Genomic DNA, 52,498 nt, shown 5'->3' on the forward strand with positions numbered 1-52,498 from the left:
TCCAAAGCCGCCGGCGAGCGTGCCGCCGCGATCATGAGCCTGATCGCCACCGCCAGGCAGAACGGCTATGAGCCTTACGCGTACCTCAAAGATGTGCTGACCCGCCTGCCGACACATCCTGATCGCCGCATCGCCGAACTGCCGCCGCATCGCTGGCGCTGACTATCGCGGCTGGTGGGGCTGTGGAGAAGGTGGTTGTGCCGGACGCTTACAATCTTCATTTGATTACATGAGCAAGAGACTCCAATGAGAAGGGCTATGGCATTTCTTATCATGCTTGCTTCTGCGGGTCTCGTTGGCTCGTTCCGATCTCCACCTGTTGTCGTTACCGAGGCGCAGCTTGAGAAGGTTTCAGTTTCAATAGGTTCATTTAGGTTTGATTGCCAGCGGTTGCCTGATGATTTAGCCGATCTAGCTAGTTCACGTGATTCGACGGCAATGTGTTGGAAAGGCCCCTATTTGAGCAAAAAAGCTGTAGTAGATTTTTGGGGCAACAAGCTTGACTATCACGTTTATGGAGATGGCAAATTGTTCTCGTTACGCTCAATCGGCGTCGATCAGGTGCTTGGGAGTAACGATGACATCGTGCTTGGTGATAGAGAACGATCGTGGCGATCGTTTTACCCAAGCTCGGTTAGTTCGCAGAGTGACGTTTCATGGTGGTTAAAGTTATTTATTGCGCTTTTTTCACTGAGCATTGTAGTCATTGCAGTCGTGAGAATGGCTCGGCGTCGAAAATCTCGACGCGAATTGTAAAGCGCCGACTAACGACTAACGACTAACGGGGTCAGGTTAACTTCCAGTAGAAGCAAAAGCCCCGCAGTTGCGGGGCTTTTGCTGTGTGCCTGTCATCGCCGCCGTGTCTTAGTGGCCGGCGGCGCCTCGCACGTCATGACCAGACAGCCATGGAGCACTCGTACACGGATGCGTCCATTGGGCGGGAACCCAGCCCACTGTAACCAGTGCCCGTGTAGCCGGATGTACGGCACATCCCGGTCGCCGACCTGGTCGCGGTCACGAAGGGTCGGATAGTGCGAGGCGCCAACGGTGATGCGCTTGTCAGTAGTTGATGATCTATGCTTGGCCTTAGCCATGATCCACTCCTAGTCAGCGGGCCACGGGTGTTGGCGCACCCGTTGCCCGCGCTTGTATACCTTGTTGCTTCATCGCCGCCGCCCGCTGGTGGCGCGCTTGTTCTCAGTGGTCGCAGACGGCGGATGCTGTGTGCGCAATACCATCTGCTTGGCCTAGTGCTTGAGGATCAGGCTCTCCAGCACCTGCTGCGCGACCTGCAGTTCATCGTCGTCGAACTGACGCAACGCCTCCAATGCAGGCGCAGCGCATCGTCGGGTCCGCGCTCGTCCTTGTCGAACACGGCGCGCGTCAAGGTAGTTGTCGCCTGACGTGTATTCCTATCGAAGCTATGCGTCCGCTTTTCGGGCAGAGCGCCAAGTTGCCGGAACGCTCGGGGTTGAGCGTCACAACGTCGGTCGGCGTCCAGTCGCGCGTAGTCCCGCTCCAGCGTCGTGGATGTCGTTCGCGCGCGGCTCGGTAGAGCGCATCGCGGCTGCGTAGCAGCGCGCGATCGTGACCGGCATGGCGCTATGCAGGAGCGACGAAGCCGATGCCGCTGTGCCGATGGTCGGTGTTGTACCCGCGGACAAAGTTCGAGGCCCAGCGCCGCGCCTGATCCAGATCGGCGAAGCCGCCGACGGCAAGCATCCGCCCACCCCATCTTCTCCGCCAGTTTCACGCGAGTAGATTGTACGACTCGATCAGGATGTGACGCTGTTTTCCACCGAAGCACGGTTCATGCGCTACATCATCGACCAGGCTGGCGGCAAGTGCGTGGTCCTGGCCCAGATGCTTGAGGATTTCGATCCGGACAGCGACGATTCGCCTGGATTGCGGTGCTACTTTTTTCGCATGACGAAAAATATCTAGAAGAAGCACGCCGTGACCCGCAACGGATGAATCGAAAGCCGCTCGCTCGTCTGATTCGTTTGAAAATTTACGCCAGCAGAAATTGGCAACGCCTCGCCCCCGTCTCGGCGAAACCTCAATCCACCCCATTCACAAAAATCACATCCTGCCGCACCACCGTCAGCGGCGTCGCGTTAATGACTTCGCGACCTATGCCGAGCGACCCCAGGTAGTCGTCGCCCCAGCAGTAAAGACCGCCCGCAAGCGTGATGGCGCAGACGTGGGTGCCGCCGATCGCCAGTGCGCCGGCCGCCATACCGCTCATGCCCAGTACCGGCGTGGCCAGCAGGCGCAGGCTGCGCACGGGGTCGCCGTTGCCGAGGTCGCCGTCGTAGTCGGCACCCCAGCACAGCACGGAGTTGCTGCGTACGGCACAGCTGATGTCGTCACCGGCAATGATGGCAGTGATGCTGCTGCCCAGGCCGGTCACTGCCGCGGGCACGAAGCTCGCGTCATTGAGGATGCCGTTGCCGAGCTGGCCGTAGCCGTCGTAACCCCAGCACCAGGCCGCGCCGTTTGCGACCGCGCAGGTATGCGTGACGCCGGCAGAGATGGCACTGACGCCGCTGGCCAAGCCTATCGCGGCGGTCGGCGTGGTCTGGATGCCGCTGTTGACGTTGTTGCCGACCTGGCCGTCGGTATTGAGTCCCCAGCACAGGGCCGCGCCGTTCTGGATGGCGCAGGTGTGATCGGAACCGGCGCTGATCGCACTGACGCCGCTGGCCAGTCCGCTCACCGCGACGGGAACCAGGCTGTCGGCGGTCTGGCCATTGCCGAGCTGGCCATTGGCGCCGTAGCCCCAGCACCACGCCGCGCCGTTGACGAGGGCGCAGCTGTGGCGCGCGCCGATGCTGACCTGGCTGGCGCCGGCCGGCAGACCGCTGACAGCCGCCGGTGCCTGGCGTGCAACCAAGTCGCCCACGCCGAGCTGGCCTTTTTCGTTGTTGCCCCAGCACAGCACCGTGCCGTTGACGACGGCGCAGCTGTGGTCCTGGCCGCCGGCTACCGAGGTCGGTGCCGCGCTGATACCGACAACGGCCGTCGGCAGCGGCGCAGTCAGACTGGTGGCGCCCAGGCCCAGCGCGTCTTCGCCGTTGTAGCCCCAGCAGCGCAGGCCGCCGGGTACGCTGGCGCAGCTATGGCTGGAACCCAGGCCGATGGCGCCTACGCCACTGCCGGCGGGATAGGTCTGCACAGGCGCGCTGCGCGAGCGGGCGGCGCCGTTGCCCAGTTCGCCGTTGGCGTTGAAACCCCAGCATCTCAGGGTGGCATCGCTCAGGCGCGCGCAGTTGCCGTAGCGCCGCGACGTGATGGCAGTCACCGAGGCCAGGCCCGGCACCTCGCCGGCCGTGGCGCTGCCGGTTATGTCGAGCTTGCCCAGCTGCGAATAGCTGTTGTCGCCCCAGCAGCGCACGCGGTCGCCGACCAGGGCGCAGGAATGTTCGCCGCCCGTGGCAATGGCAGAGGCTGCACCGCCCAGCCCCAGCACGGCAGCCGCTGACGACGACGGCGTGGTGCCGCCGGTACCCAGCTGGCCGCTGCCATTGGCGCCCCAGCAATACACCCCGCCGCCGCTCAGCAGCGCGCAACTGTGTACTGCCGCCGGCATGACCTGCAGCGCGGGCGCAGGCAGGCCGGATACGGCCACCGGCGTGTTCGTCAGGTTGCCGCTGGTGCCGTTGCCGAGCTGGCCGGAAAGATTGTTGCCCCAGCACCAGGCAGCACCGCCGATCACGGCGCAGGTATGCAGTACGCCGGCGGCGATCGCCGTGACCGCGCCGGCGGGCGCCTGTACCGGCGTGGGCAGGCGGCGGTCGTCGGAAGTGCCGTCGCCAAGCTGGCCGTAGAAATTCAGCCCCCAGCACTTTGCGGCATTGGAAACAATGGCACAACTGTGCAATTCGCCGACGCTGACGGCCGTGGCCGCGCCGCCCAGTCCCTGCACTTCGACGGCGGTGGTCGTGCTGGTGACGCTGCCGTCGCCGAGCTGGCCGTTCTCGTTTTCGCCCCAGCACCAGATGCGCCCGGCGGCCAGTGCGCAGCTATGGCCGGAGCCGGCGCTGAGTTGTTCCACCGGCAACGGCAGGCCTTGCACCGCCACAGGATCGACGCCCGCCGTGGTGCTGCCGTTGCCGAGCTGGCCGAACAGGTTGTAGCCCCAGCAGTACGCCTTGCCCTGTACCAGCGCGCAACCGTGCTGGTTGCCCAGGCTGGCCATGCTGGCCGGCTGCAGCGGCACCACGACGCCGCGGCCATCCAGCGCCTGCGCCGATGTCGCCAGCGCAAGCAGAACCAGCGCAGCGGCCGCAGCGCCTCGTGCAGCAGATACGGACATCGCACGCAGCCCCTGAGGCAAAGACAGGCTGCATGATCGCGCGTTGCCCAGCCGCTGTCACCGCGGCGGGCGTGGTGCGGTCCAGCCCGCCTCAGCCGGTGGTGCCGCGCCGCGCCGCGCGATAGCGCAGCGGCGTGGAGCCGGTCAGTGCCTTGAACTGGCGCGAGAACGCACTCTGGTCGCTATAGCCGCAGGCACCGGCTACCGTGGCGATGCTGTCTTCGCTCTGCGCCAGCAGCTTGCTCGCCGCCTCGATACGGGCGCGCGCCAGCAGTTGCATGGGCGTGAGGTCGAACAGGCGCTTGACCAGCCGCTCCAGCCGCCGCGTGCCCAGCCCGGCAACCCGCGCCAGCGCGTCGATGCGCAGCGCCTCGCCGTAGTGGCGCTGGATATGCTCGATCGCCCGGGCTACCTGGGCGATGCCTTCGTCGGCCGGATCGACCGAACGGCAGATGCCACACAGGCCGACAACCTCACCATTTTCCATGATGGGAAACTTGTACGAAATGCACCAGCTGGCGGCGCCGTCGGCCAGCGGCACGCGCTGCAGGCGGTCGTGGATCTCGACGCGCTGGTCGAGCACGGCGCGGTCCTGGGCGTAGTAGTCGTCGCCATAGGGCGGCGGGAAGAGTTCGTCAGCAGTGCGGCCGATCAGCTCGCGCTTGTCGCGCCGGCCGGCGCGGTCGACCAGGGTACGATTGACGGCAACATAGCGCGCCTCGCAGTTCTTCACGAAGAACAGCGTGTCGTGCGCGCAATCGAACAGACGCTCGGCCACGTTGGCGGCCGAGCGCATGGAAATGGAAATGCCGCCGGACAAGGCGCTGCCGGGGCTGGCCAGAACTGCTGCCATCGCACGCCTCCACGTGTATGACGATGCGGCTGGATACGACACCCCGGCTGTCGGATCCGCTCAATACCTGCGCGAACGCAGGCCCGATAGTAGCCGGGTTTCGTCCCCGGTAAAGCCTTCGGTCGAAGCTGGCGGCCCCCTCCGCCGTTCCGTGCGTGGTTCCCCTGTCCTCGTGTGGAGAATTGCCAATGAAGACGCAGTTTCGTTTTGCAACTTTGTGCTTCGGTGTCGGCATGGCCCTGGCGGTACCGGCCTATGCCAGCGAAGCGGCCGACTCGCCGGCCGCGTTCGCTGCCAGCCTGCGCCCGCTGGCCCAGGTCGAACAGCAGCTGATGCCGGCGGTCGATCTCGCCGCGCTGACCCGCGAAGACGCTACCCGGCGTGCGCGCGATCTGCCGCCGCGTTTTGCTGCCCCCATCGATGTCGCCATCACGCCGGAAAAATCCGGCACCTGGGAAACGCTGGATGCACAGACCAGCATCTGGCGCCTGCGCATCAGCTCGCCCGGTGCGTATTCGCTCAATCTCGGCTTTACCCGCTACCACATGCCCGAAGGCGGCCATCTGCGCGTCTATCCGGCGGGTCTGCGCAGCGACGGCGACCGCTCGCTGGTACGCAGTTTCAGCGCCCGCGACAATGCGGAACATGGCCAATTGTGGACACCGGTCGTCGCCGGCGACGACATCGTGGTGGAAGTGACGGTGCCGACGGAAAAGCGCGCGGCACTGCAGCTGGAGCTGGCCAAGGTCAACCATGACTACCGCGGCTTCAACCGCGTCGCCGCGGAACTCAGCGGCGCCGGCCCCAAGGACGCCGGCGACGTGTCGGGCTCGTGCAATGTGGACGTGATGTGCCCCGAAGGCGATCCGTACCGCGACCAGATCCGTTCTGTCGCGGTGTATTCCACCGGCGGCAGCACCTTCTGCACCGGCAGCCTGCTCAACAACACGGCGCAGGACAAGAAGCCGTATTTCCTCACCGCCAACCATTGCGGCATCAACTCCAGCACCGCCGCCTCGCTGGTGGTGTACTGGAATTTCCAGAATTCCTATTGCCGCCCGGTTGGCAGCGCCGCTTCCGGTCAGGCCGGCGACGGTACTACCAATCAGTTCCAGACCGGCGCGTTCTTCCGTGCTTCCTATGCAGCTTCTGACTTCACCCTGGTCGAACTGGACGAAACGCCGTCCGCCGCAGCCAATGTGTATTTCAACGGCTGGGACCGGCGCAGCCAGAACTTCCCCTCGGCCTTCGGCATTCATCACCCGGCCACGGCGGAAAAACGCATCAGCCTGGCTAACGGCGCCACCGCGACGACCAGCTACAACTCCACCGCCGAACCCGGCGACGGTACGCATGTGCAAGCGCGCTGGCGTCCCGGCATCGGCGTGACCGAAGGCGGTTCGTCGGGCTCGCCGCTATACAGCAACGAAAAGCGCGTGATCGGCCAGCTGCACGGCGGGCCTTCCTCGTGCAGCGCCACCGACACCAACAAGCGCGACTACTACGGCCGCGTGTCGGTCAGCTGGACCGGCGGCGGCAGCAATGCCACGCGCCTGTCGAACTGGCTGGACCCGGGCAATAGCGGCGCACAGACGCTGGACGGCCTGACCAGCGGTGGCGGTGGCGGCAATGTGCCACCGACGGCAAATTTCTCGTTTGCGGCAAATGCGCTCACGGTGAATTTCACCGACGGTTCCAGCGACAGCGACGGCAGCATTGCCTCGCGCAGCTGGAATTTCGGCGACAGCACCACGTCGACGGCGGCCAATCCGAGCAAGACGTACGCCGCCTCCGGTACGTATAACGTGGTGTTGACGGTGACCGACAACGGCGGCGCCAGCTCCAGCGTGACCAAGGCAGTGACGGTGGGCTCGGTGCCGGGCAATGTGCTGAGCAACGGCGTGCCGGTCAACGGTATCAGTGGCGCGGCCAACAACGAGCAGACCTGGACCCTGGTCGTGCCGGCCGGTGCGAGCAACCTGAAGTTCGTCACCAGCGGCGGTACCGGCGATGCCGATCTGTACGTGAAGTTCGGCTCGGCGCCGACCACGGCCAGCTACGACTGCAGGCCGTATCTCGGCGGCAATGCCGAAACCTGCACCATCGCGACAGCGCAGGCCGGTACCTACTACGTGATGGTGCGCGGCTACAGCGCCTACTCCGGCCTCAGCCTCACCGGCAGCTTCACCACCGGCGGTGGCGGCGGCACGCAGACCTATAGCAACGCGACGGACTACACCATCAGCGACAATGCCACGGTGGACAGCCCGATCACGGTGTCGGGCCGCAGCGGCAATGCGCCGAGCAATGCGTCGGTGACGGTGGCGATCGTGCACACCTACCAGGGCGATCTCAAGGTTGACCTGGTCGGTCCCAGCGGCACGCTCTACAACATCCACAACCGCACCGGCGGCGGCACCGACAACATCAACAAGACCGTGGTACTGAATCTGTCCAGCGAAACCCTCAACGGCACCTGGACCTTGCGCGTCAACGACAATGCCGGCGGCGATACCGGCAAGATCGACAGCTGGTCGGTAACCTTCTGAGCTGACGCTTGATTGCCAGCTTTCTGGCGAAAAGCCCCGCGGGATTTCCGCGGGGCTTTTTCGTTGCCCGCCACGCCGCGCTTGCCATGCCTGTCCTTGCTGCCGTCCAGCGGGACGGCAATGGAAAGCGTCGCCGCCAATGCTCCAAATCAATCTGCTAGGGTGCTGCGTGACCTCGCCGCAGACCGCCCGCCCGTGAACCCGATAATCTTCGCCATCCCCGTCTTCTTCGCCCTGATCGGTATCGAGCTGTGGCTGGCACACCGGCGCAAGGCGAATGCCTACAACTTCGCCGACGCGGTCTGCAGCATCGGCCTGGGCGCCATGTCGCAGGTCAGCGGCATCTTTTCCAAGCTGGTCATGCTGGGCATCTATGTGCTCGCCTACGAGCATCTGCGCCTGTTCGAACTGGGCGCCGGCAGCATCACCGTCTGGCTGGGCGGCCTGCTGCTGTACGACTTCCTCTATTACTGGCATCACCGCCTGGGCCACGAGATCGGCGTGCTCTGGGCGGCGCATGTCGTGCATCACCAGAGTGAAGAATTCAACCTTTCCACAGCACTGCGCCAGAGCAGCTCGACCTTCCTGTTCGGCTGGGTGTTCTACCTGCCCATGGCCGTGCTGGGCTTTCCGCCGCTGGTGTTCGTCGTGGTCGGGCTGATCGACCTGCTCTACCAGTACTGGATACACACCGAACAGATCGGCAAGCTGGGCTGGTTCGACCGCGTATTCGCCTCGCCGTCCAATCACCGCGTACACCACGGCGTGAACGACCGCTACCTGGACAAGAACTACGGCGGAATACTCATCCTGTGGGACCGCTGGTTCGGCACCTATGCCGACGAAGAAGATGCCGAGCCGCCCATCTACGGCACGCGCGCGCCGCTGCGCCGCTACGACCCGATCTGGGCCAATCTGGAAGTGTATACGGCACTGGCGCGCGACAGCTGGCGCACGCGGCGCTGGCGCGACAAGCTCGCGCTGTGGTGGAAGCACCCGGGCTGGCAGCCGGCCGATCTGGCGGCTGCGCCCAAAATAGCCTTCGATCCCTACAACCGGCCCAAATACGCACCTGCAGTAGCACGCAAGGTGCAGGTCTACGTCGCCGTGCAATTCCTGCTGCTGATGCTGGTCGGCGCAGACTGCCTGGCCCGGGCGGAGGCACTGCCGCTGGCCTGGGGACTGGGTTATGTCGCCTGGGCCATGGCCAGCCTGGTCGCGCTATGCGCCTGGCTGGAAGGCAGCCGGCGTGCCGTCTACCTCGACGCGGCGCGGCTGGGTGCGGCGCTGGCCCTGCTGGGCTGGAGCGGCAGCTGGTTCGGCGGCTATGCCCAGCCGCCGCTACAGCTTGCAGCGGCGACGCTGCTGCTGGCTTCCCTGGTCGCCGCACTGCTGCTGGCACCTGCATTACGCCAGTCGGCCACACCGGCGTCGCCGCCGGCCGGCTGATTCGCGCACGCGGCAAAAACGCCGCGGCGCGACGATAACCCGCTTGGCTCAGCGACTGCCGGAACGCATCGAAACGGGCAGGTAGCGGTCGGGAATGTTGCTGCTGAAGATCCAGTTCTGTTCGGAGTCCATGGTGTAGGTAAATTCCGAACCCTCCAGCTTGGCATTGCCGAGGTTCTGCAGCCGCGTGACGATGGTGCAACCCGCCGAGGTAGACGCAAAGGTGGTGCTTTCGACGTATTGCGTCGCAAAGCTTTGCGGCGTGCCGAAACCGTCGTCGCCATTGCGCGGGCATTTGTTGTTGCTGATGTGGTATTCGGCAACCTGGGTACGCAGCAGCCCGGCCGGGAAAATCGCCTGGGAAACGCGCGAACGCGTCGTGTAGTCGCTGTAGGCCGGCAGGGCGATCGCCGCGAGGATGCCGACCACGAACAGAAGGCCGAGAAGAATGACCACGATGGCGATGATCCAGCCCGCCCGGCCGCTGGACTTGGGCTTGACCACCCGCGGCCTGCCTTCCCGCGTGGCGGTCATCGGCGGTGGCGGCGCGCGCAGGCCCAGTTCCGCGGCCACTTGCTGCAGCGGCACCCATTGCGGCAGCTGTTCATGCCAGACCAGGGTGGACATTTCCACTTCGCCGCGGCCAAAGGCTGCGGCCAGCGCATCGCCGTTGACCGGTCCCTGCTGCTGGCGGTTACGGTCGGCGTAGTACCAGTTTCTCGACATGCGTTTCCCCTGTTTTGGACAGCGAATCCTACCGCGTCTGTGTGCGGCGCTGCTGCCTGTAACGAGACCCGCGCAGCAGGCAAGTCCGGCATGCGCCTGGCCGCAGGCCGGGCCCGGAGCGGCATCTGAAAAAAACATAGCGCGTGATCGATAGCGCCCCTGTGTCCCGAGTCAACCGGCAGGGCCAAAGGCCCGCGCCTGCGACCGTGCCCTGTATGCCCCTGTGCCATCCACTGCCGCAGCGCGCGGCGAGGCCGCCTGCAACGCCGAAGCCAGTCAATACAACGGCGCGTTGTGGCACAAGAACATGACGCTGAACCAATGCCGCCAGTAGCCGGCGCGCTTGGGCCAGGCAGTACAGGAATAGCTTTTGTGGACAAAATTGAACGGCAATCCAGTTCGGTGTACTGCGGAGGCGGCAGTGTGCGCAGCAGAAAGGTCTGCCTGCCGCCCGTCATGCACTGGCTGGCCCGCACCACCGGACAGTTCAGATCGCCGCTGCCCGGCGGACAGGCCGCCGTATCCAGCACCGGGTCGCAGACGACTTGCGCCGCGGCCGGCGAGGCCACCGTTGCGGCAGCCAGCAGGGAAAGACGACAGGAAATACCGCGTGGCAATTCCACGGAAACGAAGGGAATGAGCCAGACGTGCCGTCGCCTGCGACGCGCTGGCGACGACTACTCGGCATGGCGGGGCCGAATCGATCAATGCCTGCAGCACACAGCATCGCCAGCGCCTGCCTATCCGGCGCCGGGCAACAGCAGCAGTGCTGCCGCGCAGTCCGCTGCCGGCGGCGTTGCCGCGGCGGGCCCGGCGGCTTCGCCGCACACGGCGGCATGGCTGTGCCGCAGCAGGTCGATGAAATCGCGCCGGTTGGCGCTGCGTGCCACCGTCAGCCCCTGCGCCGCCGCCGTTGTCGTCAGCACGGGCAGCGCGGTGGCGGCCTGGCCATCGGCCAGCAAGCGGCGCGCATAGCCGTTGCGCAACAGCACGACCGCATTGCTGCGCGCCCCGAAGCACTGCCCGGCCGCAGCCAGCGTGCGGCGGTACGGCACCAGCACTACGTCGCGCTGGGCTGCTGCCTGCGCCAGCACTCCGGCCAGGTTGTAGCTGGCCCGCAACGTATTCGGATTGGTTTCGCCGGCGCTGCCGGCGCTGCCGGCATAGACGGCATAGACGGCAACCGCCTCGCGATACGAGGCCAGCGCCTCGCTGCGACGCTTCAGGCCGATCTGTACCTTGCCGCGCACCATTGCTGTGCGGCGATGGACCGCAGGCCGCGCGCGCCGGCCATGCCTGCGGGTGTGGCTTGCAGGCGCCGGCTCATCGGAGGCGGCGGCGTGTGCAGGATGCGCGCCTGCAAGGTCGGCTCGGCCATGCCGTCCCGCTCGAACGGCGGCAGGCCGCAAAGCAATTCGTACAGCACGCCGCCCAGGGCGCAGGTATCGCAGGCCAGCGTGACCGGGTCGACGTATTCCATCACCGCACAAAAAGCTTCCTGTCCACTCACAGCCGCGCCGCGCGCTTCACCGCCAGGTAGTGCTGCACCAGGGCCGCCGGCAACTCGGTACAGGTGACGTCGAGGACGTCGGTACCTTGCGCGCGCAGCGCTTCGTGGGCGCGGGTGCGCTGCTCCACGTAGTAGTCCAGCGCGGCCACGCTGATCGCATCGGCCAGATCGGCCACGGGCTGGTCCAGCGGACGTTCCAGTACCTGCTCGCGCAGGCTGGCCACGCAGACCAGGTGACGCTTCTGCAACTGGCGCACGGCGCTGAGCAGCTCGTCGATGTCTTCGTCGCGCACGTTGGTGATCAGCAGCACCAGCGAACGGCGCTGCTGGCGCAGGCCGAGCTGGGTAGCCGCATCGAGATAGTCCGTCGCGATCGGGCTGGCATGCAGGTCGAACACGCTGTTGAGCAAGGCATCGATGGTGCCAAGGCCACGCCGCGGCGCGAAATAGCGCGTCTGCCCGCCGGCCGCGAGCAGGCCGACGCCGTCGCCCTGGCGCAGCGCGATGTACGCCACCATCAGCGCGGCATTCAGGCAGTGATCGAAATGCGCCAGGTTGCCGTCGCGGGCGAGCATGCGCCGGCCGGTGTCCACCAGCAGCAGCACCTGCTGGTTGCGCTCGATCTGGTAGTCGCGGGAAATCAGCTTGCGCGCCCGCTGGCTGGCCTTCCAGTCGATCTGGCGCAGCGCATCGCCATTGCGGTACTCGCGCAATTGCTGGAACTCGGTGCCCTCGCCGCGGCGGCGTTTCAGGTGTGCACCGACCACGCGCGAGGCGCGCTCGGCGCCGACCAGGGCCAGCTTGGCCAGCGGTGCGAAATTCGGATAGACACGTACTGCCTGCGGCGGCGGCAGCTGGCGCTGCTGGCACCACAGGCGCAGCGGCGAGGCCAGGCGCAGCATGCAGCCGGCAAAGTGGAAATTGCCGCGTTCGGTCGGGGTGAGGCGGTAGCTCAGTTCCACTTCGCGCCCGCGCGGCAGGCTGGCGCGGCGCGGCAGGCCGAATACCGGCCACTCGCCCGGATGCAGGTCATGCAGCTCTACCGGCAAGGTGCGCGTCGCCGCGTTGCGCAGGCGCAGCACCACGCTGCGCTCGACCCCGACCGGCACCACCGGCGTCAGTTCGCGTTCGATCTGCGGCGACGGCGTGCGCCGCAGCGCCAGCGCATCGGTGACGGCCAGTACCGCCAGCGCACCCATTGCGGCGAGAAAGGCCGCCAGCGGCAGCAGCTCGAACGCGACCAGCGCGCCCAGCGCCGCGCAGGCGACCAGGGCTGCCAGCAGGGCCGGCGCGGGCCTCATCGGCGCGGCGCTTCCACTTTGGTCAGCAGCGCTTCCAGTACGTCGTCGATGCGGCGGCCTTCGATCTGCATTTCCGGCGCCAGGCTGACGCGATGGCGCAGGCAGGGCTTGGCCACGGCACGCACGTCGTCCGGCGTGACGAAATCGCGCCCGTCCAGCACCGCCTGGGCGCGCGCCGCACGCACGATGGCCAGGCTGCCGCGCGGGCCTGCCCCCATGCTCAGGCCCGGCCATTCGCGCGTGCTGCGGGTGATGCGCACAGCGTAGTCCAGCACCACCGGATCGATGCTCACCAGGGCCGTGCCCAGCTGCATGGCGACGATGTCTTCGGGCTTGGCCACCGCACGCACGCGGCTCAGGTCGAAATCGCTGGCACTGCGGCCATGGCTGACCGAGGTGACCATGCGCACTTCGTCGGCCAGCTCCGGATAGTTCATCAGGATCTTCACCAGGAACCGGTCCAGCTGCGCTTCGGGCAGCGGATAGGTGCCTTCCTGTTCGATCGGGTTCTGCGTGGCCACGGTGAGGAACGGCGGTGACAGGGCGAAGCTGCGCGATTCGATGGTGACCTGCTGCTCCTGCATCACTTCCAGCAGCGCGGCCTGGGTCTTGGCGGGCGCGCGGTTGATTTCGTCGGCCAGCAGCAGGTTGGTGAACACCGGGCCGCGGCGGATCTTGAAGCTTTCGGTCTTGGGATCGTAGAAGGCGTGGCCGCTGACGTCGCTGGGCATCAGGTCGGGCGTGAACTGCACGCGCGCGAAGCTGCATTCCAGCGCCATGGCCAGCGAGCGCACCAGCAAGGTCTTGCCCAGGCCAGGCACGCCTTCCAGCAGCACGTGGCCGCCGGCCAGCAAGGCAATCAGCAACTGGTCCAGCACTTCGCTCTGGCCGACGAAGGCCTCGGATATCTGCTGGCGTATGGCATCGGTGCGCTCGACCAGGGCGCTGCCGGTGATGGCCACTCGGACTTCGGCATTCATGTCTTGGCTCGCAATTGCATCAGGGTTCGGATGGTGCTGAGGAATACGTCGGGCTTGCCCAGGCCTTGCGGCTGCAGCGCCTGGCGCACGCGCAGGGGAGGAATCTCGTGGCGCTGCGCCAGGGCCAGCACCAGGGCTTCGCCGCTCAGCGCAGCGGTGACCGGATCGCGCCGGCGCAGGCGCTGCAGGAACGCCCGCAGCACTGCCGCATGCAGCGCTGCGGTGCGCGCGCGGCCAAAGGCGAACTCGCCTGCCGCCAGCACATGCGACAGCAGGGCACGCCGGTGCGGCGATTCCAGCGGCAGCAGCGGGCCCAGGCGCTGGCTGCGCGCCCACAGCCAGCCCGCCAGCGCCAACGCGAGGGCCAGCAGCAGCGGCCAGCCGTGACGCACCAGCAGCACGTACAGCGGCGGCACATCGGTGGAATAGACCAGGAATACACGGCCTTCGCCCAGCGCCGGCCCCAGCACCTGCCAGGTCAGCGCCGCATTGTCATCTTTGTTCAATTCTTTATTTGTCAGGAAATCGAGATCGGCCGCGATGAACAGGTTGCCGTCGCCCCAGTCGTGGCGGCCGAACACGAAGCCGTCTTTGGCATTGCCCCACAGCCAGCTGAAGTCGCTCTCGTATTCGGCATCGGTGAAGAAGCGGTAGCGGCTGCAGTAGCCGTTGTCCGGCGTCGTGTCGTTGTCGGCTGGTGGCTTGGCGGCGGCGTCGGTCTTGCCTGCTTCGGTCTTGCCTGCTTCGGTCTTGCCTGCTTCGGTCTTGCCTGCTTCGGTCTTGCCTGCTTCGGTCTTGCCTGCTTCGGTCTTGCCTGCTTCGGCCTTGCCCGCTTCGGCCTTGCCTGCTTCGGCCTTGCCTGCTTCGCCTGCCGCGGCAGGCGCTGTTGCGTCCTTGCCGGATGCGGTGGCCGGCGGCAGCGTCTTCCAGTCCAGGCAGCTGACATGTTCGCCCACGGTCAGCGCCAGCCTTTCCAGCAGTGGCCCGACGCGGCCTTCGTCGCCGCCTTCGGGCAGGCGCAACAGCAGATGGCCGCCTTCGCCGACCCATTCCAGCAAGGCATCGGTACGCGCCGCATCGATGACACGCACGTCGCTGTGCAGCACGACGGTGTCCTCTGGTTGCAAGGCCATGTCGTCGAGATCGAGGTCGGCCCGGCTGATCGCCTGTATGCCTTGCTGCTGCAAGGTCAGGCGCAGCGCCAGCAAGGGGTTGTAGCGCGCCTCGCCGCGGGGCGGCAGGTCGATTTCCTTGGACACGCGATGAAAGGTGCTGAGAAACCACCAGACCAGCGCCGCCGTCACCAGCAGCGGCAATACGCCGAGAAAAAGCCAGCGCTGCGTGCGGCTCATGCGACGACGCTCCGCGCTTCCGTCCGCGCTTCCGTCCAGGCTGTCAGCAGGTTTTCCAGTTCGGCCGCGCTGGGCAGCCGGCGCGCATAGGCCGCGGCCTGCCAGCAGCGCACGATGCGTGCGAACAGGCCGGCGTAGGCGTCTTCGCCCAGGCGCCGCGCACGGCGCAGGCATTCGGACTCGGTAGCGCCCGGCGGTGCCGGCGTACCCAGTCTTTCATCCAGGCGCAGCACCGCGGCACGGTAGAGCAAGGCCAGTGCCGCACGCTGCTGGCCCTGACGCCAGAGTGTGCGCACCGCGCCCGGCAGGTCGTCGGGCAGGCGGTCGGGCAAGGCAATAGCGTGTTCCTGCAGCGGATCGGGCTGACGTTCGCGTTCGAAGCGGTCGCCTACCCAGGACAGCCACAGGCGGTGATAGCGCACGATCAGCACCAGCAGAACCGCCACCAGCACCCAGAGGATGTTTTCCGCGACGAAGGCCATGCCCTGGCCGACGGTCTGTATCCATTGCAGGCTTGGCGAAACCGGCTTGAACGGCTCGGACGGGTCGGGCGGCGCGATGCGCTCCCAGGTGGTGACTGTGGTCTTGGGGCTCAGGTCGGGATCGGCATAGGCCTTGTCCACGGCGGCGCGAAACTCGGCGTCGCCTTCGTAGTATTCGCCGGCAAAGATGCGCTGCAGGCTGTCGGGCGCGGCACCGGCGGTATCTTCCTCGACGGTCTCGGCGGCCACGCCGCCGACCTTGTCCTGCTGTTCCGGCGTCTCTTTCGCGGTCTCGGCTTCTGCTGCACGCAGCGGGCCAGGCAGCGCCGTCGCCAGCAGCAGGCCGGCAGCGAGCACCAGCAGCGGCACCGTGCCGGCCAGGCGCGCGGCCAGGCGGCGGAAGGCCAGCTCCACGTCCCAGGCTTCCAGCTGCGTGCGCCGGTTCAGATACAGGCCGAAGCCGGCGCCGACGAAGAACGGCTCGATCACGCTCATTGCGATCCAGTAGCACAGGTTCTGCAGCAGCCGCGCCCACAGGGGCATATCCAGCAGCAGGTCCTCCCACACGGCCTTGGACGCCACGGAGAGGAATTCGATAGGCACGAACATCACCGCCAGGGCGACGATGCTGAAGCTCAGCATGGTCTCCATGTTGACCGCGACCAGGGTGGTCAGCGCACTGGTGCCGCTGGCCGCACGCTGCAGCACGCGCACGCGTTCGCTGCGACGCGGCCCTTTCAGCCCTTCCAGCAGATCCACCGGCAGCACCAGCCCGCGGGCCGGATGCAGGCGCCGCCAGGTCAGCCAGGGCAGCATGCTGCGCCAGCCCCAGCTGGCCTGTGCCCTGACCGTCTCGGCCACGCTGGGCGCGGCACCGAATACCGCACGGGAAAGTATAAAAAGCGGCACGCGATCGAAGACCGGCTTGAGCCACCAGAACACGAGTACCGCCAGCCCGACCAGGTCGAGCAGCGCGCCGGCCAGGTTGAGCAGCAGGAATACCGGCAAGGTGACCAGCACCCAGGAGCGCCAGATCGTGCCCGCATGGCGGCGCACCAGGGCGAAGCCAAGGTCGGTCGCCTCCCAGGACGAACGCGGCCTCAGCGCGACGGTGAGGCCTTCAACCCGCATGCGCTGCTCCGCGCCCGCCGCGCCACAGCCAGAGCAGGATGGCCAGCCACAGCGCCGCGCCGACGCCGAGCTTGACCAGGTTGGGCATCCAGCCGATGGACGACCAGAACGCCTCGACGAACGCGGCGAACAGCAGCAGCACGAACACGCCGAACACCAGCTTGGCGCCGAGGATGCCGGCTTCGACCAGGGCGCGGCCGCGGCTGCGCCGGCCCGGCGCGATCAGGGCAAAGCCCAGCTGCATGCCGGCACCGCCCGAAATCACGATCGCCAGCAGCTCCGGCGCGGAATGGCCGACGACGAAACGCCATAACGGCTCGCCGTAGCCAATCGCAATGAGATGGCCGAACGCGGCGCCGAAAAACACGCCGTTGAACACCAGCGAGAAAATGGAACCAACGCAGAAAATCAGCCCGCTGGCAAAGGTGCGGAAGCCGATGCTGATATTGTTCATGATGTAAACACCGAACATTTGCACATCGCTACCGCTTTCGCGGCCCAGCCTGGCATCGCTGTCGGCCGGGTCGTACATTGCTTCGAGCTTGGCGATCTGCTCGGCCGGCATGATCGAATGCACCAGCTCGGGCCGGTATTGCAACAGCGCCATGATGGTCAGCATGGGCAGGAACATCAGCGCAGCCGACAGCCACATGGCGCGCCACTGGCTGCGCACCAGGCGCGGGAATTCGGCGCCGAAGAACTGCACCACGGCCTGCAGCCGCGGCGAACGCGGCCGGTACAGCACCAGGTGGCCGCGGTGGACCAGATCCTGCAGCCGGTCGATCAGCACCACGCTGTAGCCGCGCCGCTGGGCCAGGGCCAGGTGCTGGCAGACACGGCGATAGGCACCGGGAAATTCGAGATCGCCGAACACGCCTTCCGCGTCGCGGCTGCGCTCCTGCACGCGCGGCCGCGTGCGCTGCTTGAGCCACTGCTCCAGCGCCTGCCACTCCGGCTCGTGCCGCTCCTGGAAAATATCCTGCTTCATCGCTGCCGCTGCGGCTTCCTGGAATTCCGATGCAGCCGCGGCGGCGCGCCGGGCCGGGAGGTCCGGCGCACTGCGCCCTGTTCTGCGCCGGACGCTGTGCTAATCGCAGTTGCGCCGGATTTGTGCTCAGACACGGACGCTGCGGTTGCAACCCCTGAGTCTCGGTACATTCCGGCGTGTTTCGCCGCGCTACGCCGTTGCGCCTCGTCGCCGTGCTGCGCGTGCGTCTCCTCGCCGCGCCGGTTCGCGCGGCGAAATGCCTGCGCAATTCCTGTTCGAAAACTCATGCGCCGGAACACTAGCGCCGCCCCAGGAAACTGTTGGCCAGCCCGAGCAGGCGCTGCACGGCGACGGCGCCGCGGGCCTGGGTTAGCTGCGGCAGCAGGTTGGCCAGTTCCTGCTGGCGTTCCGGCGTCAGCAGCCTGGCCCGTTCGGCGAAGGCGACGATGGCTGCCTGCTCTGCCGCAGGCAGCGGAATCGGCGTCGGCACCGCCGGCACCTGCGGCGCAGAACTGTGTCCGTGGGGATTTTCCACATGTATCACCAGCGTGCCGGCCACCATGTCGCCGAAGCGGCGGCTGTGCGTATCGGCCAGCGAAGCCACCAGGCCAAAACCGTACATCAGCGGCAGCATGTCCACCGTACGCATCAGATTGCGCACCACCGAAGCCACCCAGCCCACCGGCGTGCCGTTGGCATTGACCACGCGCAGGCCCAGCGCGCGCTTGCCCAGGGTCTGTCCGTCGCGCAGCACCTCGAACAGCACCGGATAGACCCAGAACACGCAGAACAGCACGATCAGGTACAGGCCCATGCCGGCACTGCCCAGCAAGGCGAGCACGATGGCGCATATCCACACCACGGCCAGGCGTATGGCGAAGTCGATGGCCCAGGCGCAGGCCCGCGGCAGCGCGCCGGCGGCGCGCAGGCGCAGGGCGATGCCCTCGGGCGTTTCCACCAGGGTCAGGGTATCGACCAGGGCTGGCGGGCTTGCCGCGTTCAGACGTTCACCACGAGGGTGTCGGCGGCCAGGTCGTGCAGGCAGCGGCGCTCGTCGCCGAAGATCATCAGCGCGTCGACCAGCCAGAGTACGAAACCGATCAGCGGAATGGCCCGCAGCAGAATGAACGGCAGATAGCGCAGCACGATCAGGCGCCAGAATTCGCAAGGGCTGCCATCGCTGCGCACGATGCGGATACCGACGATCTTCTTGCCCAGGGTCTGGCCATCGCGGTACAGGAAATACAGGTTGAAGCCCAGCACGGCCAGGATGCCGGCGACGAAAATCATGCCGAACACCGCCAGGGCAGCGTCGCCGGAACTGTCGGCGAACTGCGGCAGCACGATCGCGGCGACGACGGACGAACCCACGACGAACACAGTGTCGAGCACATAGGCGCCAAGGCGCACGCCACGCCCGGCCAGCTCGACATCGTCGCCGGCCGGCATCTCGACCGGGGCCAGCGGCGCTGCATACGGATTGGCCGCTGGCAGCGGCGGTGGCAGCGCATAGGGATTGGCCTGGGGCAGCGGCGGCGGCTGCGCATAGGGATTGGCCTGGGGCAGCGGCGGCGGCTGCGCATAGGCCGAGGCTAGCGGTAATGGCGGCGGCTGCGACACTTTTCCCCTCCCTGCGTGGAACCGGCACTGTAGCCGCGGCCTGCGGCGCCCACAATCGGCTGCGACGGCACGCCGCTAGGCGGCGGGCGCCTCGTCGACCAGCGGTTTCAGATCCGGTGCCAGCGCGACCCGCTCGTCAAAGACGAAGCAGTGTCCTTCATACCCCCACCCTCCCACCTGCTCGAAATAGCCGAGAATGCCGCCGTCGAGCTGCAACACCTCGGGCAAGCCGTTGGCGCTGAGCCACAACGCGGCCTTTTCGCAGCGGATGCCGCCGGTGCAGAAGCTGACCACGGTGGCATCGGCCAGTTCTTCCAGCCGCGGCGCCAGCGCCGCCGGCAGTTCGGTGAAGCGGTCTATGGGCAGGCTCAGCGCACCGGCAAAGCTGCCCAGCTGCACTTCCTCGCGGTTGCGTGTATCCAGCAGCACCAAACGCCGGCCGCTGTCGTCACGGCCCTGGCCTATCCAGCGCGCCAGGTCTGCCGGCGCCACGCTGGCCGCGCGGCCACGCAGGGGATCGGCCTGCTCGCGGCGGAAACTGATGATCTCGGACTTGAGCTTGAACTTCAGCCGGGCGAACGGCAGTGCCTGGCTGTGGCTGAATTTGACCGCGATCGCGGCGAAGCGCGCGTCGCTGCGCAGCAGCGCGAGAAACGCATCGATGCCGGCGGCGCTGCCGGCAAGGAACAGGTTGATGCCTTCGTGCGCCAGCAGCACGGTGCCGCGCAACTGCTGCGCCTCGGCGCAGGGCTTGAGCAGGTCGAGCAGTGCCTGCGGCGCATCGACAGGGACGAAATGGTAGGCGGCGATATTCACGATCATCGCCGCATTGTAGCCGCAGGCACCTGATTCACGGCACTTTTCGCGCGGCAGCAGACCGCGGCGGCACCCCCGCCCCTGCCCGCCGCCAGTGCCCCGCCCCTGTCGAAAGACAGGTCGTGCCGCCAGGCTTGCGCCAGTGCCGCAGACAAAATCCGTTTTGCATCATTCTCCACAACAGGGAAACACCGCAGCGCCGGTACGCCACTCCGCCAGGGAACAGGAAGTTCCCGCGTACCGGCGGCGCGACCACCCACCCTGTGACGGCGCGCCGCGCCGTCCACCTCGCCGCACATGTCACAGCCAACCCGGAGTACCGCATGGCCACCATCAGCAACGTCAGCCTGAAGATCGATCCCATCGCCAGCAACAAGCGGCGCAAGGTGACGGTCAGCTATTCCCTGCGCTTCAACCCGCGCGAAGAAGCCGCCGGCAGCGTATTCGAGGAAAACGTCGTGCTGCGCGGCGACGATCCGATCTTCGACGACGACCGCGCCGTCATCGCCGCCAGCTTCGTCAAAGCCGTACCCGGCACGCTCAACCGCAGCTTCACCAAGCAGGTTTCGCAGAACCGCCTGGACGAAGACGGCGACACCATCATCTTCGGCGTGCCGGTGCTGACGCTGAAAGACGAGCTGTACGCCCGCGTCACGCTGAAGCCGTTCGCACCACGCCCGGCCCAGGCCGACTCCAACCTGGTCAGTGGCCAGTTCGGCCCCGGTGCCTGAAACCGCGGCGGCGCCGCACACCGTTGCGGCGCCGCCGCGCCGCCCGCCGCTGCGGGCGGCACCGCCTGGCGCTCAGGCCAGGGCGAACTTGGCCACGAATACCAGCGCGATCAGCGCCACTGCGGGCGGAATCTCGCGCCAGCGCCCGGCCAGCAGCTTGATCGCCGCATAGCTGATGAAACCGAAGGCAATGCCGTGGGCGATGGAAAACGTCAGCGGCATGCTCAGCGCGCAGATCAGTGCCGGCGCGGTTTCGGTCAGGTCGTCCCAGGACAGTTCGGCCAGGCCACGGCTCATCAGTATGGCGACGTAGATCAGCGCCGGCGCCGTGGCGAACGGCGGTACCGTCGCCGCCAGCGGCGAGAACAGCAGCGCGGCGAGAAACAGCAGCGCGACGACGACGGCAGTCAGGCCGGTGCGCCCGCCCACGGCCGTACCGGCCGCGCTTTCGATATACGCCGTCGTCGACGAGGTACCCAGCAGCGCACCGGCGGCAATCGCGCTGGAATCGGCCAGCAGCGCCCGGCGCAGGCGCGGCAGCCGCCCCTGCGCATCGAGCAGGCCGGCGCGGTGCGCCACGCCGACCAGGGTACCGCTGGCATCGAACAGTTCGATCAGGAAAAACGTCAGCACGACCGTGACCAGCCCGGCCTCCAGCGCCGCGCCGATATCCAGCTGCAGCAGCGTCGGCAACAGCGACGGCGGCGGCGCGAACACGCCGGCGAATTTCGCCTGCCCGCCGATCAGTGCCGCGATCGTGACGGCGAGAATGCCGATGACGATGCCGCCACGCACCTTGCGCGCTTCCAGCGCAACGATCAGCACCAGGCCCGCGCTGGCATACAGGGCCGCCGGTGCATGCAGGTCGCCCAGGCCGATCAGCGTGGCCGGATTGGCCACGATCAGGCCGGCGTTCTTGAACCCGATCACGGCGAGGAACAGGCCGATGCCGGCGGAAATCGCCAGCTTCAGCGAGGTCGGAATCGCGTTGACGATCCATTCGCGCACACGCAGCAGGCTCAGGGCGATGAACAGGCAGCCCGAGATGAACACCGCGCCCAGGGCAGCCTGCCAGCTGAAGCCCATGCCGTTGACCACGCTGAAGGCGAAATACGCATTCAGTCCCATGCCCGGCGCGAGCGCGATCGGATAATTCGCGTACAGCCCCATCACCGCCGAACCGATCGCCGCGGCCAGGCAGGTCGCGACGAATACCGCGTCGCGCGGCATGCCGGCGGCGGCAAGAATGTCCGGATTGACGAACATGATGTAGGCCATGGCCAGAAACGTGGCCAGGCCGGCCATGCATTCCGTGCGCACATCGGTCGCGTGCTCGCGCAGGCCGAACCATCGATCGAGCATGGGTGTCTCCGGCGGGGTCGCGGAGATTCTACGCAATGAGGATTGTGGGGAGGGGCTGCGGTTGCGACTGCAGGCTGCGCGACGCTGGATGCGGAACGCCCTCTCCTCCGACTACGTCGGGGGAGAGGGCCGGGGTGAGGGGGCAGGTGTCAAAATCGACCTTGCCCACATGCTTTTGCGATGCAACCACGGACGCGAGTCCTGGCTTGCGCGAAATCCAGATTTCGAGGCAAATCTGGGCGCCCGCCCCCTCTCCCAACCCTCCCCCCGCTGCCGTTCGGAGGAGAGGGTTAAAGTCACGGCCCTCTGCACCAGCACCACCAGCACCGCCCGAACTATCGATGCTTCAGCCCTTCAGCACTTCCAGCGGCACCTGGCAAATTGCTTCCGCAACATCCCCCCGCTTACGGCGCAGCCACCTGGAACCCATTCGCAAAAATCACATCGCTGGCTGCCGTAATCGCAAAATTCGGCGCCGAAATATTGAAGAAGATATTGCCCACGCAGGAGACCCGGATACGTGCCGCCGACGTCGTGACATTCGGCACCACGATCGTCGCCGAACCACTGTTCGGAAAGCTGCCCACGTTGAGCGGATAGGTCAGACCGCCGTCGGTGGAAACATCGATGCCGACCTGGGCACAGCTGATCGGCGCGGCCGCGGTGCCGGCCACGTCCCAGGTCACGCTCTGGCTGCTGTTGCCGGCCCAGCTCACCGCCGTGTTCGGCGTATTCACCTTGAATGCACCGCTGGTGACCACCGACTGCACCGTCATGTCGGCGCTGCTGGTGCTGCCGGAATTCGGCACGTTGTCGCGCACGGTCAGGCGGAAATGCAGCGTACGTGCCGTGGTCGGCAGGACTTCGCCTTTCAGCGCGGTACCCGCAACGAGATTGGACAGGCGCGGAATCGTGCGCACGCCCGTCGGCGTGGGATTGAGCGAACGCATGATCGGACCGTTGCCCGGATCGGCCGCCAGGTTGTTGTTCGCCGGGCCGATGTCGTTCTGCTCCCAGCCGTAGCTGAGCGTGCCGCCGCTGCTGGTGGTAGCGCTACCGCTCAGCGTGAACGGCGTGCGCGCCGGAACGATGAAGCTGGACAGGGGCACAATGACCGGTGCCGGGTTCGGATTCGGCGTGGCCTCGGCACAGCCGGCGCCGGCGCCAGCGGCATAGGTGCCGATCTCGTTCAAGCTGCTGGCGGTGAAATACGGATCGGAGTTGGGCTGCAGGTCGGCCGCGCCGCAGATGCCGGCATAGGCCATGATGGTCGAACCGCTGCCGGGCTCGTACGCGGTGGGGCCGTTGCGATTGCCGCCGCAGCTGCTGGTCGTGCTGTTGAAGGTGTGGTCGCCGCCGAACTGATGCCCCATTTCATGCGCGACATAGTCGATCCAGAACGCATCGCCGGTCGGGTTGGTCGCACCGGTGGTACCGTCGCCTTTGAGTCCGTTGCGGCAAACCACGCCCAGGTTGGCCACGCCCGAACCCGAGGTCAGCACGTGGCCGATATCGTAGTTGGCCGCGCCGATGACGCTGTCCAGGTGCGCGCTGTTCATGTCGATGGCGTCGTCGCCGTCCGGATACGGGTCGCCTGCCGCGGTCGCATAGATGATCTGGTCGTTGTTCGCGACCAGCGTCATATGGATGGCGAAATCCTTCTCGTAGACCTGATTGACACGGTTCATCGTCGCCACCACGCCGGCCAGGCCATTGGCGACGCTGGCGCCGCCGGCAGGGCTGACCGCGGCCACGTACTGGTGCGTAGTACCGACGGCGGCGACGTAGCTGCGCCGGGTGGTGCCCGTCGTGGTCATCGGCACGGGCAGCGCACGCAGGCCGCGGTCGATGGAACCGGATGCGGGCTTGCCGTGCACGCCGCATTGGAAATCGCGGCTGGCGCTGAACTGGCCGCGCGAGAAACTCATGTAGTCGTTGCCGCCGCCCCTGCTTTGCGGCTGCACTATCCAGACACCGTCGGCGGCAAACACCATGGCCTGGAAGCCCAGCGGTGAAACATCGATGCGCGCCTGCGTGCCGTCCGCGGCAATGCCGATATAGCTTTTTATCTGTGGATATTTTGCCGCCAGCTGCGTCGGCATCACGCCCGAATCGCCCAGCACGAATTCATCGAAACCGCCATCCGGACGCGGAACTGCCAGCGCTTCGCCCTGGCGCGCAGGCCCGCTCAGGAAGGTCTGCAGTGCGGCCTCATCCAGCGCCGTGGCGCGAAAGGTCTGCGCCTGCGGTGCATCCGCGGCCAACGCACGCTGCACGGTCTCGCGCCACAGGGATTGCGTGGCCGCGGCGGCCAGCACCGACGGTGCGGCCACAAGCAGCAGCGCTGCCAACACAAATTTCAGTCGTTTCATGAATGATTCCCTGAATCGAAAAGCCGGCACGTCATGCAAAATTTTCTGGCTCGACGCCACACGCAATGTGAAGTCGCCGCTGGCAGCTGGGGTTGCGACACACATTGGCCGGACCGCAGGAACGAGCGCGCATAGGCCGCAAGACCTACACCCCAGGCAAGCATCGGCGAATCGACGCAATTGGAGCACCCCTGCCTGTGCCGTAAAACTGCACAAACGCTGCCAATCACTCAGCCCGCGTTCGCACGGCATAGTACCAGCCGGCCAGCGCGCCGCCGGCCATCAGGCTGGCCAGGCCCAGCGGTGTACGTGCGGCAAACACCAGCACCACCAGACCAGCCAGCAGGTTGGCGCTGTACAGCGCGGCCCACACGGCGGCCGCACCGGCCAGTGTATACAACGCCGTGCGGTGCGATTCGTAGCCCTGCGCCAGCCAGTCGGCCAGGGCGAACGCGGGCACCAGGCCGACCAGGCAAATCACCGCATACAGCGGCGTAAACGCGTACAGGTCGTGCCAGGTGGATTGCAGCCGTACCGGCAAGGGAACATCGATACCCAGCCGCATCAGGTCGGCCAGGTTGAACTGGGTCTGCGCCAGCGAGCCCCAGATCGCGCAAATGCACAAGGCCAGCAGGAACGCAGCACTGCGTCTGCGCCAGTTGCGATCAGCCTTGGCCATGCCTGGGTCTCGTGTTGCGGCGTCGCCGCAGCGTAGAACATTCGAGCGGCGTTTGCGTCCGGCGCGCGAGCGTTGTCGCAACCCGCCCTCTGCTATGGTCATGCTTCCATCGCCGGCCGGAGCTGCCTTCATGCGAATTGCCGTCCTGTTCCTGCTTGCCTGCGGCAGTGCTGCGGCAGCCGACTATCGCATCAGTACGGTGGCGACAGGACTGGATCACCCCTGGTCGCTGGCCAGCCTGCCTGACGGGCGGCTGCTGGTGACCGAACGCAGCGGCAGATTGCGCGTGATCGAAAACGGCCAGCTCAGGCCGCAGGCGATTGCCGGCGTGCCGGCCGTGCTCGCCGACGGACAGGGCGGTTTGTTCGAGGTATTGCCCGACGCGCATTTCGCCGACAACCAACTGCTGTACCTGTCGTTCGCCGCGGGCAGCAGGCAGGCCAATTCCACCAATGTGGTGCGCGCCCGGCTGGCCGGCGAAAAACTGGTCGAGGTCAAGACCATCTTCGTGGCCAAGCCGCTGAAGAAAGGCACGGCCCACTACGGCGCACGCATGCTGCAGCTCGACGACGGCAGCCTGCTGGTCGGCCTCGGCGACGGTTTTGCGTTTCGCGAAGAGGCGCAGAACCTGCGCAGCCACCTGGGCAAGATCGTGCGCATCGACGGCGACGGCAGCGTGCCCAGGGACAATCCCTTCGTCGGCCGCGCCGACGTGCTGCCCGAGATCTACAGCTACGGCCATCGCAATGTGCAGGGCCTCGCTTTCGATGCGCAAAACCATATCGTCTACGCCCACGAACACGGCCCGCGCGGCGGCGACGAGATCAACCGCATCGAGGCCGGGCGCAACTACGGCTGGCCGTTGATCACCTACGGCCTGGACTATACCGGCGCGGTGATTTCGCCGTTTACGCAAAAGCCCGGACTGGAACAGCCGCTGCTGCAGTGGACGCCGTCGATCGCACCGGCCGGCATGGTGCTGTACCGCGGCGATGCGTTTCCGCAGTGGCGCGGCAGTCTTGTCGTCAGCGCGCTGGCGGCGCAGCAGGCGCGGCGCGTACCCATCACCGACGGCAAGGCCGGTACGCAGGAAATCCTGTTTGCCGAACTGAAGAAGCGCCTGCGCGACGTACGCGTCGCCGCCGACGGTGGCCTGTACCTGCTCACCGACTACAGTGCGGGCGAGGTGCTCAAGGTCGATCCGCCGCGTTAGCGCTTATGCGCTTGCATGAAACCGCCGGCCCTGCACAACTGCTGCTTTCGCCCCGAGGAATTTGCCATGATCCAGCGCTTCGACACCGGCCCGCGCATGTCCGAAATGGTCGTGCACAACGGTACCGTCTATCTCGCCGGCCAGATCGCCGACGACGCCACTGCGGACATCGGCGGCCAGACGCAGCAGGTACTCGACGCGATCGACGCCCTGCTCGCCCGCGCCGGCAGCGACAAATCGAAGATCCTGCGCGCGCAGATCTTCCTGGTCGACCTGGCCGATTTCGCCGCGATGAACGCCGTGTGGGAACACTGGGTAGTACCCGGCCATACACCGGCCCGCGCCACCGTACAGGCTGCGCTGGCCAATCCGCAGTGGAAAATCGAAATCGTGGTCACTGCAGCGGTGTAGTGTTTGCGCAGGGTGCAACGAGCGGTCGCGAATCGCGTCGCCGCACGACGGGCTGTATCTGCGCCGCGGCGGCTTGCGGCGCCATTCGCGGTGCTCATCGCGCCCTACGTTGCAGGCTGTCGCCGAACCGTTCTGTGCCGACAGCCGCATGGCCCGCGCAGCCGGTCTGGCCGCACCGGCTCAGCAAGGTACTTCTTCCCAGCTGCAACGCTGCTGTCCGCCGACAGTACGGCATATCCAGCGCACGCACTTGCCCTGTCCGCCGCTGGCGGGCAGGGTCAGCGTCACCGGCTGCACCACGCCGTTGCGCTTGAGCACGCGATGCATGCTCGCCAGCAGTTTCGCCTGGTCTACCTTGTTCATCGTCTTTGCCATGGCTACACCTCGTCGATACGACAGCAGTGGGGATTACCTGTCTCTGACCCGCCATTCCCGAACCGGCATGGGCCGTTCCATCGCACCGATCAGCGCACGCTGATCGCCACGCTGACCATTTCGCCCGTGTTGGTACGCAATACCAGGTAGGGATTGCCGGCGCTCTTGGTCAGCGCTTCGGAAGCAACCAGATTGAGCTTGCTGTTGCTTTCCAGCTGGAATACCAGTTCCTTTCCGCCAAATTCCACTTTGGTAATTCGGTCGAGATTTTTTCCCGACAGTGCAACGACACCGAGATAGTTGACGGCGAGCGGCGCGGTCTTGGCGTCGTCGATGCTGACCTTGCTGTCGGCCGGCGAGGACAGGGACGGCATGTCGACGGTAAGCCCCGATACACCCGGGCCGCTGACGATGACCGTGCGCACATCGGCCAACGCGGTTGCCGGCACGTCGAACAGAAGGAGAGCGCCATTGGCGATGAAATCGGTCGCCGCATAGCCCGTGCCGACACGCATTTTCCAGCCGGCTTTGCTGCTCGCTCCGCTGCCTCCCAGGGCAAGCCGCACCGTGGCGCCGCCCGCAAGCACGGCAAAACTGGCGCTCTGGCGCCGATAGGACAGGCGGCTGTCGCTCCACTGTGCCGGCATGAACGGAATGCGCACGCCGATGCTTACGTCACCGTCCAGCCATTCGCCGGGAACCAGCGCCTCGACCTGCAGGCAGCTCGTCGGCTTTATCGACGCGCGCCCGTCAGCAGCGAAGACACGCACGCTGCAACCCACAACATTCAGATCGTAGGACTGATCGAGGACATGCTCGCCCACCGTCAACAGCAGGCGCGATCCTTTCGGTGCCGCCAGCAAGGGACTGCCATCGCGGTTGCCCAGGACTACGCGCAAAGGCACCGACTGCAGATACCGGTCCAGCGGAAAACCCAGTTCCTGAATACCGATGCCGCTGCCCGACGCCGCCATCATCGCCTTTTGCGACAAGGCCTCGCCGCCATCGTAGCGGCCACTGACATAGGCCTGGCCGAAGGCCAGATCCTTCAGTTCGCCGCGGATCTCCATGGCGATTTCCGACTTGATCTGCAGACCGCTGGCAGCATCGGCGTATACCCGATTGCCGAGCATCACCTGCGTGCCGGGAAAGAAATTCTTGCCGCGAATCGAGGCGACGTAGCGGTTTGCGCCGAGGCTGGTCCAGATGACGTTGTCGACCTGCGGTTCCAGCAGGTCGGACACATTGCCCGGCCGCGGTATGTGCAGAGTGCCGCTGCCCAGCGGAGCGGTTGCCACTTCCTTGTCGACGTAGGTGGCGGTGGTAAAGCGCTTCGCGTCGTATCGGCGCCAGTAGCTACGCGCCGAAATTGCCAGCGCCTCGGCGCCACAGCTGTCGCTGGCCGCATTGGTCACGGAAACCACGGCAAGCATCTGGCGCATGCCGGGCGCAATCGAACGCCGCCCCAGCACCGGCTTGAACGCCCAGCCGAAGCGGAGTTCGTCTTTCTTGTTCGACGGAAACTGCAAGGCCATCGTGTCGATGTCGCGATACACGTACAGGTTCTGGCTTTCGCTGGAATGCGCCAGCCCCAGGGTCAGCACGCTCATCACGGCGGAGCCGCCAAACGCGTTCGCTTTCTTGCTGAGGGCCATCGCGTTGTAGGTCTTCTCCAGCGGCATCATCGACACGAGCGAGACATGCGGATTCTCTACCTGGCAGGGTTTTCCGTTGTCCGAGAGCGGATTCAGCGCGATTTCCACATAGGCCGCACGATCGTGCATGCCGCCGGGTGGATCGATGGAAACCGGTACGGCGAGCACGGCCTGGCTGCGCGCGACACCGCCGTCGATGCGATCGCTGACAGCCCGCTCCAGCACCATGCGCAAGTTGTAGATCTGGTAGGCCAGATTGACCTGGTTGGCCAGTGTGTCTTCGGCGCCGAGGCCTACGCCGGGGGTAAAGGCCGGCAGAGCAGGCGCAGCGGCCGCCGAGTCCGGCCGCTCGGGCGGCGCTGGTTTGAGCTCGGTCGTCGTTGTCGTGCGTTCGGTAACTGCCAGCTGGCCTTCCTGCGCGGCCTCGGTCGTGTTTACTGCCGGCTGGATCGGCGATGTCAGCTGCAGCGTCGTACTGGTCGATTTGCTCGACGCACTCTGGATCCGGTCCAGGCCCGCGACGACGTTGCCTGCATTGATCGCATTGATCGAGGCCAGGCGGCTTTCCAGCTCGGCCAGCATGATGCTCAGCGAACGGTCGTCGTAGACCTTGGCCTCGCCGACGCGGATGCCGTTGTCTTCCGGCGCCTCGTTGTCTTTCTTGTTTTTCCGCGCCTCTTTGTCGTTCTGCACCCCGCTGTCTTTCGAAGCGGTGTCCGTTTTACCGGCCGACCCGGTGGTCTCGACAGCGGCAGGCACAGCACGCGCAGTCGCGTCAGCATCAGCGGCAGCGGCAGCGGCAGCGGCAGGCAAACCCAGCCCGCCGGCCAGCAAAACCACTAGAAATACCGCGAAGATTTTCATGAGACGCCCCCTGCACCGACACGCTCATCGCGCGATACCGATACAAGTTGCGTCGCGGTGCGGAATCTCCCAGGCAGGCCGCCACGGCGTCAGTGCTTGGCCCGCTCGGCGTGCGCGGGTATCAGGTCGCGCAGTGTCATGGCCGATTCGCGGGTCTTGCCATCGCGCTGGTAGACAACCGGGACGGGGGTTTGCAGCGCAGCGTCGGACAGCAGATCGCGCCACTGGCTCAGCGAGCGCGCCGCCACAGGCTCGCCGCCGATACGCAGGATGCGGTCGTCGCGCTGCAGGCCGGCCTGCGCCGCGGGGCTGCCGGCCAGCACGTCATAGACCTTGAGCACATCGGCATCGCGCAGCAGGGCCAGGCCGCTGCGGTCGCTGCGGAACGGCTTCGCGTAGTTGGCGTTCGGCGCGAGGTAGACGGTCTTGTTGGCGTAGTCGAAGGCAACCGTAAAGCGGCCAAGCACGCGGCCGCCGATATTCGCGTCGACGTCGGCATTGGCGAAAGCGCCCTTGTCGCCGGTGTACAGGCTGGCCGCGACGTCGGGCAGCACGAAGCCGCCGATGGCGAGCTGGCCCAGGCGCACCGGCCAGGCACGCATCGGTCCGCCCACGCCCCAGCCCGACAATGCTTCGTACCTGGCGTTGTAGCGCTGCTTCAGGCCATGCCGGGCGACGAACGGCGAATGCAGGTCGATGGCCGAACCGGAACCGGTGTCGATGCTGATACGTGCCGGCACACCGTCGATCTCGCCCTGGATGATGGGGATGCGCTCGGCCAGGGTGAACGGCACGGCGCGGGCATTGGCCGGCTTGACGAATTTCTCCGGCGTGCTGAGCACCAGCTGCTGCGCCGCGTAGTCGATGGTGACGCCGAAGCGCTGGAACAGTTCGTAGCCGATGACGCCGTCGAAATCTTCGCCTTCCATCGCCGCGACCTGGCCGAAGTCGATCACGTAGAACAGCGGCTGCTCGAACAGCACGCCGCCCAGGCGCAGCGACGTGGCCTTGGCCAGCTTCACCTCGGCACTTTTCTCGCCGGCACCGCGCGCGACAAGCTCGCCCTCGGCCTGCAATCCCAGTTTCTGCAGCGCCGCCGGCAGCAGGATATTCACACCGCCGGTATCGACCAGCATCTGCAGCGGCTTGCCGTCGACCTCCACCTTGATATGGATATGGTCGCGCACGAGACGGAACGGAATGCGCGTGACACCGGTTGCATCGACGATATGCGCACCACCTTCGTGCCGCGGCACGGCAAAATCCGCGTCCGCCAGCGCTGCACCGGCACTGAAACTGGCATAGGCAATTTCAACGCGGTTGGCCGCCTCGTCGCCGCGGTCGACCACGACGCGAAACGGCAGGCGCAGGCCGGCCACTTCGCGCCAGTCCGACAGCCGCGTCACTACGGGTTCGCGCGTGTCCAGGCCGGTGACGGTACGCTCCAGCAGCTGGCTGTCGCGGCCGAACCACAGCTCTACCGGTTCGCCGCCGGCCGGCGTGGCGCGGATCACCTGGTAATGCCGGCCCGCCTCTTCGCGCGCCTGCGCCGGCTGCCACTGCGCCGCACCGCGCTGGGCGAACCAGTAGCCGCGCTGGCTCAGCCAGGCCGCTGTACGCGCTTCTCGCAAGGCTTCTGCCGCGTCCTGCACGCCCACTTCGCCGCCCGGATTGAGCGTCCATGAAACTTTTCCATCGTATCCATTCGCGCCCTGGTAGAGCCCCAGCTTGTAGCGCGCCACACTGCGGCCTGTGGCGAGGTCTTCCCGTGTTTCCACGCTGCCGTCGAGGCCGGCAGCCTTCATCTGGCCCTGGCCAGTCAGGGAAAACACCGTATCCCAGGCAGCCCCTCCGCTGGCAGTCTTGGCTTGTGCCAGCAGCGTGGCAGTATCGTCCGCTGCCAGGGACGCAGAACCCGACAACAGCAGGAGCAGCAGCAACAGCAGGCGCAGCAACATGAGCGTTCTCCGGTGACGCCGGCGCGGCCTGCAGCAGCCACGCCGTACGATTCGTTGTTGAATTTTTGAGTAAAATTTCAATACAGGCAACCCAACCGATGGCACAGTCACGCAAATCCGACGGCGGCTCGCGCAAACCCTCCAACCGCCCGGTGGAAAAGCCGCGCGAAATCGCCCTGCTTGCCGCACCGGCGCGGCAAGAGCTGATCGATACCCTGGAAGCACTCGGCGGGGAAGCCTCGGTGGCAACGCTCGCGGCGCAGCTTGGGCGTCCCGCCGACGGCCTGTACTACCACCTGCGCCTGCTGCTGCGCGGCGGCCTGCTCGACGAACTGCCGGACGAAGGCGACGGCCGCCGCTATCGCACCAAGGCCGAACAGGGCGCGCGCCTGCAGCTGCGCTACCGCGGCGGCCGCAACGCCGGCGCCGCGGCAATGGAAAAGGTCGGCGCCAGCATGCTGCGCATTGCCTCGCGCGACTTCGCCTCGGCCCTGCGCGAAGGCGGTGTCGTCACCGACGGTGCCGAACGCGAAATCTGCGCCTCGCGCACCAAAGGCTGGGTGGACAGCAAAGACCTGGCCGAGATCAACCGCCTGCTCGGGCGCGCTTTGCAACTTCTGCACAAACCACGCAGCGTAGCGCGGGACAAGCTGATCGCCGTGACGGTGGTCATGGCGCCGTTGCCAGTGAAGCCGAGCCGGCGCGGACAGGACGACGATCAGTAAAGCGGGGCACGAGTGGCTTGCACTCGCCTGCCTCGACACCCCCAAGCCTTGCGCTGCGGGAATCTGGCCAGGGCCTGACTCAGGCAGCCTGCGCCAGCGGGGCGGAGCCGGCGCCTGCCGGGGTTGGCACGCCTACAGCACGCGCGCGTAGCGGCGCCCGGTCAATTCGTAGCCCAAGGTTTCGTAGAACGCATGGGCACCGGCGCGGTGCACGGCGGTACTGACCACCAGGCGTTGCGCGCCGCAATCGCGCGCCCATTCCTCGGCCGCCTGCACCAGCCGCTTGCCGGCGCCGCTGCCGCGCGCCTGAGCCGATACCACCAGCAGGGTCAGTTGCACCGAAGGCTGGTCGCGATTGAGGCTGGCGTGGGAGTGCACCGTGGCCAGGCCGCAGACATTGCCGGCGCGCGAGGCCACGTAAGTCACCGCACAGGCCGTGCGCTGCAGCCCGACCAGGCGGGCGGCGGCCTGTTCGACACTGGCCGGGTAGCCCAGCTCGCCCAGCAGCACGGCCACGGCCGCGGCGTCGTCGATACGGGCAATGCGGATTTCGGTAGCCGGATTCATTCGCGCCGCTCCAGAAGGGCCGCCATGATGCCGCAGCCGATGCCGGCCCCGGTATGCCGCCGGACGAACGCGGTTCATACGGACACGACTAGGCTGCGTCGCCTCGTAGCACCCATTCCTTTCCCCAGCCCCGGTAGCCTTATGCGCCTGTCCCTGCTTGCCTGTCTGCTGACCGCCCTGCTCGTCCGCCCGGCACTGGCCGCCCCCCCGCCCGCCCCGGACAGCAGCACCGCGCTGCTGGAAACCGTCGTCGTCAGCGGCGAACAGCCCGGCCCCGGTTTGTGGAAAGTTTCCAAAGGCGAGCATGTTCTTTGGATACTCGGCACCTTGACACCCCTGCCGAAGAAGGTCAGCTGGGTTTCGCGCGAGGTGGAAGGCGTGGTTGCCCAGGCGCAGCAAGTGCTGCTGCCGCCGCAGGCGACGGTCAAGGTCGACGGAGGCATGTTCACCGGACTGTTCCTGCTGCCCAGCCTGCTCAAGGCGCGCAACAACCCGGACAAGCAGACCCTGGCCGACGTGCTGCCGGCCGAGCTGTACGCACGCTGGCAGCCGCTAAAGAAAAAATACCTGGGCAGCAGCAATGCCGTGGAAAAACGCCGGCCGATTTTCGCCGCGCACGATCTGTACGAGAAGGCGATCGAACGCGCCGGCCTGCGCCGCAACGGCAAGGTGGCCGAGGTGGTGGAAAAGCTGGCGAAGAAGCACGAGGTCGAACGGGTACAGCCGCTGATCGCGATCAAGCTGGCCGAACCCAAGGATGCCCTGCGCGCTTTCGCCAAATCCAACCTCGACGACATCGACTGCCTGCGCAAGACCGTAGACCGCCTGGAAAGCGATCTGCCGGCAATGCAGGCCCGCGCCAATGCCTGGGCCGTCGGCGACATCGAGGCACTGCGCGCGCTGCCCTACGTCGACCAGCAACAGGCCTGCCAGGAAGCCCTGCTGCGCAACAGCACGGTACAGGAACGCGGCATGGGCGACCTGCGCGAACGCGTCGCGGCCGAGTGGCTGAAGGCAGCGGAAGCGGCCCTGCAGAAGAACGCGGTGACCCTGGCGGTACTGCCGATAGGGCAGATTCTGGATGACGACGGCTATGTCGCTACCTTGCGCAGTCGCGGGTATGCGGTGGAAGCGCCGTTGTGAGTGCGGCGTCAGTGCGCGTTTGACGCCTGGCGCTGTCTCCTCCTCACTTGCACGAGGAGGAAGACGACGCACGGAGCCACCGACGCTGCCGCCTCCGGACACCAACGGGCCGGAGACGACCAGGGCCACGCCGCACTTTCATGGCCGCGCTCGTCCAACGTCTACGCAAACACCACCATCGTCTGCCGGCTCAAGGCCACCACGCGTCCGTCCGGCGCGCTGATCGTGGTGGACTGGCTGGTATAGCCGTCGCGCGCGGCGACCATTTCCGCGTCGACTTGCCAGCCGGTCAGTGGCTGGTCGGCGTAGCTGTCCACCAGCAGCTCCAGCATCCAGGTCAGCGAACTGCCCGGCGATACGCCGTCCATCCACGACAACGCCACGGGCGGCACGAAATCGGCCAGGGCCAGCAGGTGCGATTCGCTCATGCCACCGTCGTCGCGCAGGCCGACCTTGAAAACGTTGCGCGTGACCGGCGTGTTGGTGAACGGCAGGGCGCCAGCGCTCAGCTCTACCTTGAAATGCTGCATGAAGTTCGGCGTGACCCCGGGCATGAACGGCAGTGGCGTGGGCGGCGGCCCGGGAATCGCGGCCACCGACTCGACGCTGCGTTGTACGCGCGACTCGCGTGCACTGCCGAACACGCCGATGACCAGGGCCAGCAATCCGCCGTCCTCGTCTTCCAGCCGCGCCTGCACATGCACGGCACTCTTGCCGCTGCGCAGCAGCTGCGCCGCGGCGCGCACGGTGCCGCCGGGAATCGGTGCAATGAAGGTCATCTGCAAAGTGCGCAAGGGCAGCTCGGCCGCGACGCAGCTGCGCATCGCCGCCAGCGCAATCGCCGCCTGCAGGCCGCCGAAAACGCTACGCCCCTGCAGCCAGTCATCACCGACCTGCAGCGACAGACGCCCTTCGTCGCGCACGGCACTGCGCATCAGTTCGGACAATTTCATACAACCCTCTCCAGATTGGGTAGACGCCAAGCTTAGGCGATGGGCGCGCACACGAACGGTGCAGGATTCGCCAGGCACCGGCCGTCCGGCGGAATCGGCCGCCAGCGCCGTTCGCTTCGCGCTTCGTCGGCGGTTTCACAGATCGGCACGGCGTTCGCCCGCAGCCTGCGGTCCGCCGAATCCGGAGACAGTCCATGCACCGCCTGCCGTTGCTGCTATTGCTGCTGTTGTTGTCTTGCCCCGGCAGCGTCCTGGGCGCCACCTACCTGGTCGGGCCGACGCGGCCGAACACCAGCCTGAACCAGCTGTTCGCGGCGGTCGATCTGAACGGCGGCGACCTGGTGCTGGTCGACGGCAATGTCACCTATGCCGGCGGGGTCATCGTGCCGGCTGCCGACGGCGGCAGCGCCGGCAATCCGGTCACCCTTCGCGGCGTGCGCGTCAACGGCAACCGGCCGCGCCTCAATGGCGGCAGCAATACGCTGGAATTCCGCCAATCCAATTACCTCGTGTTCGAAGGCTTCGAAGTCAGCGGCGGCAGCGCACGCTGCATCCTGCAGGGCGCGCACGAGGTGACCGTGCGCGACAGCGTCATTCACGACTGCGCCGGCCACGGCATTCTCGGCACGGACCAGTTTTCCGGCTCGTTCACGCTGGAATACTCCGAGGTCTATGCAGCCGGCGCAGGCACTTCGCAACATGCCCTGTACATGCAGAGCGACGAAATCGCCTGGCCCGGCTCGGTCTTCCGCATGCGCTACAACTACATCCACGACGGCACCGGCGGCAACCTGCTCAAGTGCCGCCATGAACGTGCCGAGATCCACTACAACTGGTTCCAGGGCGCCGCCTACCATGAGCTGGAACTGATCGGCCCAGACGAAGAAACCCAGCAGGACGGCTGGAGCCGCGATCTGGTGCGCGAAGACCAGGACGTGGTCGGCAACGTGATCGTGCATACCAACCCGGCCTTCGGCGCCGTGGTGCGCATCGGCGGCGACGGCAGCGGCGTCAGCAAGGGCCGCGCGCGCTTCGTCAACAACACCTTCCTGCTCAGCTCGGGCCAGGACACCACGGTGTTCCGCATTTTCCAGGAAATGCAATCGGTAGAAATGCACAACAACGTCATCGACGTGACCGGCAGCGGCGTCGCGCGCATCATCCGCGCGGTCGACGGCGAACTGGTCTGGACCGACGGGCGGCAGATCCGCGGCAGCAACAACTGGATCGAAAGCGGTTCCACCTTCGTCCCCGCCGTTGGCGAGTGGAGCGGCACCGTGAGCGGCAGCAATCCCGGCTTTGCCAACGCCGCGGCATTCGACCTGCGGCCGCTACTGGCCAGTCCGCTGCGCAACAGCGGCAACAACGCGCCGGCGAGCAATCCCGCGTTCGTCTTTCCCGGCCCGCTGTATCTGCCGCTGTTCCAGCCGCAGCGCGCAGCGACCGCGATCGGTGCCGCACAGTCGCGCGCGGCCGATGGGCTGATCGATGTCGGCGCATTCGAATACCTGGGCGATGCGCTATTTGCGAACGGGTTCCAGAATTGATGTCTCGGCGGCGCCGAGGTTTTTGCAAAGCCAGGCTTGCAGAAAATACGCGCGGCGCTTTGGCGCCCTCGCCCGCAGCAAAGCCCGGGGGAAAGGGCTTTGCTGCAATGCCTCACGCCACATGCGTCGCCAGGCTCGCCACATCGCCGTCCCACGCGCCGAAATAACTGCGGCTGCGGCGCTCGGCGGCATGTTCGGGACCGCGCGGCTGCATCTTCAGGGCGCGTTTGCCGTCCAGCCATAGCGATACGGTGTTGATCACCCGGCTGTCGCGACAGACACGGCCATGGTCCAGCGCGCCGGCAAAGCCGGCCAGGGTTACACCGGGCACCGCGGCGCTGCGCAGGTGGACGCGGCCGTCGCCGAGGCCGTCCTTGCTCGCCGCGGCGAAATCGAACCAGTTCGGATTGCTGCTGTTGGCCTGCTGCACGGTAAAGCCGCTCTGCGTCGGCACCCCGGCGCTCTGCAGGATCAGGATGCGGTCGGCATGGGCGGCCAGCGCCGCGTCGTCGATCACGCTGGCCGTGCTGCTGCCGCCCTGCCGGGCCGCCTTGCCGCGATGGAAGGCTTCCGCATCGGCGACGAAACGCGGCTCGAAACCGCCATTGCCATCACGCACGTTGGCCTGCCAGTTGGCGGCATCGAACAGGTCTACCGGCTTGCCCGCCTCATTCACACAGCAGCCGTCGAAATACGGCGTCATCTGGTAGACCGAGGGAAAGCTGCGCGCGATCTTGCGGTAGTCCTCGTCGGTGCCGAACCAGCCGTCGCGCTCGCCCGCGACCAGCATCTGTGCCGCAGCGATGGAACCGCGGAACGGTGGCGCGATGAATACGACACGATCGACCTCGGCAAAGGGATTCTTGCGATCGCGCAGGCCGAGCATCGAGCGCAGTACCAGCCCGCCCATGCTGTGGGTGATGAAGTTCAGGGCCGGCGAGCGTTTCAGGCGTTTCTGCCGCCCCTGCAGCTCGTCGCAGAATTCCATCAGCTTCTGCGCCGCGTGCTCGATCGGGCGGCGCCAGTCGTAGGTGAATACGTGCAGGGCTTCGTTGGGCTTCCACGCGCGCAGCTTGCCGACCATTTCACCGTAGGCGTAGCGGATCGGCCGCGACGGCAGCATGCGATGGCCGTCGTTGGCCTCGTAGCGGCCGTCGAGCAGGGCGAAATCGAGCGGGTTCTCGAACGCATCGCCGAACACCATGTCTTCCAGGCTCCAGCGCACCGGCCAGTCCAGCGGATAGCTGTCGGTCAACTCGCTGCCCTTGATGCCCGGAATCAGAACGGTGGCCATTGCAATGCTCCCTGCGGATAGGCGCGCCGACTGTAGCAGCCCGGCGTGTTAGCGGCTTGTCGGCATGCCGCGCACTGGCGGCCGCGGACAGCGTCGCGGCATCATCGGTTTTTTGCCGGCGACGCTGCCATGGCCGATACCCTGTCCGCGGTACCGTTGCTGGAGACACCGCGGCTGCGCCTGCGCACCGTGCGCCGCGACGACCTGGCGGCGATCTACGCGCTGCATGCCGACCCGCGCGCGATGCGCTACTGGAGCTGCGCGCCGTGGACGCAGGCGCAGCAGGCGGAAGACTGGTTCGCCCAGCGCGCCCGCCAGGGCGAAACCGAGGAAATCTGGCCCTGGGGCATCAGCCGGATCGGTGCCGACACACTGATCGGCCTGGTCACCGTGTTTGCGGTCAACCGCAGCCAGCACCGCGCCGAGATCGGCTACCTGCTGGACCCCGCGCACTGGGGCAAGGGCTACGCCCGGGAAGCCTTGCGCGCCGCCCTGGCCTACGGCTTCGAGGCATTGCAGCTGCTGCGCGTCGAAGCCGATATCGATCCGCGCAACGAAGCGTCCTGCCGCCTTGTGGAAAAGCTCGGCTTCCGCCGCGAGGGCTATCTGCGCGAGCGCTGGCGCGTCAACGGCGAAATCACCGACACGGCCTTGTACGGCCTGTTGCGGCGGGAACTGACCGCATGAGCGGCGCCATGACGGCTGCCGCCCCATGAACGAAGCGCTGCCCCGCCGCGTGTTCCGCCGCGGCCTGCTGATCGCCGCGACGGCGTCGGTGCTGTTTTCGGCCAAGGCCATCGTGGCCAAGCTGCTGTACCGCCATGGCGTCGACGCACTGGACGTACTGGCCTTGCGCATGCTGTTTTCCGCACCGCTGTTCTTCGCCATCGCGCTGTGGCAATGGCGCCGTCACGACAGCCTGAGCTGGCGCGAGGCGGCCAGCGTGCTGGTACTGGGATTGCTGGGCTATTACCTGTCCAGCTACCTGGATTTCCTCGGGCTGCAATACATCAGCGCAGCGCTGGAGCGGCTGATCCTGTTCCTGTCACCGTCGTTCGTGCTGCTGATCAGCGCACTCGTGCTGCGCCGGCGCATCGGCGGCCGCGAATGGGCAGCACTGGCGCTGGCCTACGGCGGCATCGTGCTGGTGTTCGCGCACGATCTGCAGCTGGGCGGCGACCGCGTCGTGCTGGGCGCCGGCCTGGTACTGGGCTCGGCCTTGTCGTACGCGCTGTACCTGCTGGGTTCGGGCGAACTGGTCAGGCGGCTGGGACCGTGGCGGCTGGTCGCCTACGCCATGCTGGTTTCCACCGTTGCGGTACTGACGCATTTCGGCGCCACACGCCACTGGCAGGAGCTGCGGCTGCCGCTGGAGGTCTACGCCCTGTCGGCGGTGAACGCGGTGTTCTGCACCGTCATGCCCGTGGTCATGACCATGCTGGCCGTCGCGCGCATCGGCGCGCCGAGTGCGGCCCAGGCAGGCATGGTCGGCCCGGTTTCCACCGTGTTCCTCGGCGCCTGGCTGCTGCACGAGCCGATCACGGCCTGGCAGCTGGCCGGCTCGGCGCTGGTGCTGGCGGGCATGTATGTGCTGTCGATGCGCAAGGCGTGAGCAGCGGCCGCTTGCGCTGCAATTCGCCGTCGCTCATCGCACCGTACACAGCTGAGGTATACCCGTAGGGCGCCGATGAGCACCGCGAATTGCGCCGCCCCCGGGCGGCGCCGGACAGCCATCATGAAAAACGCGGCACTCTTTCAATGCGGCAGTTCAGCGCCATACCAGCAGCTGCGCATGCCCGTCCTCGATGCGCAGCACGCTGCCCTGTTCGTACCAGTCGCCCAGTACGATGCGTTCGGCCGGTTCGTTGTCGACGAGCAGGTAGTGCGTCGCCGGCCGGTGCGTGTGGCCGTGGATCAGGCGATAGATGCCGTGCTGGCGCATCACCGCTTCCACCGCGTCGTCGGCCACGTCCATGATTTCGGCGCTGGCGGTACCGGTATGCAGGCGGCTCTGCTCGCGCGCGTGGCGGGCGAAGTCGCGGCGCTGCGGCAGCGGCTGGGCCAGGAACTGCTGTTGCCAGGCCGGATCGCGCACCTGGCGGCGGAACTGCTGGTAGGCGACATCGTCGCTGCACAAGGTGTCGCCATGCATCAGCAGGTAGGGCCGGCCTTCGATCTCGACGACGCTGGGATCGTCCAGCAATACCACGCCGGTGTTGGCCGCAAAGTGCGCACCGATCAGGAAATCGCGATTGCCGGCCATGAAATACGCCGGCGTGCCCGAGGCAACGAACTCGGCCAGCGCACCCTGCACGCGCGCCGCCAGGGCTGCATCGTCGTCGTCGCCGATCCAGCTTTCGAACAGGTCGCCCAGGATGTACAAGGCCGCGGCGTCGCGTGCAGGCCCCGCAAGAAATTCCAGCAGCAGATCGGTGATCTGCGGACGCTCGTCGTCCAGGTGCAGATCGGAGATGAAATAGGTCGTCATGCTGCGACGATAGCAGACGGCTGCACCCGCCTGGCAAGGCCCGCGCCGGCAACTGCCGGCGCGGGCCGACGGCGTATCAGGGACGCTGGAAGCCGTTGCCGCCGGTGGCCGCGCTGCTGGCCAGCAGCGCATTGCGCGCGGTGATGCCCTGGAACGCCACGCTGGTGAAGCTGAAGCTGTGGCCCCGCGGCGGGCGGTTGCTGATAGCCACGCCACCGCCGTTCTTGTCGGCGCGGTTGCCGTCGAAGAGGCCGTTGACGCTATTTACCGTCTTGGGCAATTCCACATTGGTAATCGCCAGGCCGCCGCTGCCGATGAAGGTGTTGGCATTGCCGTCGTCGACCGTGTTGTTCGGCACCGTGGTATTGGTCCTGGTTGCGCCGGCATCGCTTCGCGCAGGCTGCACTGGCCGTTGGCCGCGTTGTCGCCGGCGCCGGCCGCGGACGACAGCGCGGCAAGCAGCAGGAACAGCGACACAGGCGTGCGGCACATCGAGCGAGTGAACACGCGGCAAGCCTGCAATGGTGCAGCGCACACATGAACTACGCGGCGCCCGGCGAACAGAACGCCCTCTGGCGGCAGCCCGAACATTGCAGCCAGGCCCCGCACCAGCACCAGAACAGGGGCCCGCCAGGGTGCAGCCGGCGCCGGCATGCCCTGCCACCATACCCATGCCGCTTGATGCACTTGCACATATCAGCCCTAAGGCTGATATGTATCAGTCTATAGACTGATACGACCGATTCCTGTAAATCGTCCGCCGGTTCGCTTCCTACGGGGAGGAGGCGCACCCGACCGCCAATGCAGCGCGGGCGCTCCCAACCGGCCTTGCGGCCGGCGAAGCCCCGTCTGCCAGCCCGGTAGGAAAAAGCTGCAACAGCAGTGCCGGCCGGCAGTTCGCGACGAACGCTCAATCACCAATTTCTTCCGCGTACGTGGCAAGCCGGAGTCGCTTTCTGTTCGCAGCGGGGGCGCTACGCGTCTGCGTAGTGCATTTATTTATAAATGGAGGGTGGGAGATGAGCAATTCAAGAATCGGCCGGCTGTCGCTGCTGGCTGCAGGCCTGTTCGGCTGTGCATTGGGGTTTGCGCTGCAGGCCGAAGAAGAACACAGCATCGGCCGCGCGGTGGCTTTCTCGATCGATGCCAGCAAAGGCGCCGACAAGCGGGTCGACTACACGGCCCTGCAGGCATTGGGCCCCTGGGATGACCGCAACTACGCGCTGACCGCGGCAGACCTGGCCTTGCTGTCCAAGAACGAAGCCGACACCATCGTCGCGATTCCGGTGTTCTACCGCGTGGAAATGCGCAAAGCGAACAAGGAACTGCCGACCTTCGGCCCGGTGCAATATCCGCGCAGCGCATTGAACGGCTACCTGGCCAAATACGGCGGCTATCGCATCGACGGCAAAACGTATACCGCGGTCAGCGCCGACGCGGCCGGTGCCTATCGCGTACACGAATCGCTGCCGCGGGATGAAGCCTCGCGCAACAGCGTCTTCCAGAATTTCCTCGGCGGTGAAAAACGCATCACCACGCCGGCCGGCGCGTCCGAATCGGCCGTGGCGATCAACCCGGTGAATACCAATATCGTCATCGCCGGCACCAACGGCCCGGGCAGCGGCCAGAAAATGTGGCGTTCCACCGACGGCGGCCAGAGCTGGGGCAGCGCCATCGCCCTGGCCGGCACCTGCTGCGACCCGGCCGTGGGCTGGTCGCCCGACGGCACGGTCGGCTATGCCTCGGCGCTCTCCAGCGTGGTCGGCAGCGGCACCAATGTGTATTTCTACCGTTCTACCGACAACGGCGCCAGCTGGACGCGCAGTGCAACCCTGTCCAACCAGAACACCTCGGACAAGGAATACCTGCACGTCGACATGCACGCGACCTCGCCGCACAAGGGCAACATCTACGTCGCCTGGCACGACAACAACATCCAGAAGATCGCCCGTTCGACCAACGGCGGCACCGCGTTCGGCGCAACCCTGACCCTGGACGGTGCCAACCGCGGCATCGGCAGCGACATCACCTCGGACACCGCCGGCAACGTCTACTTCTTCTACCCGGCCACTTCCGGCGGCAGCCTGGGCAAAGCCATCCGCATGGCCAAGTCCACCGACGGCGGCGCCAGCTTCGGCAGCGCGTCGACGGTAAGCACGACCAATGCCGATTTCGATTTCCCGATTCCGGCCATGGAATCGCGCCGCGCCTTCATCTACGTGTCGGTCGACACGGACCGTTCCGGCGGCAGCTTCAACAACAGCCTGTACGTATCCTGGACCGACACCTCCACCACCGAAAACAACACCAGCGCGACGGCCAACCACGCCATCATCCGCGTCGCGCGCTCGCGCGACGGCGGCGCCACCTGGCAGATTTCCTCGCCGCATTCCAGCAGCGACGTGAGCACGGTCGACCGCTTCAACCAATGGCTGTCGGTAGACCGCAATGGCCGCGTATTCGTGATGTATTACGACACGCGCCATTCCAGCGGGCGTAGCGGCACCGACCTGTACTACGCGGTTTCCAGCGACGGCGGCGTAACCTGGGGCACGGCGACGCGCCTGACCACGGTGACCTCGAAGAACATCAGCGAAGCCAACGAATGGGGCGACTACAACGGCATGGACGTGGCCCTGAACGAGATCATGGCCATCTATACCGACAATCGCGACGAATCCGGCGGCACGGCCGAATCCAAGGACGTCTATGGCATCGGCGGCTTCGCCGGCCCTGCCGGCAACCAGGCGCCGGTGGCGAACTTCAGCGCGGCGACCAGCGGCCTTACCGCCACGTTCACCGACAGCTCCAGCGACAGCGACGGCACCATCGCCTCGCGCAGCTGGAACTTCGGCGACAGCAGCACGTCCACCGCGACCAACCCGAGCAAGACCTATGCGGCCGCCGGCACCTACACCGTCACGCTGACCGTCACCGATAACGCCGGCGCCACCAACACCACGTCGAAGCCGGTCACCGTCAGCAGCGGCAGCAACGTGCCGCCGGTCGCCAACTTCAGCGTTGCCACCAGCGGCCTCACCGCCACGTTCACCGACAGCTCCAGCGACAGCGACGGCACCATCGCCGCGCGCAGCTGGAACTTCGGCGACGGCAGCACGTCCACCGCGACCAGCCCGAGCAAGACCTATGCGGCCGCCGGCACCTACACCGTCACGCTCACCGTCACCGACAACAGCGGCGCCACCAACACCACGTCGAAGCCGGCCACCGTCACTGCACCGCCAGGCGGCAACGTGCTGCAAAACGGCGTGGCGATCACCGGCCAGTCCGGCGCGACCGGCTCCAACACCTACTACACGATGGTCGTACCGGCCGGTGCGAGCAATCTGAAGTTCGTGACCAGTGGTGGGACCGGCGATGCCGATCTCTACGCACGCTTCGGTTCGCAGCCGACGACCACGACCTACGATTGCCGCTCCGAAAGCGGCACGAATGCCGAAACCTGCACCATCGCAACAGCGCAGGCCGGCACCTACCACGTACTGGTGCGCGGCTATGCAACCTACTCGGGCCTGGGCATCACCGGCAGCTATACCACCGGCGGTGGCGGCACGCAGACCTACACCAACACCACCGATTTCACCATCACTGACAACACGACGGTCGACAGCCCGATCACGGTATCGGGCCGCACCGGCAATGCGCCGAGCAATGCCTCGGTCACGGTCGCGATCGTGCACACCTACCAGGGCGACCTCAAAGTCGATCTCGTGGCGCCGGACGGTTCGCTCTACAACATCCACAACCGCACCGGCAGCTCCACGCAGAACATCAACAAGACCGTCACGCTGAACCTGTCCAGCGAAGCGCTCAACGGCACCTGGAAGCTCCGCGTCAATGACAACGGCGCTGGCGACAGCGGCCGCATCGACAGCTGGAGCGTCACCTTCTGAAGCCCGACGGCGGGGCACGAACGGGGCGCCGCGCGCCCCGTTCGTTGCACCCGCCACAGCGGCCGCGACGCAGCAACGACACTGCGCCGGCCGCACTCCTCGCTTGTCGTGCCTACGGCAGCCTGGTGTGGCGATTCGGCAATTCGTTGAACGAAGAATCCCGAGGGATTCCGCCGCGCGCTGAGCGCGGCGAACGTGCAGGGAGTACCACGCGCAACGGCCTATCGCAGCACGACGCCGAAGCCGTTCGACGCATTACCGAATCGCCACACCGGCTGCCGCTTGCGGAGAACTGATCATGCACGTACGCCCTGTTGCCCGGTGCCACCTGCTCCTGTTCGTGGCCGCCGTTTCCGTTTCCTCCCTCGCCAGCGCCCAGTCCGATACGCCGTTCGACGGCGACCGCGTCAATCGGCCGCGCGAGGAAAGCTGGCAGATCGAGCAGCGCCAGTTGTGGTTCATCCAGTCGCGCGGTCTCGACCGCGTTGCCAATGCCGACAGCGAACGGCGCAAGGCCGCGGCCGAACTCAAGGCCGAGGTCGAACGCCTGGCGCCGCTGCAGCACGCCGCCGGCGAAACCTGGGCGCCGCTGGGCCCCTCGTCCATGAACATGAGCAACTGGGTCATGGGCCGCGTCTCCGGCCGCAACAACGCCGTGGTGCCGCATCCCACCGATGAAAACACCGTCTACTTCGGCGCCGCCGCCGGCGGCGTCTGGAAGACCAGCAACGGCGGTACGTCATGGACGCCGCTGTTCGACCAGGTCGGCACCCTGCCCATCGGCGCGCTGTTCGTCGAGCCGGCGGCGCCGGCCAACGTATGGGTCGGCACCGGCGACAGGAACGGCGGCGGCTGTGCCGGTTACTTCGGTCAGGGCCTGTACGTGAGCAGCGACAGCGGCAGCAGCTGGCAGGCGCGCAACGGCAGCGGCAGCGGAGCCATGCCGCTGTCCATCGTCAATGCCGTCGCGGTGCAGCCGACCAATGCGAACGTCGTGCTCGCCGGCGGTGCCGGCAGCTGCAGCAGCGGCTCGCTGTCGGGTTCGGGCCTGTACCGCTCGGCCGATCGCGGCGGCAGCTGGACCAAGACACTCAACGGCAACGTCGAAGACCTGATCTTCGTGCCCAATTCCGCCACCGTCTTCGCCGGCGTAGCCGGCAGCGGTGTGCACAAATCCACCGACGGCGGCGCCACCTGGACCGCCATGAACAGCGGCCTCAGTGTGTCGGGCTCGCGCCTGCGCCTGGCCATGGCAGCGAGCAACAGCAACGTGCTCTACGCCCTGCAGAGCGGCAGCCTGCACCGCAGCGCCGACGGCGGCGCCAGCTGGTCGCTGCGGAGCAGCACCGCCTGCGAAGGCCAGTGCAGCTACAACCTGGCCATCGACGTACATCCCAGCCAGCCCGACACCGTTCTCGTCGGCAGCATCCGCACCGCGCGCTCCACCAACGGCGGCAGCAGCTTCACCATCCTGCATTCCACCTGGGGCAGCAGCCAGGCCGTGCATCAGGACACCCACGTCGTGCGCTATTCGCGCAACAACCCCGATCGCTTCTGGATCGGCACCGACGGCGGTGTCTGGCGCACGGACAACAGCGGCAGCAGCTGGGTGAACATGAATTCCAACCTCAATGTCACCCAGTTCTACGACATCAGCGTCCATCCGACCAATCCCGACATCGTGTTCGGCGGCGCCCAGGACAACTCCTCGTCGCGCCGCAGCAGCAGTGCCGTGTGGGACCTGACCTTCGTCTCTGGCGACGGCTTCATGAACGCGATCGACACGACCAATCCGTCCATCGTGTTCCAGACCAGCTATCCCTCGGGCAACTTTCCCAGCATCTACCGTTCGACCAATGGCGGCGGCGCCAACAGCTTCAGCAAGCTGGCGACGACCGGCATGACCGCATCGTCGAGCTTCCCCTGGGTCACGCCGATGGCGGTGGCGAGCAATCGCCTGTTCGTCGCATCCAACGTGGTCTATCGCGCCACCACCTCGGCCAGTCCGATGTCCTGGACGGCGATCTCCGGCAGCCTGGGCTCGGCCGTGTCGGTGATCACGCCAGTGAGCATGGGCGTGCTGATACCGACCTATGTCGGCACCTCGAGCGGACGCATCTACGCCACGCCGGACGCGGCCGTGCCGAGCGCGACCTTCACCGACGTCACCGGCAACTACCCCGGCGGCGTGGTTTCCGACGTGGCCATGGACCCGCTCAACGCACAGCGCGTGTTCGTCACGCGGGCCGGTTTCGGCGCTTCACGCCTGTACCGTTCCACCAGCGGCGGCACCACCTGGAGCGCGGTAGGCACCGGCCTGCCCAACGTGCCGGCCAATGCCGTCGCCATCGATCCGCTCAACACCAACCGTATCTTCGTCGGCACCGACGTCGGCGTGTATGAAAGCGCCGATGGCGGCAACACCTTCACCGCCTTCTCTACCGGGCTGCCGCTGGGCCTGGTCGTGACCGATCTCGAAATCGACGACTCGCCGCACGTGCTCAGCGCCGGCACCTACGGCCGCGGCGCCTGGAACGTCACGCTCAACAACGGCGGCAACCTGGCGCCGACCGCGAACTTCAGCGTCGCCACCAACGGCCTTACCGCCAGCTTCACCGACAGCTCCAGCGACAGCGACGGCAGCATCGCCTCGCGCAGCTGGAACTTCGGCGACAGCAGCACCTCCACGGCGACCAACCCGAGCAAGACCTATGCGGCCGCCGGTACCTACACCGTCACACTGACCGTCACCGACAACGCCGGCGCCACCAACACCACGTCGAAGCCGGTCACCGTCAGCAGCGGCAGCAACGTGCCGCCGGTCGCCAACTTCAGCGTCGCCGCCAACGGCCTCACCGCCACATTCACCGATACCTCCAGCGACAGCGACGGCAGCATCGCCTCGCGCAGCTGGAACTTCGGCGACAGCAGCACGTCCACGGCCACCAACCCGAGCAAGACCTACGCGGCCGCCGGCACCTACACCGTCACACTGACCGTCACCGACAACGCCGGCGCCACCAACACCACGTCGAAGCCGGTCACCGTCACTGCACCGCCAGGCGGCAACGTGCTGCAGAACGGCGTGGCGATCACCGGCCAGTCCGGCGCGACCAGTTCCGACACCTACTACACGCTGGTCGTGCCAGCCGGTGCGAGCAATCTGAAGTTCGTGACCAGTGGTGGGACTGGCGATGCCGATCTCTATGCGCGCTTCGGTTCGCAGCCGACCACGACGACCTACGATTGCCGCTCCGAAAGCGGCACCAATGCCGAAACCTGCACCATCGCGACGGCGCAGGCCGGCACCTACCACGTACTGGTGCGCGGCTATGCGGCCTACTCGGGCCTGAGCATCACCGGCAGCTACACCACCGGCGGCGGCGCGCAGACCTATACCAACACCAGTGACTTCAGCATCACCGACAACGCGACAGTGGACAGCCCCATCACCGTATCCGGCCGCAGCGGCAACGCGCCGGCCAGCACACCGGTGAGCGTCGCCATCGTCCACACCTACATCGGCGATCTCAAGGTCGACCTGGTCGCACCCGACGGCACGCTCTACAGCATCCACAACAAGACCGGCGGCGCCACACAGAACCTCAACACCACGCTCAACCTCAACCTGTCCAGCGAGCCGCTCAACGGCATCTGGAAACTGCGCGTCAACGACAGCGGCCCCGGCGACACCGGCCGCATTGACAGCTGGAGCGTCACCTTCTAGTGCGCTGTCTCGTCACTACGGCGTAAAAAAAATCCCGGCGGCTTTCGTCGCGAGACCCGGCGCGATGCGGCGGCGTAGCAGAGCTACGGCGTCGCATCGCAATGAGGTATCGCGGCGAAAGCCGCCGGAATGGGTTACGGGTAGTGGCGAGGCACGACACTACCCGGCTGTCGGGAATCGCGCCTTCTTCACTGCCGCGGTAGAGCCGGCCAATCGCGGCGCTGCGGGTGCTCGCGGGTGCTTGCGGGGGGGGTTCCTCAACGGCCTGCTGATTCCGGTGCTACGCACCAGGCATTGGGCGCTGTAGACCACCCTGCCACTCCATAGTCAGGCACTCGTCGCGGAACTTGCCGTTGATGTCCAGCCTAATTGACAGTGGAGGCTATCTTGACCCGCTGCAGCCGCCATATCGACTTGAATCTCGGCCGAGTCAGGATGACCGACACGCCACGGGTGAATCCCGAGGCCGAGGTGCGCATCATCCTGCGTTCGCAACTACCGGCACGTCGCACGAACAATCCTGCGCTCTCAAACCAAGACCTTCTGGTCGCGGGTAGTCACCTTTAGCAGTAATGCACAGTACCGCCAGCGATCCCGCTCAACAGGAGAAAAAAGGCGGCCCGTTCCTACCGCCCGTGCCCGCGTCTCATTGCATCTGAGATACAAGCTGGCGCTTGTGTGTGAGCTGCCCACAGCCATTGGGTAGAACGGAGCGCCAACTTCAATATACCTCGACACTTCGTTTCGATTCCAGTGCCCAAGCTAAGTCGAAACTCTTGCCCCACGCAGTGAACCACCGCTTCGTCGCATCTCGCAAGGCGTAGAACTGGCAGATATTGTCTAACCCAAAGACCCGACAGGATTCCACCTTCGTCCTGTCGTCTAGATACGGACAGGAAACGACGTCCAGCAAAAGCATCAGGCATTCACAGCTATCCCACCTACGACGCTCGTTTCCGAGCTTATCGATGATGTGCGCTTGAAGAAACGCACGAATCTGGCGATATCGCTTCTTGTCTCCTACATAAGAAAGCAAGACTGTAACGGAGAAATAGTCGAGATACCCTGGCCGAAGCAATGCTTCAAAGTTTTCGTTAATCCGAAAGAATCTCGCCAGCTGCAGCTGAGACAAACGATAACTCCCCCCAAGCTGCTGGAGAGTCACTAGCAAATAAAGACTGTCAATACCGCGAAACTCTCGGCGAAAGTTTCTGTTCAGCTGCACAAACAAATTATCAAATATATACTTAAAAATTCTATGCCGAAGCTCGCTAGAAAAAGCTCGAGTTTGTAGAAACCTAATCGACGTACAAAGCATCCGGCAAAGCCGCACAACATGATTTACCCTAGGCTCGGTCGAGTAGCAAAAGAATACCGTCTCAAGCACTGAATGAACTGCGGCCACTACTCGCTGCCTGTCCCCGGCCTCCTGCTTCGAGTCCAAGAATTTCTCAACAACTTGAGTCAATTTCCGCTCCATAGCGGCCAATGTGTAGTTAAGCAGATCAGAATACGCGACGCGGGTCTCAACGACTATTGCTTTGTATTTTGTTATTAATCTAGTGCTGTTGGCGCGACACGAAAAGCTTAGCGAATCACTGGACTCGACATGTGTCAGTAGCGGAACAATTTCCGAATCCAAGAGCGCGGAAACCTTGTCCTTCGCAATCGTCAATTCAGTAATTATTGGCTTTTCGTAGTCACGCAGCTTTGACTCGTTAATACCAAGTCTTTGCGCACGCAACGCCCTCTGAACAATATTAACAATTGCGGACCGGTTCTTCTTGTCGTTATAGAATATATAAAAATCATCGACATACCGAAAAACCTCGTAATCGACCCCGTGAACTAACGGAATAGCAAGCTCACCAAGCTCTTTCTCTATCAAGGAGTCAACGGACTGCAGGATAATCTCGGCAAACACTCGCGAAAATTCCGGGCCAATGACTATTCCATGCGTCTCGCCATCGTTTAGCGAACTCATTAACGCATCGAAACGCCCCGAAAATGTTCCTCCGATATCGCCTAAGTTAAGCTTTGTTCTTTCTCTGCCAAGAATCGCCCAAGCAATGGAATGAGTGTAGATGCTATCAAAACATTTGCTAACATCGATCAGCGTCATCGCATCATATTGCGACTCGCACCTATGATAGTCCTTTGACTCAAAGAACCTATGAATATTCCTATAGTTTTTGTATACAAAGAATGATCCAAGCTTTTCGTATTCTTTGCCGTACTGCTCAACGCCACGGGTCTCGGAGTCGACTCTCTGTAAATGGAGGCTATCATTAAAGAATGTGCTCCTGGCAACCCTAACAGGCCGACGAATGGAGAACTTGCTAGCAGAAGCGTAGTAAGCGATTAGATTTCGGAATTTTGAGTAGAAAGCGGAGACTTCTAGCTGGCTAAACGGGTGAGGGATCGTCAGCGCTCTACCACCCAGACCGTGAGACACAATAAACGAAAATGGTGCTCGCCAATTTTTCTTGTTTGCTAGCCCGCTCGCCGGCCGCGCGACAAGCGATCTCGTCGCTCTTCGCTTCCCCCACGCCGTAGTAGTTGAAGTCGAAACTTTAGAACCAGGAAGCATCCCCGAAATCAGCTGCATTACGACATCTAGACTAGAATCGTCGCAAGACCAAGATAGAGTTCCACACTCTGACTCATAGCGGACATTGAATTCCTCAAGAAAGGAATAGAACCCTCGATTCGAGAAGGTAGGCGGAACTTCAAATGGAAGTGTATCCGTAAGTATCGGACGAAACTCCGATCTAGAAAGGGGCCTTCGCTTACCGCGGCGCATACTTCCACCCTTTAACTATTCGGCCTAGCTCATGAGTATTGAAGTTGTGATATACACGCTCTTCAAAGCCAACCTTAAATCGCATTGACTTGATACGCTTAACAAGGTTCCTAGATCGAGTTCGCTTAGCCAGCCTGACAAGCTGCTTGTCGAGTAGCGACAGGTTTTCTGTCTTATTGGCTAGCGAATTGCTGTAGTAGATACCAGTTGCGGCTGAGGATTTGTTACCAACAAGCTTGGTGTTTCCTGTAAGAAACTTTAGCCTGGCGATCAACTCCCTAAACGCCCGCCGTCGGCAAACTGATCTCTGCCTGTTATATATTGAGAATGATCTGGTCATTCTGAACTTGTACTTCGTTATCTTCTTGGCGCCAATTTCAACGGTGACGCGCGGTTCAACGCGGTTACCGGATCTGCACTTCGTAAATCTATATCCCAGATACTCGAATCGCGCGAGCCTACCCCTGATTAGCGTCGCCGGATCGGAAAGATTGAAGTACCTGGTCTTCTTCTCGTTAATTCGCAGACCAACTTCCAAGAGCTTCTCTTCTGCCACGCCCTTGATACTTAGAGCCGCTATTTCTGAGCTATCTCTCATCAGAATGAGGACAATATCGTCTACATATCGACAGTGGAGAACAACGCCTTCAATGCAGCGCACGCATGCATCAAATTCCGACAGAACAAGCTCCGCTAGATAGGCACTAATTCCAATTCCTCTCGGCAATCCGCGATCCATCCCGGAAAGTTTTTGGTAGCAATCCAGAACCTGCCTTATGAATTTCTTTGAAGCAGTACTAAGAATTCCGTCGCTATCCAATTTTTCAAGCAACATCTTTCTATCTATTGACTCATAAAACTGCGAAACATCGAGCCGAACAATCTCGTAACCAAGAGACCCAGCAAGCGCACCCCGAACTTGGCACGCTGCGTCGTGCCGGTTGGACTGCTTGATTGAATACGCTCGCCTGAGATTATTTTGCAGCTGCTTCAACACAAAATAGCTTTCTGGGCTTCCGTCCGCGACATAGACAATCTTCCCACCGGGCCCCATTTTGGCTGCGATGTCGATTCTGAACCTGGACGAAAGGACGCGGTCGCTAGTGATCTGGAGCTGATCGTCAATTAGTCGTGACCGCCGAAGCCTGCACGCAGAAATTTCAGTTCTTATTTTGTTGACCTGATCGACAAGGTCTTTCTTCAATCTCCAATCATCGGCCGCTCTAATCTTTCGGATTCTCCCCGCACGATCTCGAATTTCTGACGAGATCGCGTGTGCATCTGGGAAGAACCTAGAGGCGAGGTCGTGGCCCCGCCGATTCTGTGAATCGAATATCTTTCTGAAATTTTTTGCAGTAAATAGCTGGTCTATCATTTTTCGCACCGATATTGTCTACGAGCCTATGTCTTGTAATACATAGTCGACGTGGCTGCGGCACAGTTCTGTGGCAGCCGGGATTTTCACGGTGATCTAAGAGTAGAAATCGACAGTCTTACTGGACCTCGTCTTCCTACTAGGGCACGAGGGAGCAATTGTTGTGGGTCGCCTAGCAGGCTGTTGAGAAACCAGTTTCCGCAGGCACAATGATAGGCGCCATCAATAACGGGTTAGCGAACAGCAATGCGCACAGCAGACGTCCAG

General features: G+C 65.1%; 42 protein-coding genes and 1 pseudogene. 15 read left to right on the top strand and 28 right to left on the bottom strand.

The window, feature by feature from the left end:
• On the top strand, positions 1-162 hold a 162-nt coding region (locus tag DFR29_RS27390; RefSeq protein WP_133821832.1), incomplete at its 5' end, for a transposase domain-containing protein.
• A 96-nt stretch (positions 163-258) separates the two neighbouring features.
• Positions 259-756, top strand: coding sequence for a type II secretion system protein GspG (locus tag DFR29_RS27395; RefSeq protein ID WP_166654384.1), 498 nt, complete (start codon positions 259-261; stop codon positions 754-756).
• Between the two features lie 92 nt (positions 757-848).
• Here the strand turns inward: DFR29_RS27395 and DFR29_RS30600 are convergent, their stop codons facing one another.
• Both DFR29_RS30600 and DFR29_RS30250 read right to left on the bottom strand, forming a co-directional pair.
• Positions 849-1,094, bottom strand: coding sequence for a SymE family type I addiction module toxin (locus DFR29_RS30600; RefSeq protein WP_133821834.1), 246 nt, complete (start codon positions 1,092-1,094; stop codon positions 849-851).
• 289 nt (positions 1,095-1,383) lie between these two features.
• Positions 1,384-1,707: pseudogene (locus DFR29_RS30250) on the bottom strand (hypothetical protein); the annotation flags it as partial.
• Between the two features lie 75 nt (positions 1,708-1,782).
• On the opposite strand from DFR29_RS30250, the gene DFR29_RS29490 reads away from it, so the two are divergent.
• Entirely contained in the window at positions 1,783-1,944 is a 162-nt protein-coding gene (locus tag DFR29_RS29490; RefSeq protein WP_166654385.1) for a hypothetical protein, read from the top strand.
• A gap of 115 nt (positions 1,945-2,059) precedes the next feature.
• Here DFR29_RS29490 and DFR29_RS27410 read toward each other — a convergent pair whose 3' ends face one another.
• Both DFR29_RS27410 and DFR29_RS27415 read right to left on the bottom strand, forming a co-directional pair.
• Entirely contained in the window at positions 2,060-4,318 is a 2,259-nt protein-coding gene (locus DFR29_RS27410) for an RCC1 domain-containing protein (RefSeq protein WP_133821836.1), read from the bottom strand.
• Positions 4,319-4,409: 91 nt separating this feature from the next.
• Positions 4,410-5,171, bottom strand: coding sequence for a helix-turn-helix domain-containing protein (locus tag DFR29_RS27415; RefSeq protein WP_133821837.1), 762 nt, complete (start codon positions 5,169-5,171; stop codon positions 4,410-4,412).
• Positions 5,172-5,359: 188 nt separating this feature from the next.
• Between DFR29_RS27415 and DFR29_RS27420 the strand changes: the two genes are divergently transcribed.
• Complete coding sequence (locus tag DFR29_RS27420; protein ID WP_166654386.1) at positions 5,360-7,720, top strand: proprotein convertase P-domain-containing protein; 2,361 nt, start codon at positions 5,360-5,362, stop codon at positions 7,718-7,720.
• A gap of 195 nt (positions 7,721-7,915) precedes the next feature.
• Positions 7,916-9,169: a sterol desaturase family protein gene (locus DFR29_RS27425; protein ID WP_243746199.1), complete on the top strand. Its 1,254-nt coding sequence runs from the start codon at positions 7,916-7,918 to the stop codon at positions 9,167-9,169.
• A gap of 48 nt (positions 9,170-9,217) precedes the next feature.
• Here the strand turns inward: DFR29_RS27425 and DFR29_RS27430 are convergent, their stop codons facing one another.
• The 11 genes from DFR29_RS27430 to DFR29_RS27480 form a co-directional block, all read right to left on the bottom strand.
• Positions 9,218-9,895: a pilin gene (locus tag DFR29_RS27430; RefSeq protein ID WP_166654387.1), complete on the bottom strand. Its 678-nt coding sequence runs from the start codon at positions 9,893-9,895 to the stop codon at positions 9,218-9,220.
• A 740-nt stretch (positions 9,896-10,635) separates the two neighbouring features.
• The gene (locus DFR29_RS27435) at positions 10,636-11,148 is read right to left on the bottom strand and encodes a hypothetical protein (RefSeq protein WP_133821840.1); all 513 of its coding nucleotides are present in this window, start codon (positions 11,146-11,148) and stop codon (positions 10,636-10,638) included.
• Positions 11,118-11,405: a protein kinase family protein gene (locus DFR29_RS27440; RefSeq protein ID WP_133821841.1), complete on the bottom strand. Its 288-nt coding sequence runs from the start codon at positions 11,403-11,405 to the stop codon at positions 11,118-11,120. The genes DFR29_RS27435 and DFR29_RS27440 overlap by 31 nt, the downstream gene beginning before the upstream one ends.
• Complete coding sequence (locus DFR29_RS27445; protein ID WP_133821842.1) at positions 11,402-12,706, bottom strand: DUF58 domain-containing protein; 1,305 nt, start codon at positions 12,704-12,706, stop codon at positions 11,402-11,404. The genes DFR29_RS27440 and DFR29_RS27445 overlap by 4 nt, the downstream gene beginning before the upstream one ends.
• A complete protein-coding gene (locus DFR29_RS27450) occupies positions 12,703-13,686 on the bottom strand; it encodes an AAA family ATPase (RefSeq protein WP_133821843.1) in 984 nt (327 codons plus the stop codon). Before DFR29_RS27450 ends, DFR29_RS27445 begins: the two co-directional genes overlap by 4 nt.
• The gene (locus DFR29_RS29495) at positions 13,683-15,038 is read right to left on the bottom strand and encodes a DUF4350 domain-containing protein (protein WP_166654388.1); all 1,356 of its coding nucleotides are present in this window, start codon (positions 15,036-15,038) and stop codon (positions 13,683-13,685) included. Before DFR29_RS29495 ends, DFR29_RS27450 begins: the two co-directional genes overlap by 4 nt.
• Complete coding sequence (locus DFR29_RS27460) at positions 15,035-16,651, bottom strand: DUF4129 domain-containing protein (protein ID WP_133821844.1); 1,617 nt, start codon at positions 16,649-16,651, stop codon at positions 15,035-15,037. Before DFR29_RS27460 ends, DFR29_RS29495 begins: the two co-directional genes overlap by 4 nt.
• Positions 16,641-17,639: a stage II sporulation protein M gene (locus DFR29_RS27465; protein ID WP_133821845.1), complete on the bottom strand. Its 999-nt coding sequence runs from the start codon at positions 17,637-17,639 to the stop codon at positions 16,641-16,643. The genes DFR29_RS27460 and DFR29_RS27465 overlap by 11 nt, the downstream gene beginning before the upstream one ends.
• A 298-nt stretch (positions 17,640-17,937) precedes the next feature.
• Positions 17,938-18,597, bottom strand: coding sequence for an RDD family protein (locus tag DFR29_RS27470; protein WP_243746200.1), 660 nt, complete (start codon positions 18,595-18,597; stop codon positions 17,938-17,940).
• 41 nt (positions 18,598-18,638) lie between these two features.
• Complete coding sequence (locus tag DFR29_RS27475) at positions 18,639-19,259, bottom strand: RDD family protein (protein ID WP_133821846.1); 621 nt, start codon at positions 19,257-19,259, stop codon at positions 18,639-18,641.
• A gap of 75 nt (positions 19,260-19,334) precedes the next feature.
• A complete protein-coding gene (locus DFR29_RS27480; RefSeq protein ID WP_133821847.1) occupies positions 19,335-20,081 on the bottom strand; it encodes a sulfurtransferase in 747 nt (248 codons plus the stop codon).
• Between the two features lie 317 nt (positions 20,082-20,398).
• Here DFR29_RS27480 and DFR29_RS27485 point away from each other — a divergent pair, with 317 nt between their 5' ends.
• Entirely contained in the window at positions 20,399-20,806 is a 408-nt protein-coding gene (locus tag DFR29_RS27485; protein WP_133821848.1) for a hypothetical protein, read from the top strand.
• A 72-nt stretch (positions 20,807-20,878) separates the two neighbouring features.
• Here the strand turns inward: DFR29_RS27485 and DFR29_RS27490 are convergent, their stop codons facing one another.
• The 3 genes from DFR29_RS27490 to DFR29_RS27500 all read right to left on the bottom strand — a co-directional run bounded on the left by DFR29_RS27490 (position 20,879) and on the right by DFR29_RS27500 (position 25,219).
• Positions 20,879-22,168 (bottom strand): NCS2 family permease, encoded by a 1,290-nt coding sequence (locus tag DFR29_RS27490; protein ID WP_133821849.1) that lies wholly within the window; start codon positions 22,166-22,168, stop codon positions 20,879-20,881.
• Between the two features lie 404 nt (positions 22,169-22,572).
• The gene (locus DFR29_RS27495; protein WP_166654389.1) at positions 22,573-24,540 is read right to left on the bottom strand and encodes a reprolysin-like metallopeptidase; all 1,968 of its coding nucleotides are present in this window, start codon (positions 24,538-24,540) and stop codon (positions 22,573-22,575) included.
• A 226-nt stretch (positions 24,541-24,766) separates the two neighbouring features.
• Positions 24,767-25,219 (bottom strand): hypothetical protein, encoded by a 453-nt coding sequence (locus DFR29_RS27500; protein ID WP_133821851.1) that lies wholly within the window; start codon positions 25,217-25,219, stop codon positions 24,767-24,769.
• 130 nt (positions 25,220-25,349) lie between these two features.
• Between DFR29_RS27500 and DFR29_RS27505 the strand changes: the two genes are divergently transcribed.
• A complete protein-coding gene (locus DFR29_RS27505) occupies positions 25,350-26,432 on the top strand; it encodes a PQQ-dependent sugar dehydrogenase (protein ID WP_133821852.1) in 1,083 nt (360 codons plus the stop codon).
• A 66-nt stretch (positions 26,433-26,498) separates the two neighbouring features.
• Positions 26,499-26,843, top strand: a complete 345-nt coding sequence (locus DFR29_RS27510) for a RidA family protein (protein ID WP_133821853.1) — start codon at positions 26,499-26,501, stop codon at positions 26,841-26,843.
• Positions 26,844-27,023: 180 nt separating this feature from the next.
• On the opposite strand, the gene DFR29_RS27515 is transcribed toward DFR29_RS27510, so the two are convergent.
• The 3 genes from DFR29_RS27515 to DFR29_RS27525 all read right to left on the bottom strand — a co-directional run bounded on the left by DFR29_RS27515 (position 27,024) and on the right by DFR29_RS27525 (position 31,695).
• Positions 27,024-27,218 (bottom strand): hypothetical protein, encoded by a 195-nt coding sequence (locus DFR29_RS27515; protein WP_133821854.1) that lies wholly within the window; start codon positions 27,216-27,218, stop codon positions 27,024-27,026.
• 89 nt (positions 27,219-27,307) lie between these two features.
• Entirely contained in the window at positions 27,308-29,566 is a 2,259-nt protein-coding gene (locus DFR29_RS27520; protein ID WP_133821855.1) for a hypothetical protein, read from the bottom strand.
• Positions 29,567-29,826: 260 nt separating this feature from the next.
• Positions 29,827-31,695, bottom strand: a complete 1,869-nt coding sequence (locus DFR29_RS27525; RefSeq protein ID WP_133821856.1) for an aspartyl protease family protein — start codon at positions 31,693-31,695, stop codon at positions 29,827-29,829.
• Positions 31,696-31,793: 98 nt separating this feature from the next.
• On the opposite strand from DFR29_RS27525, the gene DFR29_RS27530 reads away from it, so the two are divergent.
• Positions 31,794-32,420 carry a helix-turn-helix domain-containing protein gene (locus DFR29_RS27530; protein WP_133821857.1) on the top strand — a complete coding sequence of 209 codons (627 nt, stop codon included), beginning with the start codon at positions 31,794-31,796 and terminating at the stop codon, positions 32,418-32,420.
• 132 nt (positions 32,421-32,552) lie between these two features.
• Here DFR29_RS27530 and DFR29_RS27535 read toward each other — a convergent pair whose 3' ends face one another.
• The gene (locus DFR29_RS27535; protein WP_166654390.1) at positions 32,553-32,987 is read right to left on the bottom strand and encodes a GNAT family N-acetyltransferase; all 435 of its coding nucleotides are present in this window, start codon (positions 32,985-32,987) and stop codon (positions 32,553-32,555) included.
• Positions 32,988-33,128: 141 nt separating this feature from the next.
• On the opposite strand from DFR29_RS27535, the gene DFR29_RS27540 reads away from it, so the two are divergent.
• Positions 33,129-34,130 carry a TraB/GumN family protein gene (locus DFR29_RS27540; RefSeq protein ID WP_133821859.1) on the top strand — a complete coding sequence of 334 codons (1,002 nt, stop codon included), beginning with the start codon at positions 33,129-33,131 and terminating at the stop codon, positions 34,128-34,130.
• A 161-nt stretch (positions 34,131-34,291) separates the two neighbouring features.
• On the opposite strand, the gene DFR29_RS27545 is transcribed toward DFR29_RS27540, so the two are convergent.
• Complete coding sequence (locus DFR29_RS27545) at positions 34,292-35,083, bottom strand: acyl-CoA thioesterase (protein WP_133821860.1); 792 nt, start codon at positions 35,081-35,083, stop codon at positions 34,292-34,294.
• A gap of 194 nt (positions 35,084-35,277) precedes the next feature.
• On the opposite strand from DFR29_RS27545, the gene DFR29_RS27550 reads away from it, so the two are divergent.
• Positions 35,278-36,630 carry a hypothetical protein gene (locus DFR29_RS27550; RefSeq protein WP_133821861.1) on the top strand — a complete coding sequence of 451 codons (1,353 nt, stop codon included), beginning with the start codon at positions 35,278-35,280 and terminating at the stop codon, positions 36,628-36,630.
• 112 nt (positions 36,631-36,742) lie between these two features.
• Here DFR29_RS27550 and DFR29_RS27555 read toward each other — a convergent pair whose 3' ends face one another.
• A complete protein-coding gene (locus tag DFR29_RS27555; protein WP_133821862.1) occupies positions 36,743-37,924 on the bottom strand; it encodes an esterase/lipase family protein in 1,182 nt (393 codons plus the stop codon).
• Positions 37,925-38,053: 129 nt separating this feature from the next.
• Between DFR29_RS27555 and DFR29_RS27560 the strand changes: the two genes are divergently transcribed.
• Entirely contained in the window at positions 38,054-38,611 is a 558-nt protein-coding gene (locus tag DFR29_RS27560) for a GNAT family N-acetyltransferase (protein ID WP_133821863.1), read from the top strand.
• A 25-nt stretch (positions 38,612-38,636) separates the two neighbouring features.
• Entirely contained in the window at positions 38,637-39,536 is a 900-nt protein-coding gene (locus DFR29_RS27565; RefSeq protein ID WP_133821864.1) for a DMT family transporter, read from the top strand.
• A 156-nt stretch (positions 39,537-39,692) separates the two neighbouring features.
• Here DFR29_RS27565 and DFR29_RS27570 read toward each other — a convergent pair whose 3' ends face one another.
• Together DFR29_RS27570 and DFR29_RS27575 are read right to left on the bottom strand one after the other, a co-directional pair.
• Positions 39,693-40,412: a UDP-2,3-diacylglucosamine diphosphatase gene (locus DFR29_RS27570; protein WP_133821865.1), complete on the bottom strand. Its 720-nt coding sequence runs from the start codon at positions 40,410-40,412 to the stop codon at positions 39,693-39,695.
• A 76-nt stretch (positions 40,413-40,488) separates the two neighbouring features.
• The gene (locus DFR29_RS27575; RefSeq protein WP_133821866.1) at positions 40,489-40,818 is read right to left on the bottom strand and encodes a hypothetical protein; all 330 of its coding nucleotides are present in this window, start codon (positions 40,816-40,818) and stop codon (positions 40,489-40,491) included.
• Between the two features lie 613 nt (positions 40,819-41,431).
• On the opposite strand from DFR29_RS27575, the gene DFR29_RS27580 reads away from it, so the two are divergent.
• Both DFR29_RS27580 and DFR29_RS27585 read left to right on the top strand, forming a co-directional pair.
• Complete coding sequence (locus tag DFR29_RS27580; protein WP_208113756.1) at positions 41,432-44,326, top strand: PKD domain-containing protein; 2,895 nt, start codon at positions 41,432-41,434, stop codon at positions 44,324-44,326.
• Between the two features lie 298 nt (positions 44,327-44,624).
• Positions 44,625-48,053, top strand: a complete 3,429-nt coding sequence (locus DFR29_RS27585; protein WP_133821867.1) for a PKD domain-containing protein — start codon at positions 44,625-44,627, stop codon at positions 48,051-48,053.
• A 721-nt stretch (positions 48,054-48,774) separates the two neighbouring features.
• Here the strand turns inward: DFR29_RS27585 and drt3b are convergent.
• Together drt3b and drt3a are read right to left on the bottom strand one after the other, a co-directional pair.
• On the bottom strand, positions 48,775-50,856 hold the full coding sequence (gene drt3b, locus DFR29_RS27590) for an antiviral reverse transcriptase Drt3b (protein WP_133821868.1): 2,082 nt from the start codon (positions 50,854-50,856) through the stop codon (positions 48,775-48,777).
• Positions 50,843-52,231, bottom strand: a complete 1,389-nt coding sequence (gene drt3a, locus DFR29_RS27595; protein WP_133821869.1) for an antiviral reverse transcriptase Drt3a — start codon at positions 52,229-52,231, stop codon at positions 50,843-50,845. The genes drt3b and drt3a overlap by 14 nt, the downstream gene beginning before the upstream one ends.
• Positions 52,232-52,498: the final 267 nt, after the last annotated feature.

The organism is Tahibacter aquaticus, assembly GCF_004363655.1.
GTDB lineage: Bacteria > Pseudomonadota > Gammaproteobacteria > Xanthomonadales > Rhodanobacteraceae > Tahibacter > Tahibacter aquaticus.

Bases quoted from the DNA above. Each gene is read 5' to 3' on its own strand.
- DFR29_RS27395 (WP_166654384.1), top strand. From the start codon at position 259: ATGGCATTTCTTATCATGCTTGCTTCTGCGGGTCTCGTTGGCTCGTTC.
- DFR29_RS30600 (WP_133821834.1), bottom strand. From the start codon at position 1,094: ATGGCTAAGGCCAAGCATAGATCATCAACTACTGACAAGCGCATCACC.
- DFR29_RS27410 (WP_133821836.1), bottom strand. From the start codon at position 4,318: ATGTCCGTATCTGCTGCACGAGGCGCTGCGGCCGCTGCGCTGGTTCTG.
- DFR29_RS27415 (WP_133821837.1), bottom strand. From the start codon at position 5,171: ATGGCAGCAGTTCTGGCCAGCCCCGGCAGCGCCTTGTCCGGCGGCATT.
- DFR29_RS27420 (WP_166654386.1), top strand. From the start codon at position 5,360: ATGAAGACGCAGTTTCGTTTTGCAACTTTGTGCTTCGGTGTCGGCATG.
- DFR29_RS27430 (WP_166654387.1), bottom strand. From the start codon at position 9,895: ATGTCGAGAAACTGGTACTACGCCGACCGTAACCGCCAGCAGCAGGGA.
- DFR29_RS27435 (WP_133821840.1), bottom strand. From the start codon at position 11,148: ATGGTGCGCGGCAAGGTACAGATCGGCCTGAAGCGTCGCAGCGAGGCG.
- DFR29_RS27445 (WP_133821842.1), bottom strand. From the start codon at position 12,706: ATGAGGCCCGCGCCGGCCCTGCTGGCAGCCCTGGTCGCCTGCGCGGCG.
- DFR29_RS27450 (WP_133821843.1), bottom strand. From the start codon at position 13,686: ATGAATGCCGAAGTCCGAGTGGCCATCACCGGCAGCGCCCTGGTCGAG.
- DFR29_RS29495 (WP_166654388.1), bottom strand. From the start codon at position 15,038: ATGAGCCGCACGCAGCGCTGGCTTTTTCTCGGCGTATTGCCGCTGCTG.
- DFR29_RS27460 (WP_133821844.1), bottom strand. From the start codon at position 16,651: ATGCGGGTTGAAGGCCTCACCGTCGCGCTGAGGCCGCGTTCGTCCTGG.
- DFR29_RS27465 (WP_133821845.1), bottom strand. From the start codon at position 17,639: ATGAAGCAGGATATTTTCCAGGAGCGGCACGAGCCGGAGTGGCAGGCG.
- DFR29_RS27480 (WP_133821847.1), bottom strand. From the start codon at position 20,081: ATGATCGTGAATATCGCCGCCTACCATTTCGTCCCTGTCGATGCGCCG.
- DFR29_RS27485 (WP_133821848.1), top strand. From the start codon at position 20,399: ATGGCCACCATCAGCAACGTCAGCCTGAAGATCGATCCCATCGCCAGC.
- DFR29_RS27490 (WP_133821849.1), bottom strand. From the start codon at position 22,168: ATGCTCGATCGATGGTTCGGCCTGCGCGAGCACGCGACCGATGTGCGC.
- DFR29_RS27495 (WP_166654389.1), bottom strand. From the start codon at position 24,540: ATGAAACGACTGAAATTTGTGTTGGCAGCGCTGCTGCTTGTGGCCGCA.
- DFR29_RS27500 (WP_133821851.1), bottom strand. From the start codon at position 25,219: ATGGCCAAGGCTGATCGCAACTGGCGCAGACGCAGTGCTGCGTTCCTG.
- DFR29_RS27505 (WP_133821852.1), top strand. From the start codon at position 25,350: ATGCGAATTGCCGTCCTGTTCCTGCTTGCCTGCGGCAGTGCTGCGGCA.
- DFR29_RS27510 (WP_133821853.1), top strand. From the start codon at position 26,499: ATGATCCAGCGCTTCGACACCGGCCCGCGCATGTCCGAAATGGTCGTG.
- DFR29_RS27515 (WP_133821854.1), bottom strand. From the start codon at position 27,218: ATGGCAAAGACGATGAACAAGGTAGACCAGGCGAAACTGCTGGCGAGC.
- DFR29_RS27525 (WP_133821856.1), bottom strand. From the start codon at position 31,695: ATGTTGCTGCGCCTGCTGTTGCTGCTGCTCCTGCTGTTGTCGGGTTCT.
- DFR29_RS27530 (WP_133821857.1), top strand. From the start codon at position 31,794: ATGGCACAGTCACGCAAATCCGACGGCGGCTCGCGCAAACCCTCCAAC.
- DFR29_RS27535 (WP_166654390.1), bottom strand. From the start codon at position 32,987: ATGAATCCGGCTACCGAAATCCGCATTGCCCGTATCGACGACGCCGCG.
- DFR29_RS27540 (WP_133821859.1), top strand. From the start codon at position 33,129: ATGCGCCTGTCCCTGCTTGCCTGTCTGCTGACCGCCCTGCTCGTCCGC.
- DFR29_RS27545 (WP_133821860.1), bottom strand. From the start codon at position 35,083: ATGAAATTGTCCGAACTGATGCGCAGTGCCGTGCGCGACGAAGGGCGT.
- DFR29_RS27550 (WP_133821861.1), top strand. From the start codon at position 35,278: ATGCACCGCCTGCCGTTGCTGCTATTGCTGCTGTTGTTGTCTTGCCCC.
- DFR29_RS27555 (WP_133821862.1), bottom strand. From the start codon at position 37,924: ATGGCCACCGTTCTGATTCCGGGCATCAAGGGCAGCGAGTTGACCGAC.
- DFR29_RS27560 (WP_133821863.1), top strand. From the start codon at position 38,054: ATGGCCGATACCCTGTCCGCGGTACCGTTGCTGGAGACACCGCGGCTG.
- DFR29_RS27565 (WP_133821864.1), top strand. From the start codon at position 38,637: ATGAACGAAGCGCTGCCCCGCCGCGTGTTCCGCCGCGGCCTGCTGATC.
- DFR29_RS27570 (WP_133821865.1), bottom strand. From the start codon at position 40,412: ATGACGACCTATTTCATCTCCGATCTGCACCTGGACGACGAGCGTCCG.
- DFR29_RS27580 (WP_208113756.1), top strand. From the start codon at position 41,432: ATGAGCAATTCAAGAATCGGCCGGCTGTCGCTGCTGGCTGCAGGCCTG.
- DFR29_RS27585 (WP_133821867.1), top strand. From the start codon at position 44,625: ATGCACGTACGCCCTGTTGCCCGGTGCCACCTGCTCCTGTTCGTGGCC.
- drt3b (WP_133821868.1), bottom strand. From the start codon at position 50,856: ATGCGCCGCGGTAAGCGAAGGCCCCTTTCTAGATCGGAGTTTCGTCCG.
- drt3a (WP_133821869.1), bottom strand. From the start codon at position 52,231: ATGATAGACCAGCTATTTACTGCAAAAAATTTCAGAAAGATATTCGAT.